Annotated in this window: 43 protein-coding genes and 1 pseudogene; 30 read left to right on the forward strand and 14 right to left on the reverse strand. The window is 35.6% G+C overall.

Annotation, left to right across the window (positions count from 1 at the left end; genetic code table 11):
- Positions 1-199 precede the first annotated feature (199 nt).
- The 4 genes from O9307_RS10060 to O9307_RS10075 all read right to left on the reverse strand — a co-directional run bounded on the left by O9307_RS10060 (position 200) and on the right by O9307_RS10075 (position 8,552).
- Positions 200-826 carry a T9SS type A sorting domain-containing protein gene (locus tag O9307_RS10060; RefSeq protein WP_298298544.1) on the reverse strand — a complete coding sequence of 209 codons (627 nt, stop codon included), beginning with the start codon at positions 824-826 and terminating at the stop codon, positions 200-202.
- Positions 827-834: 8 nt separating this feature from the next.
- Complete coding sequence (locus O9307_RS10065) at positions 835-3,084, reverse strand: hypothetical protein (RefSeq protein ID WP_298298546.1); 2,250 nt, start codon at positions 3,082-3,084, stop codon at positions 835-837.
- A 1,369-nt stretch (positions 3,085-4,453) separates the two neighbouring features.
- Positions 4,454-5,680, reverse strand: coding sequence for a 2-oxoglutarate dehydrogenase complex dihydrolipoyllysine-residue succinyltransferase (odhB, locus tag O9307_RS10070; RefSeq protein WP_298298549.1), 1,227 nt, complete (start codon positions 5,678-5,680; stop codon positions 4,454-4,456).
- An 82-nt stretch (positions 5,681-5,762) separates the two neighbouring features.
- The gene (locus tag O9307_RS10075; protein WP_298298551.1) at positions 5,763-8,552 is read right to left on the reverse strand and encodes a 2-oxoglutarate dehydrogenase E1 component; all 2,790 of its coding nucleotides are present in this window, start codon (positions 8,550-8,552) and stop codon (positions 5,763-5,765) included.
- 115 nt (positions 8,553-8,667) lie between these two features.
- Here O9307_RS10075 and O9307_RS10080 point away from each other — a divergent pair, with 115 nt between their 5' ends.
- On the forward strand, positions 8,668-9,204 hold the full coding sequence (locus tag O9307_RS10080) for a hypothetical protein (protein ID WP_298298555.1): 537 nt from the start codon (positions 8,668-8,670) through the stop codon (positions 9,202-9,204).
- 91 nt (positions 9,205-9,295) lie between these two features.
- On the opposite strand, the gene O9307_RS10085 is transcribed toward O9307_RS10080, so the two are convergent.
- Together O9307_RS10085 and O9307_RS10090 are read right to left on the reverse strand one after the other, a co-directional pair.
- On the reverse strand, positions 9,296-9,649 hold the full coding sequence (locus O9307_RS10085) for a hypothetical protein (protein WP_298298558.1): 354 nt from the start codon (positions 9,647-9,649) through the stop codon (positions 9,296-9,298).
- A gap of 68 nt (positions 9,650-9,717) precedes the next feature.
- Entirely contained in the window at positions 9,718-10,692 is a 975-nt protein-coding gene (locus tag O9307_RS10090) for a polyprenyl synthetase family protein (protein ID WP_298298560.1), read from the reverse strand.
- Positions 10,693-10,970: 278 nt separating this feature from the next.
- On the opposite strand from O9307_RS10090, the gene O9307_RS10095 reads away from it, so the two are divergent.
- From O9307_RS10095 to O9307_RS10115, 5 genes are all read left to right on the forward strand, one after another.
- Positions 10,971-11,492 (forward strand): YceI family protein, encoded by a 522-nt coding sequence (locus tag O9307_RS10095; RefSeq protein WP_298298563.1) that lies wholly within the window; start codon positions 10,971-10,973, stop codon positions 11,490-11,492.
- Between the two features lie 100 nt (positions 11,493-11,592).
- On the forward strand, positions 11,593-12,204 hold the full coding sequence (locus O9307_RS10100; RefSeq protein WP_298298565.1) for a TetR/AcrR family transcriptional regulator: 612 nt from the start codon (positions 11,593-11,595) through the stop codon (positions 12,202-12,204).
- Between the two features lie 58 nt (positions 12,205-12,262).
- On the forward strand, positions 12,263-13,606 hold the full coding sequence (locus tag O9307_RS10105) for a TolC family protein (protein WP_298298568.1): 1,344 nt from the start codon (positions 12,263-12,265) through the stop codon (positions 13,604-13,606).
- A gap of 3 nt (positions 13,607-13,609) precedes the next feature.
- The gene (locus tag O9307_RS10110) at positions 13,610-14,677 is read left to right on the forward strand and encodes an efflux RND transporter periplasmic adaptor subunit (protein ID WP_298298571.1); all 1,068 of its coding nucleotides are present in this window, start codon (positions 13,610-13,612) and stop codon (positions 14,675-14,677) included.
- 29 nt (positions 14,678-14,706) lie between these two features.
- A complete protein-coding gene (locus O9307_RS10115) occupies positions 14,707-17,883 on the forward strand; it encodes an efflux RND transporter permease subunit (RefSeq protein ID WP_298298574.1) in 3,177 nt (1,058 codons plus the stop codon).
- 257 nt (positions 17,884-18,140) lie between these two features.
- Here the strand turns inward: O9307_RS10115 and O9307_RS10120 are convergent, their stop codons facing one another.
- Both O9307_RS10120 and O9307_RS10125 read right to left on the reverse strand, forming a co-directional pair.
- Positions 18,141-18,488, reverse strand: coding sequence for a membrane-binding protein (locus tag O9307_RS10120; protein WP_298298577.1), 348 nt, complete (start codon positions 18,486-18,488; stop codon positions 18,141-18,143).
- A gap of 175 nt (positions 18,489-18,663) precedes the next feature.
- Entirely contained in the window at positions 18,664-19,668 is a 1,005-nt protein-coding gene (locus O9307_RS10125) for a TlpA disulfide reductase family protein (protein ID WP_298298580.1), read from the reverse strand.
- A 153-nt stretch (positions 19,669-19,821) separates the two neighbouring features.
- Here O9307_RS10125 and aspS point away from each other — a divergent pair, with 153 nt between their 5' ends.
- The 22 genes from aspS to umuD all read left to right on the forward strand — a co-directional run bounded on the left by aspS (position 19,822) and on the right by umuD (position 40,603).
- Positions 19,822-21,582 carry an aspartate--tRNA ligase gene (gene aspS / locus O9307_RS10130; protein WP_298298582.1) on the forward strand — a complete coding sequence of 587 codons (1,761 nt, stop codon included), beginning with the start codon at positions 19,822-19,824 and terminating at the stop codon, positions 21,580-21,582.
- A 112-nt stretch (positions 21,583-21,694) separates the two neighbouring features.
- Positions 21,695-21,892: a cold shock domain-containing protein gene (locus O9307_RS10135; RefSeq protein WP_298298585.1), complete on the forward strand. Its 198-nt coding sequence runs from the start codon at positions 21,695-21,697 to the stop codon at positions 21,890-21,892.
- Between the two features lie 226 nt (positions 21,893-22,118).
- Positions 22,119-22,484, forward strand: a complete 366-nt coding sequence (locus O9307_RS10140) for an NADH-quinone oxidoreductase subunit A (protein ID WP_298298588.1) — start codon at positions 22,119-22,121, stop codon at positions 22,482-22,484.
- 28 nt (positions 22,485-22,512) lie between these two features.
- A complete protein-coding gene (locus O9307_RS10145) occupies positions 22,513-23,061 on the forward strand; it encodes an NADH-quinone oxidoreductase subunit B (protein WP_298298660.1) in 549 nt (182 codons plus the stop codon).
- Positions 23,062-23,064: 3 nt separating this feature from the next.
- A complete protein-coding gene (locus O9307_RS10150) occupies positions 23,065-23,586 on the forward strand; it encodes an NADH-quinone oxidoreductase subunit C (RefSeq protein WP_298298591.1) in 522 nt (173 codons plus the stop codon).
- 32 nt (positions 23,587-23,618) lie between these two features.
- Positions 23,619-24,857 carry an NADH-quinone oxidoreductase subunit D gene (locus O9307_RS10155; RefSeq protein ID WP_298298594.1) on the forward strand — a complete coding sequence of 413 codons (1,239 nt, stop codon included), beginning with the start codon at positions 23,619-23,621 and terminating at the stop codon, positions 24,855-24,857.
- Positions 24,858-24,973: 116 nt separating this feature from the next.
- Positions 24,974-25,504 (forward strand): NAD(P)H-dependent oxidoreductase subunit E, encoded by a 531-nt coding sequence (locus O9307_RS10160; protein ID WP_298298597.1) that lies wholly within the window; start codon positions 24,974-24,976, stop codon positions 25,502-25,504.
- 1 nt (position 25,505) lies between these two features.
- Positions 25,506-26,873, forward strand: coding sequence for an NADH-quinone oxidoreductase subunit NuoF (nuoF, locus tag O9307_RS10165; RefSeq protein WP_298298600.1), 1,368 nt, complete (start codon positions 25,506-25,508; stop codon positions 26,871-26,873).
- Between the two features lie 52 nt (positions 26,874-26,925).
- A complete protein-coding gene (locus tag O9307_RS10170; protein ID WP_298298603.1) occupies positions 26,926-27,978 on the forward strand; it encodes a 2Fe-2S iron-sulfur cluster-binding protein in 1,053 nt (350 codons plus the stop codon).
- Positions 27,971-29,023: an NADH-quinone oxidoreductase subunit NuoH gene (gene nuoH, locus O9307_RS10175; RefSeq protein ID WP_064715345.1), complete on the forward strand. Its 1,053-nt coding sequence runs from the start codon at positions 27,971-27,973 to the stop codon at positions 29,021-29,023. Before O9307_RS10170 ends, nuoH begins: the two co-directional genes overlap by 8 nt.
- Before the next feature lie 110 nt (positions 29,024-29,133).
- Complete coding sequence (locus tag O9307_RS10180) at positions 29,134-29,679, forward strand: NADH-quinone oxidoreductase subunit I (RefSeq protein ID WP_298298607.1); 546 nt, start codon at positions 29,134-29,136, stop codon at positions 29,677-29,679.
- Positions 29,679-30,191, forward strand: coding sequence for an NADH-quinone oxidoreductase subunit J (locus O9307_RS10185; protein WP_064715343.1), 513 nt, complete (start codon positions 29,679-29,681; stop codon positions 30,189-30,191). The genes O9307_RS10180 and O9307_RS10185 overlap by 1 nt, the downstream gene beginning before the upstream one ends.
- Position 30,192: 1 nt before the next feature.
- Positions 30,193-30,513, forward strand: coding sequence for an NADH-quinone oxidoreductase subunit NuoK (nuoK, locus tag O9307_RS10190; RefSeq protein ID WP_064715342.1), 321 nt, complete (start codon positions 30,193-30,195; stop codon positions 30,511-30,513).
- 6 nt (positions 30,514-30,519) lie between these two features.
- A complete protein-coding gene (nuoL, locus tag O9307_RS10195; protein ID WP_298298614.1) occupies positions 30,520-32,403 on the forward strand; it encodes an NADH-quinone oxidoreductase subunit L in 1,884 nt (627 codons plus the stop codon).
- A gap of 12 nt (positions 32,404-32,415) precedes the next feature.
- Positions 32,416-33,855 (forward strand): NADH-quinone oxidoreductase subunit M, encoded by a 1,440-nt coding sequence (locus O9307_RS10200; RefSeq protein WP_298298617.1) that lies wholly within the window; start codon positions 32,416-32,418, stop codon positions 33,853-33,855.
- 35 nt (positions 33,856-33,890) lie between these two features.
- Positions 33,891-34,259, forward strand: a complete 369-nt coding sequence (locus tag O9307_RS10205; protein ID WP_298298620.1) for a four helix bundle protein — start codon at positions 33,891-33,893, stop codon at positions 34,257-34,259.
- Between the two features lie 73 nt (positions 34,260-34,332).
- On the forward strand, positions 34,333-35,700 hold the full coding sequence (locus tag O9307_RS10210; protein ID WP_298298623.1) for an NADH-quinone oxidoreductase subunit N: 1,368 nt from the start codon (positions 34,333-34,335) through the stop codon (positions 35,698-35,700).
- Positions 35,701-35,829: 129 nt separating this feature from the next.
- Positions 35,830-36,537, forward strand: coding sequence for a DsbA family oxidoreductase (locus tag O9307_RS10215; RefSeq protein ID WP_298298626.1), 708 nt, complete (start codon positions 35,830-35,832; stop codon positions 36,535-36,537).
- Positions 36,538-36,543: 6 nt separating this feature from the next.
- Entirely contained in the window at positions 36,544-37,530 is a 987-nt protein-coding gene (locus O9307_RS10220) for a Gfo/Idh/MocA family oxidoreductase (protein ID WP_298298629.1), read from the forward strand.
- A 63-nt stretch (positions 37,531-37,593) separates the two neighbouring features.
- On the forward strand, positions 37,594-38,811 hold the full coding sequence (locus O9307_RS10225; RefSeq protein WP_298298631.1) for a patatin-like phospholipase family protein: 1,218 nt from the start codon (positions 37,594-37,596) through the stop codon (positions 38,809-38,811).
- Positions 38,812-38,897: 86 nt separating this feature from the next.
- Positions 38,898-40,172 carry a Y-family DNA polymerase gene (locus O9307_RS10230; protein ID WP_298298634.1) on the forward strand — a complete coding sequence of 425 codons (1,275 nt, stop codon included), beginning with the start codon at positions 38,898-38,900 and terminating at the stop codon, positions 40,170-40,172.
- Positions 40,163-40,603: a translesion error-prone DNA polymerase V autoproteolytic subunit gene (gene umuD, locus O9307_RS10235; protein WP_298298636.1), complete on the forward strand. Its 441-nt coding sequence runs from the start codon at positions 40,163-40,165 to the stop codon at positions 40,601-40,603. The genes O9307_RS10230 and umuD overlap by 10 nt, the downstream gene beginning before the upstream one ends.
- Before the next feature lie 292 nt (positions 40,604-40,895).
- On the opposite strand, the gene O9307_RS10240 is transcribed toward umuD, so the two are convergent.
- The 6 genes and pseudogenes from O9307_RS10240 to O9307_RS10265 all read right to left on the reverse strand — a co-directional run bounded on the left by O9307_RS10240 (position 40,896) and on the right by O9307_RS10265 (position 49,355).
- Positions 40,896-42,584 (reverse strand): sodium/solute symporter, encoded by a 1,689-nt coding sequence (locus O9307_RS10240; protein ID WP_298298639.1) that lies wholly within the window; start codon positions 42,582-42,584, stop codon positions 40,896-40,898.
- Positions 42,585-42,632: 48 nt separating this feature from the next.
- Positions 42,633-43,645 (reverse strand): annotated as a pseudogene (galE, locus tag O9307_RS10245) (UDP-glucose 4-epimerase GalE).
- A 1-nt stretch (position 43,646) separates the two neighbouring features.
- Positions 43,647-44,696 (reverse strand): UDP-glucose--hexose-1-phosphate uridylyltransferase, encoded by a 1,050-nt coding sequence (locus O9307_RS10250; RefSeq protein ID WP_298298642.1) that lies wholly within the window; start codon positions 44,694-44,696, stop codon positions 43,647-43,649.
- A 109-nt stretch (positions 44,697-44,805) separates the two neighbouring features.
- A complete protein-coding gene (gene galK, locus O9307_RS10255; protein WP_298298645.1) occupies positions 44,806-45,975 on the reverse strand; it encodes a galactokinase in 1,170 nt (389 codons plus the stop codon).
- A 123-nt stretch (positions 45,976-46,098) separates the two neighbouring features.
- Positions 46,099-48,297 (reverse strand): alpha-galactosidase, encoded by a 2,199-nt coding sequence (locus O9307_RS10260; protein WP_298298648.1) that lies wholly within the window; start codon positions 48,295-48,297, stop codon positions 46,099-46,101.
- A gap of 38 nt (positions 48,298-48,335) precedes the next feature.
- Positions 48,336-49,355, reverse strand: coding sequence for an aldose epimerase family protein (locus O9307_RS10265; protein WP_298298651.1), 1,020 nt, complete (start codon positions 49,353-49,355; stop codon positions 48,336-48,338).
- Between the two features lie 125 nt (positions 49,356-49,480).
- Between O9307_RS10265 and O9307_RS10270 the strand changes: the two genes are divergently transcribed.
- Positions 49,481-50,479 (forward strand): GntR family transcriptional regulator, encoded by a 999-nt coding sequence (locus O9307_RS10270; protein ID WP_298298654.1) that lies wholly within the window; start codon positions 49,481-49,483, stop codon positions 50,477-50,479.
- A 384-nt stretch (positions 50,480-50,863) separates the two neighbouring features.
- A complete protein-coding gene (locus tag O9307_RS10275) occupies positions 50,864-51,850 on the forward strand; it encodes a RagB/SusD family nutrient uptake outer membrane protein (RefSeq protein WP_298298657.1) in 987 nt (328 codons plus the stop codon).
- The last annotated feature ends 136 nt before the right edge of the window (positions 51,851-51,986 follow it).

Genomic DNA, 51,986 nt, shown 5'->3' on the forward strand with positions numbered 1-51,986 from the left:
CTTCTTCAAAAGCAAGAACTTACTCCCATTTTTAAATTCAAAATACAAAAGTATTCCTTCTTCAAAAATAGTCCGTGAGCTCTTGCTTTTATTGAATAATTCAGTTTCGCTACGAAGTCTAATGCGGATTCTGGGTTTAATGAAATAAAAAAAGAGCGTATCGATAATCGATACGCTCTCTAATATTAATCGTAAAAAATTAATTCTTAATCATTTTAGTGGATGTCACGTTTCCATCCACTACTGCTTTAACAATATAAACTCCTTTTTTAAGCTCACTTGTCTGAAGGGTTGTGGAATTAGTTTTTGGACTTTTAACTAAAACTTCCTGACCTAAAAGATTGTAAATACTCACGGCATCAATCAAACCCTTAGCTTCAATTGTTACATTATTAGTGACTGGATTTGGATACATCATAACATTTGACATTTCAAAATTAGCAACTCCAAGAGTAGAAGCCTTTTTACTGAAATAAACATTGTCAATATAAACGGTTCCAGCTGGCGCTCCAGATAACACCAATTGAGCAATATGCCCCTTGGTAGTTAAACCTGTAAATTCTGATAAAGGAATATCATAATGGTTCCAACCTGATAATGTTGGTATACGCGTCACTTCAAACTCTACGTCATCGCCTCCTTGGTACACCCCATTTGCTCCAAAATCAACTAATTTAACCTTGAATGCTGTTAGATCTGGTGTCCAAACATCAATATGAAAATACAGCATTGGTGTAGCGTCTATCGTTCCCGTTACATCTACCCCAAAATAATTCAAATTAGTGTATTTTTTAGTATCATTTCCTGCAATTTGAAGATCTGTCAATGTACTACCTACTGACCAGTCGGTTCTCCAAGAGGTAATGGGAACGTTTGTGTAAGCATTGCTAACAATGAAATAACATCTCCAGCTACTATAGTTGGTGTAGTTGCAGCTACAGTTGGCGCAGTTGGCACAACCACAGCACTTGATTTATAAAAATAAAAGTTGTCCAGATACACTGTTGCTCCTGTTGGAAGCGATGACAAACTCATTTGAAACACTGTACTTAGGTTTATCCCTGGAAAATTGGTAGCGTTTAAAGCCACGTCAAAACTATTCCATCCTGCTGCGATTGTCAATGTTACTCCTTTTTCTACAGGCCCTTGATTGATAAGATTAATTTTAACCGATGTTGCAGTAGAAGACCATAAATCTACGTGCATTGTTGTCATATCCGAAAGATCAAAAACTTCAGTACCTGGCAAGGTGACCCCTTGGTAGTTGAAATTGCTTAATTTTCTTGTAGCATTCCCAACAATAGCTTCATCGGTAACATCTGTGGATTGACCCCAACATTTGCACCAGTCACCTGCTTTATACACAGCATAAGCATCACTAAATATTGACTTTACATCTGAAGCTACTCGTGTTGGAGGAATGGGCGCAGCTACAGTTGGCGCAGTTACAACTACAGGAGTCGTAGTTTTAGCAGAAAACATAATATTATCTATATAACAAACATGATCTGCTGTTCTTGTAGTCCCTTCGGGAATAAAATCAGGAAATATAATAATTTGATCTATACCCGTTGAAACCCCTTCCCCTATTTTTCCAGCGAAGTTGAAAGTCAATTCTTCCCATTCGTTTATTTTAGTATTAGAAACTGTGATTTCGCCCGTCGAACCACCATCAGGGCGCGCAAATTTAATACCTACCTTACTAATCACATCTTTGTACACCATGATTTTTATAGTACTGTTGGATTCATTCAATGTAAATGTTCCAATTCCGTTCGCGCCAGAAGCATGAGCTGTTTCAAAACCGGTATACCAAGCGCCCGCTACCAATGCAGTAAACTTAACGGCTGTATTTGAAGTATTAATTCCTGTTTTATTAGGATTTGTAGCCAACAAAGAAGCTGTTGATGCACCCGATGGATTATCAAAAGAGGTCAACGTCCAAGTAGAACCATATTCTCCCGTTTCAAAAGTAACAGGAGCATTCGGAGCTGTTGCTGGTGGAGTAATTGTAGCCACCTTATTAAAATACACATTATCTATAAATAGGGTTCCTGCAGATCCCGAGAAAACAAATTGCGCAATATTGGCTTTTGTTGTCAAACCTGTAAATTGAGAAAGAGGAATCTCTAAACTGTTCCAACTGTTTAAAGTCAAAGTACGCGTAATTTCAAACTCCTTATCGTCACCGCCTTGATATGAACCATCAGCTCCAAAATCGACTATTTTGATTTTAAAAGTTGTTACATTCGGACTCCAAACATCAATATGAAAATTAAGCATTGCTGAAGCATCAATTTTTTTAGTTTCTGTGATGACTCCAAAATAGCTTAAGTCTGTATATTTTTTAGTATCATTTCCAGCGATTTGAATATCAGATACTACATTTCCAGATTGCCCCCAATCTGCTCTCCAATTATCCACAGGAACGTTTGTGTAAGCATTGCTAAACAATGAAATAACATCTCCAGCGGCTACAGTTGGTGTAGTTGCAGCTATTGTTGGTGCAGTTGCAGCTGGTTTAGCTGAAAAAGTTATGTTATCAAAATAACTAGTAGTTTCGGCCGTTCTAGTATTAAAATCTAAAAAAATAATAATTTGATCGATGTTGATCGTCTCAGCTAATCCTATTTTTCCAGAAAAGTCAAAAGTTAATTCTTCCCACTCATTGATCTTAGTATTAGGCACTTTAATTTCTTGCTGGGCACCGCCATTAGCAATTGCAAATTTGATACCCACATCACTAATTACCGATTTGTATACCATTATTTTGACAATGCTATTAGAAGCACTCAAAGTAAACGTTCCAATACCATTTGCACCTGAAGCATGGGCTGTTTCAAATCCAGCATAAGGAGCGGCAGCCGGACTTGCTCCAGCCACAAATTTCCCTACGGTCGCTGAGTTGTTGATGCCGCCAGGAAATGGATTAGCGACTTTGGAATATCCTGCGCCGGTTCCGTTTTCAAAAGTAGTAAATGCCCACGTCGAACCGAATTCTCCGTTCTCAAAGGTGACTGGTGCATTTTGTGAAAATCCTGTTGAAAAATACAACAGGAAAATAAATAAAGTAAAATTCTTCATAATGTTGAGGTATTTATTATCCTCAAATTTATGAATGTTATTATGTTGAAATTTACAACAATACCTATCTAAAAACTATACAACAGTATAAAGAAATTTGACCCGTAGAAATAACCAAAAACACTACTATAATTCGGACTTACCCTTTACATTGCATCAAATAAAAAAAGAAGCCAACTATATCAAAATCTATAATGTTGTGGTAATGTTATGGTAAATAGTCAAAAAATTATTTCTACTTTTAATTAAATCCTAATTTATTATGCAAATAAAAACAACAATCTCAATAAAAAACACAAATACATCAACTTTTACAAATCAAAAATCTGCAAACAACAAAAAAACACATTAAGAAGCATGCATCTGAGCTTTTTTAACCTTGAAATTTGCCCCATAAACACATCAAAAAAACACAAAACTGACCTATATTTTTTTTGGCAAAAAATAAGAGGCTAGCTTACAAATATGAGGCTAATCTTTATTTTATTGATGGAGGTTTTGCAAAAGCTGCCGCTCCTATCGTTATTGCGGTAAAGTGGTAAATACCATCGTCACGGAGCTGGATTTTTCTTTATGATACATATATCGGACAAGCAAATGATTTTTTTCTATTTGAAAACTATGTGTTTCCTCCTCTGTCGGAAGGACAAAAAAGAACGAGTTAAGCACCATATCCACAACTTTGTCATCTCGACGAAGGAGAGCACTTTGCATTCATTTTGCACATCCTACAAGGTTTCTTTTAACCTTGTAGGTATGCTATACTTGAAAACACCTACAAGGTCTGGAAAAGACCTTGCAGGAGAACATCTTAAACGATTACGAGTCTAAACATTCTTGTTCGCAAAAAAATTAAGTGCAATTGAACTTCCTGCAAGGTTTCATTTAACCTTGTAGGTAGGCTATACTTTCGAAAACACCTACAAGGTCTAAAAAAAGACCTTGCAGGAGAACATCTTAAATCATTACGAGTTTGTAAAATCCACGTTAACAAAAACTAAGTGCAATTGAACTTCCTGCAAGGTTTCTTTTAACCTTGTAGGTATGCTATACTTTCAAAAACACCTACAAGGTCTGGAAAAAGACCTTGCAGATGAAGTACGATTTCCGTTTAGGAATTAGATGATTTAGATGTACTAAATGGATGCCTCAAAAAATGCCCCTTGTCGCTCACTAGCCCCGATTGTAGTGGAAATCCTTATGGCCCGGAGTTCGGGGCATAAGATTGCAACGGAAAGCGGGACTTTGCTTCCTGAAAAAGCCCCATCTTTGTGCTCCTAAACCAACTGATTCAGTGACTTATTTCCATAAAAAAATCCCAAAAACCAGTATTGGAATTTGGGATTTTGTGTATTTAAAATGGAATGGACTACAACTCAAATGCTTTTTTAGGATTGTTATCGCAAAGCAACTCCACTGGATTTTCTAGTGCTTCTTTCACCGCTACCAAGAAACCAACTGACTCGCGTCCGTCGATGATTCGGTGGTCATAAGAAAGGGCTACGTACATCATTGGGTGAATTTCAACTTTACCGTTTACAGCAATTGGACGCTCGATGATGTTGTGCATTCCCAAGATTCCTGACTGTGGAGGGTTGATAATTGGCGTAGACAACATTGAACCAAAAACACCACCATTAGTAATGGTAAAAGTTCCTCCTGTCATATCATCTACAGTGATTTGTCCGTCGCGTGCTCTCAAGGCCAAACGTTTGATTTCGGCTTCAACTCCACGGAACGTCAAGTTTTCTGCATTACGAACTACTGGTACCATTAACCCTTTTGGTCCAGAAACAGCGATTGAGATATCACAGAAATCGTAGGCCACTTTGTAATCACCATCCATCATAGAGTTGACGTCTGGATACAATTGCAACGCTCTAGTTACCGCTTTGGTAAAGAAAGACATATAACCTAAACTTACTCCACCGTGTTTTGCTTTGAAAGCATCTTTGTACTCGTTACGCAAATTGTTGATAGGCGTCATGTTTACTTCATTGAAAGTAGTCAACATTGCCGTTTCGTTTTTGGCAGCTACTAATCGCTCAGATACTTTACGACGCAACATAGACAATTTGGTACGCTCTACCCCACGAGAACCTCCTGTTGGAGTTCCCATAGATGGTACTGCATTAATGGCGTCTTCTTTAGTGATTCTTCCTGCTTTTCCAGTTCCAACAATGGTTTCTGGAGCTATATTTTTCTCGTCTAATATTTTTCTTGCCGCTGGCGATGGAGTGCCTGCTGCATAACTTGGAGCTGCTGGAGCTGCTTTAGGCGCTTCAACTTTTACCTCTGCTTTTGGAGCCTCAGCTACTGGCGCTGGCGCTGCCACAGCTGCTGCACCTGATGGTTTTACTGCTCCAGTATCAATTAAACAAACAATAGCGCCTACTGCTACTGCATCGCCTTCTTCGGCTTTTAGGGTAATTACACCGCTTGCTTCTGCTGGTAACTCTAAGGTAGCTTTATCTGAATCTACTTCAGCAATCGCTTGATCTTTCTCTACATAATCACCATCTTTTACCAACCAAGTGGCTATTTCTACTTCTTTGATGGATTCCCCTGGTGATGGGACTTTCATTTCTAAAATCATCTTCTGTTAGTTTATTGTTTGTAGTTTAAGGCTTATGGTTTCTGGTTCGTTTTTTATTAAAAACTAAAAACCACAAACGTTTTTATCTAAATAAATTTTTATCAAATACCATTCTAATCGCATCTGCGTGACGACGCTTAGCACGGGTATAGCTTCCTGATGCAGGAGCTGCATATGCTTTAAGCGATGCTAATCTCCATTTTACCAAATCAAAATTAGCTAACATGTACGTGTAAGCCCCCATATTCTTAGGTTCTTCTTGTGCCCAAACATAATCATCTACATTTGGATATTGAGCAATAATTGCTTTTAACTGCTCAATTGGCAATGGGAACAATTGCTCAATACGAACAACAGCTACATCATTTCTACCGTTATTAGCTCTTTCTGCTGTAATATCATAATAGAATTTACCCGTACAGAACACTAATGTTTTCACGTCTGCTTTATTTACTGTAGTATCATCAATAGTTTCTTGGAAACCACCATTAGTGAATTCTTCTACTGGAGACACACATCTTGGATCACGTAGTAAACTTTTTGGAGAAAAAACAATTAATGGTTTACGGAAATTCGTTTTCATTTGTCTTCTCAACAAGTGGAAGAAGTTGGCTGGTGTGGTACAATCGACTACATACATATTATGACGCGCACACAATTGTAAATAACGCTCCATTCTTGCAGAAGAATGTTCCGCTCCTTGTCCTTCGTAACCGTGAGGCAATAACATCACGATTCCGTTTTGATTGTTCCATTTGTCTTCTCCACAAGAAATATATTGGTCAATCATAATTTGTGCACCATTTGAAAAATCTCCAAATTGCGCTTCCCAAATCGTCAATGATTTAGGATTAGCCAAAGCGTATCCATAATCAAATCCTAGTACTCCGTATTCCGAAAGGAAAGAGTTGAACACATGGAAATCTCCTTTTTTGTTTTCGATATGATTTAACAATACCACTTCTTCTTCTGAATCTTCTACTTTTACCACAGCATGACGGTGTGAAAAAGTACCACGCTCCACGTCTTGACCTGAGATTCTCACATCAAAACCTTCTGTTAAAAGTGTACCATAAGCTAGCGTTTCGGCGGTACCCCAATCTATAGTGTTGTTATCATAGCCAGTTTTTCTATCGGTAACAATTTTTGTGATTTTGTTGATGAACTTTTTATCCGATGGCAAACTAGAAACCGTCCCAATGATAGAATCTAAGGTGTCTTTTGCAACAGTTGTGTCTACTTTTTTCAACATAACATCATCAGAAACCTGTTCAAAACCAGCCCACTCATTTTGCATGAATGGAGTAATGATGGTCAAATCTTTTTTACGGGATGCTTCTAGATTACTTTCTAATACCGCTTTGTATTCTTTTTCTAATTGATTTACATAGGTAGCATCAATCACACCTTCTGACAATAATTTCAAAGCATAAATATCTCTTGGATTTTGATGCTTAGCAATGATTTTATATAAAACAGGTTGTGTAAATCTTGGCTCATCCCCTTCGTTATGACCATATTTTCTATATCCTAACAAGTCGATGAATACGTCACGTCCAAATTCCATTCTAAAGTCTAACGCAAAAGACATAGCATGCACTACTGCCTCTGCATCATCAGCATTTACGTGTAAAACTGGCGAAAGGGTTACTTTGGCAATATCGGTACAATAAGTAGAAGAACGAGCATCTAAATAATTGGTCGTAAATCCTACTTGATTATTGATTACAATATGAATGGTTCCTCCTGTTTTGTATCCATCCAATTGCGCCATCTGAACGATTTCATACAAGATACCTTGTCCAGCGATAGCCGCATCACCATGCACAGCGATAGGCAAAACTTTCGAAAAATCATCAGCATAATATTTATCTTGTTTTGCTCTTGTGATCCCTTCGATAACGGCCCCAACTGTCTCTAAGTGAGATGGATTAGGCGCTAAATTGATATTGATTTTCTTACCAGAACGAGTTACTTTATCAGCTGTTAATCCTAAATGGTATTTCACATCACCATCAAAATACTCTTGATCGTAATCTTTACCGTCAAACTCGCTAAAAATATCTTGTGTAGATTTACCAAAAATATTGGCAAGGACATTCAAACGTCCACGGTGCGCCATTCCCATTACGAACTGTTCTACCCCTTTATCAGCAGCTTTTTCAATTAAAGCATCCAAAGCTGGAATAACCGATTCACCACCTTCTAATGAGAAACGTTTTTGACCTACATATTTGGTATGCAAAAAGTTTTCGAAAGAAACCGCTTGATTTAATTTCCCTAAAATCGATTTTTTTTCATCAGTAGAGAAGTTGGGTTGATTGTCATTAATTCTAATTTTCTGACGAATCCATTCTACAACTTCTGGCTCACGAATATACACGTACTCGATTCCAATGTGTTGACAATAGATTTTATCTAAATGCCCAATGATTTCACGCAAAGTACATGGCGCTACACCAATTACTTTGGCGGCATCAAAAACTATATTCATATCCGAAGCAGAAAGGCCAAAATTCTCAACATCCAAAGTTGGGTTATAATGACGTCTATCACGCACTGGATTTGTTTTGGTAAACAAATGTCCTCTAGTGCGATAGCCTTCGATCAACTTAATCACTTTAAATTCTTTTTGTAATTTTTCAGAAACTTCTGCATTAGAAGCCGAACAAGAATCCCCTGAAGACTGAACAACAGCAGGAACGCCCTGATTTACAGCTTGCTCTTCGTTATAAGTAGTCATTCCAAAGTCGAAACCTTGAAAGAAACTTCTCCAACTTGGCTCTACGCTATCTGGATTCTCTAAATACTGATCGTATAATTGTGCAAAAAATTCGGTATGTGCTGCGTTTAAAAATGAAAACCTATCCATAATATTATTTGAATGTATTTTTAAAATAGTCCGACAAAAGTACAATAAACAGTTATAACTAATTCATTTTTTTGTTTACTTTTACCGCTATTTTTGTTAAAATAAACCTAATATCATGAAAAAAAATATTTTTTTTACAGCTTTCAAAGCCATTTTGGTTTTCGTTTTATTTGCTTTTACGAAATCGATGTATGCGCAACAGTCCAATTCGAATACTTTTAGCAAAAACATACAATTTGGAGGAGGGCTCGGACTCAACTTTGGTTCAGGCTTTACAGACATATCTGTTTCACCAAGTGCTATTTATAACCTAAACCAATATGTAGCTCTAGGAGCAAGTTTGCAATTTGGGTATATTAAAGCAAAAAACAGCTATGAAACTTACACTTATGGTGGAAGTTTGATCGGATTAGTAAATCCCATTCCAGAAATTCAATTGTCGGCAGAATTAGAACAATTGCGATTCAATACCGATTATAGAACCATAACTGGCAACTTAGCTTCGGATAATTTTTGGAATACAGCCTTATACCTTGGTGCGGGTTATAGAGCCAATAATGTTACTTTTGGGGTTCGTTATGACGTATTGCACGACGACAACAAGAGTATTTACAGCGAAGCCTTCATGCCTTTTGTGAGGGTTTATTTCTAGGAGACTAAGATACTGAGCAACTAAGAAGCTAAGTTTTTCTTAGTTGAAAAATAAAAAAGGTAGTTTTTGAGGAGGAATTTCACCTTGAAACTCATTGATAATAATTTCTAAACCATACCTTTTGCCATTCTCTTTTCAGAATTAAAAAAGAAACTTGACCTGCTAATTCTACAATATCTGAACCATCGAGTTGTTTAATCTCGTTTTCTGGCACATCAATAATATAGAGTAGATTTAGATATTCGGCGAACTTATACTGAATCATTCTGTAAATTTTTTCGTGCAATTCAATTTTGAGTTGATTAGGCGATATATTCAAAGGAAAATCAACACCTTCATTGGCCAAGTTAAAATCTTTAATGATTTGAGCCACCAATTTTAGATACAAGTTTTCTTTTTCTGCTTCCGAAAGTAAATGATCTGTGTTTAAGGGCGCTACATACATAAATTAGCTCAAAATTAAAGATTCAAGAAGCAAATTACCTCAAGAATATCATTAGAAGGATTATTTTTTTATACTTTTCTACCCATGAGGTTTTCGCCAAAAGTTTTTAATAACCCTTTTTTATCGGCATCAATATTCATTTTATCTAAGGTATCAAAGGCTTTATGAGTATACTCTTTTATCGCTTCTTGGGTGGCCAATGAAGCGCCGCTCTCTATAAAAATCTGTTTTACTTCTTCGATTTTGGCTTCCGAATTTTCAAGGTTTTCTGAAAATAAATCCAACAAACGAGCTTTTTGAGTTTCAGTTGAAAATTCCATTGCTTTCAGAAACAAAAAGGTCTTTTTATTCTCAATAATATCGCCTCCAACCTGTTTTCCAAAAGTAGCAGGGTCGCCAAAGGCATCCAAAAAATCGTCTTGTAACTGAAAGGCAATCCCTAAATGCAATCCAAAATCATAAATCAACTTGGCGTTCGACTTAGAGGTTTTGGCTATAATCGCTCCCATTTTCATTGCAGCTGCTACTAAAACGGCGGTTTTAAATTCGATCATTTTCAAATATTCAGGAATCGTAACATCGCTTCTTGTTTCGAAATCGACATCCCATTGTTGACCTTCACAAACTTCGAGAGCCGTTTTACTGAACAATTTGGCTAGTTTTCGAAACGTCTTAGGCTCATATTTTTCAAAATATTGGTAGGCTAAAATCAGCATCGCATCGCCAGATAAAATTCCGGTATTGATATCCCATTTTTCATGTACCGTTACATTACCTCTGCGCAAAGGAGCCGCATCCATAATATCATCATGAACTAGAGAAAAATTATGAAACACCTCAACTGCCATAGCTGCTGGAAGTGCTTTTTGATAATTGGCATCAAAAACTTCGGCACTCATTAATGTCAACACAGGTCGCATTCGCTTTCCGCCCAACGATAAAATATATTGAATAGGTTCATAAAGATTTCGGGGTTCTTTATGAATTACCTGCATTTCTAAATAAGCGATAAAATACTCCTGATAAGCTGAAACTGAATGCATGACTAATAAAAATTCGATTAGAAAAGGCTCAAAGATACAACTCGAGCGCATAAAATCACTACAAAAACTCCTGACATTCATTAAATTCCTGTGTAACAATTGTTAAATTTTTATTATCGAAAACGTTTTAGATTGTTAAATTCAGTAAAAATCAAAAAAACACTGGAAACTTTTTTGGTGCTTAGCGTTTCCTTTCTATATTTGCCCCGTCAAAATGTTAACCTTTTGACAAAATACCAAAAACAAAAATTTCCAAAAACTAATTAAACCAAACCTATATGAACTCAAAATGGGTGATCAACTCAGATCAATCTGACGTTTTGATAGAAGCAAGACATTCAATAATAGCCTATTTGGGCGGAAATACAAATTCCTTCAGTGGTTATGTAGTCATGACCAATGATGTCATTGAAGATGCCGCTGTAGAATTTTCATTGGATGTAAATAACAACTACAACAAAATAGAGCACATCGATTCTCACACAAAGCTTAATGACTTTTTTGATGTTGAGCAACATCCAACAATTCGATTTAAGTCGACTTCTTTTCAAAAAATAAACAAAAACATTAACTTTTTAAAAGGTGATTTGACCATAAAAAATGTAACCAAAACTTTGGAATTGGATACCGAATTTATGGGCATCAATAACTATGATGGCCATCAAAAAGCTTCTCTTGAAGTAACAGCAAAAATTAAACGCAGTGATTTTGACCTCTCTTACCATACCAATCATCTTCAAAGTGGTGTTTCGATTGGACAAGATATAAAATTGGTCGCTAATCTTGAATTTGTAATTTAAACTATTGATTTTCAATTTATTACCTAATATTCTTGATTTTTGCCCCAAATCACCATTAGATAAATGATACAATAAATTTTAGCAAAAATTTATACTACTTATGAAAGAAAAAATTATGGCTAAGGCAAGTGAGTTGTTTTTGAAACTAGGGTTCAAGAGCATCACCATGGATGATATAGCCGGAGAAATGTGTATTTCTAAAAAAACTATTTATAAATATTTCTGCAACAAAGAAGTATTGATTGAGGAAAGCACTGAAATCATGCATAAAGAAGTACATCAAAGTATTAATGCCATCGTACAAAAAAATTACAATGCCATTCAAGAGAATTTCGAAATAAGAAAAATGTTTAAAGAGATGTTCAATGCTGGTGACACGTCGCCCATGTATCAATTAAAAAAGCATTATCCAGAAATTTACAACAAGTTGGTCAACAGAGAAGTCAATGATTGCAATACCGTTTTCAAACAAAACATACTAAAAGGTATAGAAGAAGGCCTATACCGCAATGATTTACCTATTGAAACCTATGTAAAATTTTATTACACGTTAATTTTTGACATAAACGGCAATACCGTTTCAGAAAAAGAAGCCCAGCAATTAGAATTGGATGCCTTAGAATACCACACAAGGGCAATGGCAACCTTAGCAGGAATTATCGAACTGGAAAAACACTTACAAAATCACAATATCATTCAAAATAGTAACTAAAATCTTTCATCAAACAAAAAAGACATTTAAATCTACCCAATCCAAAAAAATCTCTCTTATGAAATATCAATTTTCCTTACTTACTATCCTACTGCTTGTTGTAAATCTTCAGGCGCAAGAAGTAAAAAAACTAACCCTAAAAGATGCTTTAATTTATGCACTTGAAAATAAAGCAGATGCGAAAAAAGCAAAATTAAAAGTAGAAAACAGCGAATACCAAATTCAAGAAGTTCGCTCGAGAGCTCTACCACAAATTTCTGCCAATGGAAGTTTGACTTACAATCCTATTTTACAAACTAATGTTATAGACGGTGCTTCTTTTGGGCAACCTGGCACAACCATTCAAGCTGTTTTTGGACAAAAATGGAACTCAGTAGGAGGCGTTAGTTTATCTCAAGCATTGTTCGATCAAACTGTATTTACCGGTTTAAAAGCAGCAAAATCAACTAGAGAATTTTATCAAATCAACGATCAATTAACCGAAGAACAAGTCATTGAAAGAGTCGCTAACAACTACTACCAAATTTATGTTTTGCGTGAAAAATTATCGCTCTTAGAAAGTACTTTTAAGATTACCGAAAAGGTACGCGATATTGTAAAAGGGCAATTTGAAAATGGCTTAGCAAAAAAAATTGATTTGGATCGTATGAATGTGAAAGTAACCAATGTTGCTACCACCAAATTGCAAGTAGTCAATTTGCTGCAATTACAAGAAAACGCCTTAAAATTCTATATTGGTATGCCCATTGAAACGCAAATAGAATTACCAAATTCAGAATTTCAAATCACTCCATTAGCACTTACCGAAGCACCTAATCCAAGTTCTAGAACTGAATTTTTGTTGTTAAAAAAACAAGAAGAGTTATTAAATTATCAGAAAAAAGCAGCTATAGCAAACTACTATCCAACTTTGTCATTGGCAGCTAACTATAATTTCATAGGACAAGGTCCAGAGATGCCTTGGTTCAAAAAACCTGCCGATGGTGTATACTGGTCTGATTTCTCCTCTGTATCATTAAACTTAAGAGTGCCCATCTTTACTGGATTTGGTACCCGTGCTAGAGTAAGACAAGCAGATGTAGAGTTAAGATCTGTCCAAGAAGATATTAAGGACACCAAATTAGCTTTGGATTTAGATTATAAAAATGCTACTACTCAAATTACAAATAGCATTATTACCATTACCAATCAAAAAGAAAATATGCTCCTATCTAGTGAAATCTTGAAAAACACCAACAATAATTATCTACAAGGATTAGCATCATTAACGGATTTATTGGATGCTGAAAACGCTGCAACAGAAGCACAAAACAACTATACCGCAGCTATTTTAGATTACAAATTAGCAGAAATAAAACTAGTAAAATCAAAAGGAGAACTAAAATCATTAATAAATAACTAAACTATGAAAAAAAATATAGTAACCCTCATAATCATCTTAGGAGCATTAGGCTTAATTGGCTATATCTTAATGAAAAACAAAGAGTCAAATGCCGAAAAAATTGCTGTAGTTGCTGAGCAAAACACAAGTATTTCTGTAAAAGTGGCACAAGTAAAAAGAGAAGAAGTTAACTTGGATTTTGTAGCCAATGGAAATTTTGAGCCCACTCAAGAATTGACCTTTTCAGCAGAACACTCCGGAAAAGTAATTAAAGTTTTAGCCAAAGAAGGAGACCGCGTAAGTGTGGGACAAACTTTAGCTATAGTAAGAGGAGATGTAATCAATGTAAATGCACAAGCAGCAGAAGCAGCCTACATGAATGCCAAATCGGATTACAATCGTTTCGAAAATGCATTCAAAACAGGCGGGGTAACGAAACAACAATTAGATCAAGCCAAACTAGGGTTGTCTAACGCAGAGGCCAACTATAAGCAAGCCAAAATCTATGTAGGCGATACCCGAATAAAATCACCAATCAACGGCATCATTAATAAAAAGTATATCGAACCAGGTTCTATGCTTTCGGCTATGCCAGCAACAGCTTTGTATGACATTGTAAACGTTAGCAAGTTAAAATTAAAAGTTACCGTTAGCGAAGGACAAGTAGCCAGTCTAAAAGTAGGTAATACAATTAGTGTAACAACTAGCGTGTATCCTGACAAAGAATTTAGTGGAAAAATCACATTTATTGCAGCAAAAGCTGATAGTAATTTAAATTTCCCAGTTGAAATTGAAATTGCAAACAATGCCAATAACGATATCAAAGCGGGTATGTACGGAACTGCTTTATTCAAATCGGCACAACAAAAACAAACCATGACTATTGTTCCAAGAAACGCTTTTGTTGGTAGTGTAAGTAGTAATCAAATATTTGTAGTAGAAAATGGATTGGCAAAACTAAAAACCGTAACTGCTGGAAGAATTTTAGGTGACAAAGTTGAAATTTTAAAAGGTCTGACCAATGGAGAAACAGTAATTACAACGGGTCAGATTAATTTACAAGACGGTAATTCAGTAGAAATTATTAAATAATTGATTGAAACAATCCACAACCACTTCCTATGAAATTAGCAGAAATATCCATAAAACGTCCGTCATTAGTGATTGTATTGTTTACAATCCTAATTCTTGGTGGGCTATTCAGTTACAGCCAATTGGGCTACGAATTGATTCCAAAATTTGAAACCAACGTAATCACCGTTTCTACAGTCTATCCTGGAGCTTCTCCTAGTGAAGTAGAAAACACCGTGACCAAAAAAATTGAAGATGCAATAGCTTCAATTGAAAACATCAAAAAAATTGATTCCAAGTCGTATGAAAGTCTTTCGATAGTATCCATCACATTAACCTCTAATGCTGATGTTGACATTTCGATGAATGATGCCCAACGAAAAATCAATGCCGTTTTAAGTGATTTACCAGACGATGCTGATCCGCCATCGTTAACAAAATTCTCTTTGAGTGACTTACCAATTATGACCATTGGTGCCAATGGAAAAATGGACGAGGCTGCGTTTTATGATTTAATTGATAAAAAAATCGCCCCCATATTATCGCGTGTCGAAGGGGTAGCCCAAGTAAACATCATTGGAGGTCAAGAACGTGAAGTACAAGTAAATCTAGACGCAGTAAAAATGCAAGGATACAATTTGTCTGTACCACAAGTACAACAAATGATTTTAACATCCAACTTAGACTTCCCTACTGGAAACATCCAAACGCGTGAACAAAAGATATTAATTCGTTTAGCAGGTAAATACAAAAATGTAGAGGAATTACGAAATCTAGTCATCTCATCACAAAACGGAATTCAAATTCGTTTAAAAGATATTGCTGATGTACAAGATACTCAAAAAATTGCCGAAAAAGTAGCTCGTGTAGATCAAAAAAGCGCGATCGTACTTCAAATTGTAAAACAATCCGATGCCAATGCAGTAGCCGTAAGTGAATTGCTGGTAAAAACAATAAAGGATCTAGAAAGCGAGTACAAAAGCAATGAATTAAAATTAGAAATTGCAAAAGATAGTACGGTATTCACCTTAGAAGCTGCAGATTCTGTAATTCATGATTTATTGATTGCGGTAATTTTAGTAGCCTTAGTAATGTTGTTCTTCTTGCATAGTGTTAGAAACTCATTGATTGTAATGGTTTCTATTCCGGCATCCTTAATTGCAACTTTTATTGGAATCTATCTATTAGGGTATACGCTAAACTTAATGAGTTTATTAGGTTTATCTCTTGTTGTGGGTATTCTGGTCGATGATGCCATAGTGGTTCTCGAGAATATTTATAGGCACATGGAAATGGGGAAAAACCGTGTTCGTGCAGCCTACGACGGAACCGCAGAAATCGGAGGAACAGTAACCTCAATTACATTGGTTATTGTGGTAGTATTTTTACCTATCGCTATGAGTACTGGTTTGGTATCTAATATTATTACTCAATTCTGTATGACGGTAGTTATTTCTACTTTGTTATCCCTTTTGGCTTCATTTACAATTATTCCTTGGTTGTCTTCAAGATTTGGAAAATTAGAACATATTCAAGGAAATAATCTTTTCGGAAAAACGATTTTAGCTTTCGAAAGCATGCTTACCAAATTCACGAATTGGGTGACTGGAATCCTAGAGTGGTGTTTGAATCATTATATCAAAACCATTGGAGTAGTTGTAGTTCTATTTTTTGCATCAACCATTGGATTATTAGGTGGTGGTTTTATTGGTGGGGAATTTTTTGCTTCATCTGATAGTGGGGAGTTTTTGGTACAAATAGAAATGCCAAAAGATGCTTCGCTAGAACAAACCAACTTTATGACCCAAAAAGCAGAGGCGTATTTAAAAAAACAAGAATATGTAAAATCTCAAATTACAACTGTAGGACAAACCTCTGAAGGTATGGGAGCTTCTCAAGCTACTGCCTACAAAGCTGAGATTGACGTAAAAATGATTGATCAAAAAGATCGTAAAGACGACGCTTCGGTTTATGCGGCAAAAATCAAACGCCAATTAGAAAAAGTCTTGGTGGGCTCAAAAGTGAAAACAGTACCCGTAGGGATTTTAGGAACTGCTGAAGATGCAAAACTTGGCCTTATTGTTACAGGATCGAATGTAGAAAGTGCGATGAAATTTGCTAAACTGGCCGAAGCTGAATTAAGAAAAATCCCAGGAACCACCGAAATCAAATTAACGGTTGAAGATGGGAATCCCGAGGTTAACGTTAAAGTAGATCGTGATAAAATGGCAGCTTTAGGCTTGACGCTACAAACAGTAGGGTTAACCATGCAAACCGCCTACAGCGGAAATACCGATGGTAAATTTAGAGCAGGAGAATATGAATATGACATCAACATCAAGTATAATGCTTTCGATAGAAAAGATATTACCGATGTAAGTAACCTAATCTTTGTAAATAGCGCTGGTCAACAAATAAAATTATCACAATTTGCTACCATTACAGAAGGTTCTGGACCAAGCCAATTAGAGCGTAGAGACAAAACAGCCTCAGTAACTGTTCAAGGACAAAACGTAGGGGTGCCTTCAGGAACTATCGTTACTCAATGGCAAGAAAGATTAGATAAATTAGAAAAACCTGTTGGGGTAAATTACATTTGGGGTGGTGATCAAGAAAATCAAAGTGAAGGTTTTGGAACTTTAGGAGTTGCTTTATTGGCTGCTATTATTTTGGTTTACTTGGTTATGGTAGGGCTGTATGACAGTTTTGTACATCCATTTGTGGTATTATTTGCTATTCCACTTTCGTTTATTGGAGCCATGCTAGCCTTAGCTTTGACTAACAATTCGTTGAATATATTTACCATTTTGGGAATCATTATGTTGATTGGTTTGGTTTGTAAAAATGCCATTATGCTTGTCGACTATACCAACCAAAGAAGAGCTGCTGGCGAAACCATTCGTACGGCATTAATTCAAGCCAACCATGCTCGTTTACGTCCTATCTTGATGACAACCATTGCGATGGTTTTTGGTATGTTCCCAATTGCCTTAGCTTCTGGTGCTGGTGCGGAATGGAAAAATGGATTAGCCTGGGTAATTATTGGGGGATTAATCAGTTCGTTGTTCTTGACTTTGATTATTGTTCCAGTGATTTATGAAATCATGGAAAAAATCATCCATAAGTTTAGCAAAGAAGAAAAAACGGATTATAATGCTTTAATGACCGAAGAGTATGAACACAAAGAATTGAGTGAAGATGGTGTCAATCCAAAACACACGCTATAACTTCGTAAGTTGAATTCCATTTACTACTTTATCTGTAAGAATTCATTTTATACTTGTTAGGTATTAGCTAATCTTATAATAAAAAAACCTGCAAAGTCCTTAGTAAGACTTTGCAGGAATACTTTCAAATCGTATTTATCTACAGATACTTTTTGTAATGTAGCAATAATTCAGTTTGTTTTTAGTTTTAATTTGTTTAACAAAAAAGGGCGTCTAATTTTTTTTAGACGCCCTTTTTTAAATTAACTAAAAGAGAATTAATTCTTAACCGCGATTGCTTCTTGTTTCCAAGTTTTAACTGCTGCAATAGCATTATTGGAATAATCTACTTCATTTAAGTTTACATCTTTCCAGAAAAACCATTTTCCTACTTTTACACCTTCTTTGTAAAATCCAGAAGCTTTTTTGGTTCCATCTTCATTATAAGAAACCCAGTACCCTTCTAACTTACCATTTTCGAAAAAGCCTTCTTGTTGTACTTGTCCATTATCATAGAAATAAGTAGCTTTTACTTTTTTTCCAAAAGGCTCTAAAACTGGTTTAGCGTCTTGTGCATATATCATTCCTGAGAACACCAATGCTAGTGTGATTAAAAATCTTTTCATATCGTTAGTTTTTAATGATTTATATTTTACTTTCTCAAAAGTATAAAATACTTTACATTAAAAAAACTTTTTGGTAACAATTTCATAACATTAGACAAAAGCTTAACATTGGAAATTTAAAACATAAAAAAAATCAGACATAAATGCCTGATTTTGTATTATTTGCTATTTAAAACTACTTTAAAACTGTATCCAATAATGCGGTTAATTCCTCAGAAGATGGTCGCGGCGCATCCGCTTTTACAATATTTCCATTCGGATCAACCAAAATAAATCTTGGAATACCGGTAATATTATAATCTTGTACAAACTTAGAATTCCAATCATTGTCAGCAAAAACTTGAACGCCTCCTAGTTCTTTTTCTTTGACCATCGTTTTCCATTTTTCTAAATCTTTTACTTTATCAATCGAAATACTCACAAAAACGATATTCTTGTTGTGGTATTTTTCTTCTGCTTTTTTCAAAAACGGAATTTCTTGACGACAAGGACCACACCAAGTTGCCCAAACATCAATATAAACGTATTTACCTCTAAAGTCTTCTAGCTTTGTTTTTCCTCCTTTATAATTATCATAATCAAAAGTTGGAGAAGGTGAACCATTCATTTTATTACTCTCCACTATTTGCTGATGGTACTTTTTTAAAGAAGCCAGATTCATATCGATACTTTGCTTTTGCAACGCAACAAATTCGGGATCTAATTTTTTACCTTCTAAACTAGCCAAATCAGCCGCTTTTTTCTCCTCGATACGCTTTGCGAAGTCTGCTTCGCTGGCTGCCAAAAGAGCATTGTAATCAAATTTAGATTCTGAAACAGCACTTTGAGCCAAGAAATTATTCTCTACTGCCCCCACTCCTGTGTAAACAATTGATTCATCAAATTGTTTGGCATCCATTTTTAATTTCAAGTTGAAATTGTTTTTCAAATACAATTGTGTGTATTCTTTGCCATCATATAACATATAGAACCCTTTTTCAACAGCAGCACTTCCTTTGAAAAGGCCTTTCTTGTCAACCCCAATTTTTAAAAGTTCTTTTCCATTGTTTCTATTTAAGATACGAATGGTATCACTATTTCGATTTGCAATTTCCGCTTGAAGGGTAAAAGCTTCTTTTTTTTGTGCCTGACTTCCGTGTATTCCCAAAGCCAAAAGAGCCACAATACATAGTTTTTTCATAAAGTTGTTTTTTGTGTTAATGCACCTCAAAAATAGGAGTAAAAAAACAAGCAAAATAAAAAATTAACATATTTTTAAAAATGAAAAGGATGTTGCAAAGTTTTGGCGTTAATTTAATTTTTGTGTTTACTTTTGCAGTCTAAAATTTGGAACATGTATAGAAGTCATAATTGTGGCGAATTGAACGCCTCACATAGTAATCAAGAAGTAACGCTAGCGGGATGGGTTCAAAAATCTCGTGATAAAGGATTCATGAATTGGGTTGACCTAAGAGACCGTTACGGCATTACGCAATTGATTTTTGACGAAAGTCGTACCGAAAAATCTGTTTTTGAATTAGCCAAAACCTTAGGAAGAGAGTTTGTAATTCAGGTCAAAGGAACTGTTATTGAACGTGAAGCCAAAAACAAGAACATCCCAACAGGTGATATCGAAATTTTAGTAACAGAATTAACGATTTTAAATGCGGCTTTAACTCCTCCATTTACTATAGAAGATGAAACAGATGGCGGCGAAGACATTCGAATGAAATACCGTTACTTAGACATTCGAAGAAATCCAGTAAAAAATAGTTTGCTTTTCCGTCACAAAGTGGCAATGGAAGTGCGCAAATACCTTTCTGATTTAGCTTTTTGCGAAGTGGAAACTCCTTATTTAATAAAATCTACTCCAGAAGGCGCGAGAGATTTCGTAGTTCCTTCTCGAATGAATGAAGGACAATTTTATGCTTTACCACAATCTCCACAAACCTTCAAACAATTATTGATGGTGGGCGGCATGGATAAATACTTTCAGATTGTAAAATGTTTCCGCGACGAAGATTTACGTGCCGATAGACAACCTGAGTTTACACAAATCGATTGTGAAATGGCATTTGTAGAACAAGAAGACATTTTAAATGTTTTTGAAGGACTTACTCGTCATTTATTAAAAGAATTAAAAGGCATCGAAGTAGACAAATTCCCAAGAATGACTTACGAACATGCTATGAAAACCTACGGAAACGACAAACCAGACATTCGTTTTGGCATGGAGTTTTGCCCCCTAACCCCCGAAGGGGGAACATTCGAACCGAAAGGTTTTCCTGTGTTTGATAATTCAGAATTGGTCGTTGGAATTAACGTGGAGGGTTGTGCCAATTATACCAGAAAACAAATTGATGAATTAATTGATTGGGTAAAACGTCCTCAAGTGGGTGCTACCGGAATGATTTATTGTAAATATGAGGCAGATGGAAGTTTAAAATCATCGGTTGATAAATTCTTTTCTAAAGCAGATTTAGAGGTATGGGCAAAAAAGATGAGTTCAAAACCTGGCGATTTAATGTTAATTCTTTCTGGTCCTGCCGATAAAACAAGAGCGCAACTTTCAGCCTTACGTATGGAATTGGCAACAAGATTAGGCTTGAGAAATCCAGCTGAGTTTGCTCCTCTTTGGGTAGTTGATTTTCCTTTATTAGAATTTGATGAAGAAAGCGGACGCTACCATGCGATGCACCATCCTTTTACTTCACCAAAACCAGAAGACTTGCATTTGCTTGAAACCAATCCTGGAAAAGTAAGAGCCAATGCTTATGATATGGTTTTGAACGGTAACGAAATTGGAGGAGGCTCTATTCGTATTCACGATAAAGCAACACAACAATTAATGTTTAAGTACTTAGGATTCACAGAAGAAGAAGCCAAAGCACAATTCGGATTCTTAATGGATGCGTTTCAATTTGGAGCACCACCTCATGGCGGTTTAGCTTTTGGATTAGATAGATTAGTAGCTATTTTGGGTGGACAAGAAACCATTCGTGATTTTATTGCTTTCCCAAAAAACAATTCTGGTAGAGACGTAATGATCGACGCACCATCGACAATTGATGATTCTCAATTAAACGAATTACACATTCAATTAAATTCAAAATAATCCCTGAATAGACTGTATATCAATATTTTTGAAAAAAAAATATGACGGTATTCATTTTTGTATTATATTAAAGATTACATTTGTCATATTATAAATTATTATTATTATTACAATGCGTACAGGTACAGTTAAATTTTTCAATGAATCTAAAGGTTACGGATTCATTACAGACGAAGAAACAGGAAAAGACATTTTTGTTCATGCATCAGGAATCAAAGCGGAAGAATTACGCGAAGGAGACCGAGTAAGCTATGAAGAAGAAGAAGGAAGAAAAGGTAAAGTTGCTGCTCAAGTAGTAGTTTTAGGCTAAAAAATATAACAGTATTTTTTACAGAATGGCAAAACGCTTCGAAATTTATCGAAGCGTTTTTTTTTGCCATACACGAAAATTAAGAAATAATTATAATTTTTATTTATAATCATTAAAAATTAGCGAGGATTAACAAACGTTTAGAAGTGAATTCAGGCATTTCACTTGTGTTTTAAATCCTTGCAACCTATCTTTGTAACTTGTTTAAGCAAGAAAAAAAACAACTATGCAAACCGAACAAATCAACTTCGTTCCGATCCTTATGCAATTACTTCTAGCCGTAGGATTTGTAACCGCAATCATCATTATTTCTGGTAAATTAGGACCAAAAAGAAATTCTGCCAACAAGGATAAAAACTTCGAGTGTGGTATTGAATCTGTAGGTAATGCAAGAATTCCTTTTTCTGTAAAATACTTCCTAGTAGCTATTCTTTTCGTTTTATTTGATGTCGAGGTTATCTTTTTATATCCTTGGGCCATCAATTTCAAGGAGTTAGGTATCGAAGGTATGATAAAAATGATTATTTTTATGCTTTTGTTACTAGTTGGTTTTTTCTATATTATCAAAAAGAAAGCCCTTGAGTGGGAATAAATAATAGAAATTGAATACTATATCAATTATGACAGATTCTAACACAAAAATGGTCGCTCCTCCAGAAGGAGTAGTTGGTGAAGGTTTTTTTGCAACCAAATTGAATGATGTTGTGGGATTAGCAAGAGCCAATTCATTATGGCCTTTACCGTTTGCTACTTCTTGTTGTGGTATCGAATTTATGGCTACCATGGCTTCTCATTATGACTTAGCACGTTTTGGCTCTGAAAGAGTAAGTTTCTCTCCAAGACAAGCAGATATGTTGATGGTTATGGGAACTATTTCAAAAAAAATGGGTCCAATTTTACGTCAAGTATACGAACAAATGTCTGAACCAAGATGGGTTATTGCTGTTGGTGCTTGTGCCTCTTCGGGCGGAATCTTCGACACGTACTCAGTACTTCAAGGAATTGACAAGATAATCCCAGTTGATGTTTACGTTCCAGGATGTCCTCCTAGACCAGAACAAATAGTTGAGGGTGTTATGAAACTACAAGAAATCGTAAAAAACGAATCGGTTAGAAGAAGAAGCTCCCCAGAATACCAAGAATTATTAGCTTCTTATAATATCAAATAAAAGATGGCATTAGAAACAACCGAAATACAAGAAAAATTGGTAGCCACTTTTGGAACCGCTGTTTTTCAATTCAATCAAGATAGAGACATTTTTTCATTTGAAGTTTCAGCTGATGTAATTACTGCTGTAATTCTTTTCTTAAAAAATGACCCACAATTACGTTTTCACTTCTTAACCGATTTATGCGGGGTTCATTATCCAGACAATGAAGAAGAAAGACAATTTGCTGTAGTTTATCACATGCACAATTGGTATGAAAACAAGCGCATCCGAATCAAAACCTTTTTGAACGGTTCACAACCAGAAGTAAAATCTATTGCTAATATATTTCTTTGTGCCAATTGGATGGAACGTGAAACCTATGATTTCTTTGGAATCAACTTCATCGGTCATCCACAATTGAAACGAATTTTGAATATGGACGAAATGGTTTCTTTCCCAATGCGTAAAGAATTCCCAATGGAAGACAGTGGAAGAACAGACAAAGATGACCGATTCTTCGGAAGAACACCTTCGAATTGCTAAAAAAAGAACTTATAATTTTTCACATTAGATAAATGTCAGAACTATTATTACCACCAGAGCATCGCTATGCTAAAATCATCAAAGAGCGTCATAATGAAGACGGAAGTGAACTTTCGATTCTGAATTTAGGCCCTACTCACCCAGCTACTCACGGTATTTTTCAAAACATCTTATTGATGGATGGAGAAAAAATATTAGAAGCTGAACCAACCATTGGATACATCCATAGAGCATTCGAAAAAATAGCCGAAAATCGTCCGTTTTATCAAATTACGCCACTTACAGACCGTATGAACTATTGCTCGTCTCCTATCAACAATTTAGGATGGTGGATGACATTAGAAAAATTATTAGGTGTTGAAGTACCCAAAAGAGCACAATACTTAAGAGTCATTGTAATGGAATTGGCACGTATTGCCGACCACTTAATTTGTAACTCGATTTTAGGAGTAGATACTGGAGCCTATACAGGTTTCTTGTATGTCTTTCAATTCCGTGAAAAAATATACGAAATCTACGAAGAAATTTGTGGTGCACGTTTAACTACCAATATGGGAAGAATTGGCGGTTTCGAAAGAGATTGGTCACCAGAAGCTTTCCGTAAATTAGATGTATTCTTAGAAGAATTTCCAGTTGCTTGGAAAGAATTTGAAAACTTATTCGAAAGAAACAGAATCTTTATTGATAGAACCGTAAATGTAGGCGCTATTACTGCCGAAAAAGCTTTGGCTTATGGATTTACGGGTCCAAATTTACGTGCTGCAGGTGTAGATTATGATGTTCGTGTGGCGCAACCTTATTCTTCTTACGAAGACTTTGACTTTATTGTACCAGTAGGAAAATCAGGTGATACTTACGACCGTTTTTGTGTACGTAATGCAGAAGTTTGGGAAAGTTTAAGCATCATCAAACAAGCCTTAGCCAAAATGCCAGCTTGTAATGAATACCATGCTGATGTTCCTGAATATTATTTGCCTCCAAAAGAAGATGTGTACACTACTATGGAATCTTTGATTTATCATTTCAAGATTGTTATGGGTGAAGTTCCGGTTCCTGTTGGAGAAGTATACCATCCGGTGGAAGGAGCCAATGGAGAAATTGGATTCTATTTAGTATCAGACGGAAGTAGAACACCGTATCGTTTGCATTTCCGTAGGCCTTGTTTTATTTATTATCAAGCCTATCCAGAAATGATTAAAGGCTCTATGCTTTCAGATGCGATAGTAATATTATCAAGTTTAAATGTAATTGCGGGTGAGCTAGATGCTTAAAAGCCCCCTAAACCCCCAAAGGGGGAATTAGAAACAGAAATAAAATGAATTCATATTTTCAATAATTAATTTATAACTCGGCTCCCTTCCCTTTGGGGAGGGCTGGGGTGGGGCTTATGGAAAGAAAACATTACAATCAAGAAATAAACATGACTGAAGCATTGATGGAACGCATCAATGAACTAATCAGTCATTATCCTGAAGACAAAAGAAAATCAGCACTATTGCCTGTTTTGCATGAAGTTCAAGATGCTCATGACAATTGGTTAAGCATTGAACTACAGAATAAAGTAGCTGAAATTCTTCACATCAAACCCATTGAAGTCTATGAGGTGGTTACTTTTTACACCATGTTCAATCAAAGACCTGTTGGGAAATACATGTTTGAATTTTGCCAAACTTCGCCTTGTTGCTTGAATGGTGTAGAAAATTTAATGGACTACACTTGTGATAAATTAGGTGTTAAAGTTGGAGAACCAACTGCTGATGGATTGTTTGAAGTAAGAGGTGTAGAATGTTTGGGAGCTTGTGGTTATGCGCCAATGATGCAACTAGGTGACTTCTACAAAGAACATTTGACTGAAGAAAAAATCGATCAAATCATTACGGATTGCCGAGATAATAAAATAATATTACACGATAAATAAGATGTCACAAAAAATATTATTAGACAAAATCAATATTCCAGGAATAAAAACCTACGAAGTCTATCGTGCGAATGGAGGCTACGCTTCTGTGGAGAAAGCTTTAAAAACATTAACACCTGACGAAGTAGTTGAGGAAGTAAAAACTTCTGGACTTAGAGGTCGTGGTGGAGCGGGATTCCCAGCGGGTATGAAGTGGAGTTTTATCGATAAAAAATCAGGTAAACCACGTCATTTAGTTTGTAATGCTGACGAATCTGAGCCAGGAACCTTCAAAGATCGTTTCTTAATGGAATATATTCCTCACTTGTTAATTGAAGGGATGATTACTTCTAGTTATGCACTAGGCGCTAATCGTTCTTACATCTACATTCGTGGAGAATACATGTGGGTTTACAAAATTTTAGAAAGAGCCATTGCTGAAGCAAAAGCGGCAGGATGGTTAGGAAAAAACATATTAGGAACAGGCTACGATTTAGAGCTACACGTTCATTGTGGTGGTGGAGCTTATATTTGTGGAGAAGAAACTGCTCTTATTGAATCTTTAGAAGGAAAACGTGGTAATCCACGTATCAAACCACCTTTCCCTGCGGTTTCTGGTCTTTGGGCTAATCCAACCGTAGTTAACAATGTGGAAACTATTGCTGCAGTGCCTTGGATTGTAAACAATTCAGGAGCTGATTATGCTAAAATAGGTGTAGGAAGATCTACAGGAACAAAACTAATCTCAGCTTCTGGACATATCAAAAATCCAGGAGTTTATGAAATAGAACTAGGATTAAGCGTATACGAATTCATGAATTCTGATGAATATTTAGGAGGAATGAGCTCTGACCGTCCTTTGAAAGCATTTGTACCAGGAGGAAGTTCGGTGCCAATTTTGCCAGCTAACTTAATCTATAAAACCGCTGCAGGTGAAGACCGATTGATGACGTATGAGTCATTGAGCGATGGTGGTTTTGCTACGGGTTCTATGTTAGGTTCTGGTGGATTCATCGTATATAATGACACTAGTTGTATTGTTAGAAATACTTGGAATTTTTCTCGTTTCTACCACCATGAAAGTTGTGGTCAATGTACACCTTGCCGTGAAGGTACGGGTTGGTTAGAAAAAGTATTGCACCGTATCGAAAACGGACACGGACGCGAAGAAGATATTGATTTGTTGTTGAGTATTCAGAGCAAAATCGAAGGAAACACTATTTGTCCATTAGGTGATGCGGCTTCTTGGCCAGTAGCTGCTGCTATTCGCCATTTTAGAGACGAATTTGAATACCATATTCGTTTCCCAGAAAAAATAAAAAACAGAGATCATTTTGTTGCAGAACCTTTTGAACAGGTTAAGCACTTAGTTGGTAAAGTAACCTTATAGTTAAAAGTTAAAAAATCAAAAAAGTATTTTTTTGACATTAAGACCAAAAAAAATGAAAGTAACAATAGACGGTCAGTCCATAGAAGTAGAACCAGGAACAACCATCCTTCAAGCCGCTCGTATGATTGGTGGAGATGTAGTTCCGCCAGCGATGTGTTATTATTCTAAACTAAAAGGAAGCGGTGGTAAATGCCGTTGTTGTTTAGTTGAAGTATCCAAAGGAAGTGAAGCTGACCCAAGACCCATGCCAAAATTAATGGCCTCTTGTGTAACAGGCTGTATGGACGGAATGGAAGTAAACAGCAAATCTTCTGAAAGAGTTACCGAAGCTAGAAAAGCGGTAACGGAGTTTTTACTCATCAACCACCCATTGGATTGTCCAATATGTGACCAAGCAGGAGAATGTGATTTACAGAACTTAAGCTTTGAACACGGGAAATCACAAACTCGTTATATTGAAGAAAAAAGAACATTTGAACCTGAAAATATTGGTCCAAATATTCAACTACATATGAATCGTTGCATTTTGTGCCAAAGATGCGTACAAGTTGCCGACCAACTAACAGACAATCGCGTACACGGTGTATTAGACAGAGGTGACCATGCTAATATCTCAACTTGTATTTCTAAAGCGATTGACAATGAATTCTCAGGAAACATGATTGATGTATGTCCTGTTGGAGCATTGACTGATAAAACCTTCCGTTTCAAATCGAGAGTTTGGTTTAACAAACCTTTTAATGCACACAGAGAATGTACTACTCCAGGATGTTGTGGTAAAACTACCGTTTGGATGTTTGGTGGCGAAATTCAACGTGTGACTGGAAGAAAAGACGAGTACCACGAAGTAGAAGACTTTATTTGCAACACTTGTCGTTTTGATAAGAAAGATGTAAATGATTGGGTAATTGAAGGACCAAGAGTGTTTGAAAAAGACTCTGTAATCAACCAAAACAATTACACTAAAACCGAAAAAGTAATCATCAATACAGAAGAAAACATCTTATTAGGTAGAGCTCAAGACCGTAAAAAAATCAGTATGGCTGAGATTGATTACAATGAAAAAATTGATGGCAACTTAATAGATTCGAACAAAAATGGATAGTACTTTTATAATAGAAAAAAGTGTTGTAATCGTAGTTGTATTTGCAATTACTATGCTTGTGGCTATGTATTCTACATGGGCAGAACGTAAAGTTGCAGCATTTTTACAAGACCGTGTTGGACCCAACAGAGCTGGATGGGGTGGTTTATTTCAACCTTTGGCTGATGGTTTGAAACTTTTTGCTAAAGAAGAATTTGAACCTAATACACCAAACCGCTTTTTGTTTTTTGTAGGTCCTGGCATTGCGATGGGAACTGCTTTAATGACAAGTGCTGTTATTCCTTGGGGCGACCGTTTGCATCTTTTTGGAAAAGACATTTTACTACAAGCTACAGATATCAATATTGGCCTTTTATACTTTTTTGGAGTAGTTTCAATTGGAGTATACGGAATTATGATTGGTGGATGGGCTTCTAATAATAAATTCTCATTGATGGGAGCTGTTCGTGCAGCCTCACAAATGGTTTCTTATGAAGTTGCTATGGGATTATCCATGATTGCTTTATTGATGATGACAGGAACTTTGAGTTTAAGAGAAATTTCAGCTCAACAAGCAGGAATGAACTGGAATGTGTTTTATCAACCATTATCGTTCTTAATCTTTTTGATTTGCGCTTTTGCAGAAAGTAACCGTACACCATTTGACTTACCAGAATGTGAGAGCGAATTGATTGGTGGTTACCACACGGAATATTCTTCTATGAAAATGGGATTCTACTTATTTGCTGAATATGCTAATATGTTTATCTCATCGACTATATTGTCTATTTTGTTCTTTGGTGGCTACAATTATCCAGGAATGGCGTATGCTGTTGAAAACTGGGGAGTGAATATTGGTAATATTATCGGAATAGTTGTTTTATTTGCAAAAATATTCGGATTCATCTTTTTCTACATGTGGGTAAGATGGACGATACCAAGATTTAGATACGACCAATTGATGCATTTAGGTTGGAGAATTTTGATTCCACTTTCGATTATCAATATTATCATTACTGGAATTGTTATTTTGAGAGCAGATATTGCTGCTTATTTAGGATTCTAATTTAATTACGAAGAGCCCTAGCCCTGATAGTAGCGGCATCCTTTTATTTTTTCCTTTAAAAAATAAAAGATATAGCGGATAGCAGGATTAGCTTTAAATAAAAACAAAAAATGTCAATAGAAACTATATCATTATCGGGTAGAAAAAAGATGGTTTCCAATAAGGAGATGACCTTTTTGGAGCGTATGTATCTTGTGGCGATTGTAAAAGGTTTAATCATTACAATCCAACACTTCTTTAAAAAGAAAGCCACGATTCATTACCCAGAACAAGTGCGTACTATGAGTCCGGTTTACAGAGGACAGCACATGTTGAAAAGAGATGAACAAGGTAGAGAAAACTGTACTGCGTGTGGATTATGTGCTTTGTCATGTCCTGCTGAAGCCATTACGATGAAAGCTGCAGAACGCAAACCAGATGAAAAACACTTGTATCGTGAAGAAAAATATGCCGAAATCTACGAAATCAATATGTTGCGTTGTATTTTCTGTGGTTTGTGCGAAGAGGCTTGTCCTAAAGATGCTATTTATTTAACCCTTTCAAAAGAATTAGTTCCTGCTAATTACGACAGAGAAGACTTTATTTTTGGAAAAGATAAATTGGTAATGCCTTTAGAAATGGCGATTAAAAATACTCAACTTCAAAACGCTAACTAATGTCTACAGTACTCCTCGTTTTTTGCCTGTTAGGCTTTATTACATTGGCCAGTGCCTTTCTTACGGTTTTTAGCCGAAATCCAATACACAGTGCTATTTACTTAGTGATTTGTTTCTTCTCGATTGCAGGTCATTATTTATTATTGAATGCTCAATTTTTAGCCATAGTTCATATCATTGTTTACTCTGGTGCGATTATGATTTTGTTCTTATTTACCATCATGTTAATGAATTTGAATAAGGAAGATGAAGTACATAAACCAAGAATTACACGCTTAGGTGCCATTGTTTCGTTTTGTTTAGTATGCTTGGTATTGATTGCCATTTTTACCAATTCAAAACCAATTGTTGGAGAATATGTAGCTACTGGTGAAGATTACCAATCCATCAATGTATTAGGTAAAATTCTATTAAACGAATATATGGTTCCGTTTGAATTCGCCTCTATTTTGTTATTGACAGCTATGATAGGAACGGTTCTATTGTCTAAAAAAGAAAAATTAGAAAAGTAAGATGAATAATATTTTAAACCAGATTGGTATCGAAAACTACATCTTTTTAAGTGTCATACTTTTTTGTATCGGCATCTTTGGAGTTTTATACAGACGAAATGCCATCATTGTTTTCATGTCAATTGAGATTATGCTGAATGCTGTGAATTTACTCTTTGTAGCTTTCTCTACGTATCACCAAGATGCGCAAGGACAAGTTTTTGTGTTTTTCTCAATGGCGGTAGCGGCAGCAGAAGTAGCTGTTGGACTTGCGATTTTAGTTTCTATTTTTAGAAATCTAGGGTCGATTAGTATCGATAATTTAAAAAACTTAAAAGGATAAATGGAAATGAATACCAACATAGCATTAGTCTTAGTTCTAGCTCCTTTAGTAGGCTTTTTAATCAATGTGTTTTTTGGAAAAAATTTAGGAAAAACAGTTTCTGGAACTCTTGGCACACTTTCAGTGTTTGTGTCTTTTATTGGAGCTTGCTACTTTTTTGGTGGTCTCTCAGCTTCAAAAGAAGCGATACAAATTTCATTATTTGATTGGATTCAGATAGGAACATTTAAAATTGATTTAGGTTTTTTAATTGACCAACTTTCAGTATTGTGGTTGCTTTTTGTGACGGGTATTGGTTCGTTGATACATTTATACTCTATTAGTTATATGCACGATGATGAAAATATGCACAAGTTTTTTGCGTATTTGAATCTGTTTGTGTTTTTCATGATTACTCTAGTTATTGGAAGTAACTTATTGGTTTTATTCATTGGATGGGAAGGCGTTGGACTTTGCTCCTACTTACTTATTGGTTTTTGGTATAAAAATCAAGACTACAATGATGCAGCCAAAAAAGCTTTCATTATGAATAGAATTGGTGACTTAGGTTTATTAATTGGAATCTTTATTTTAGGAAGACAATTCAATACTTTAGATTACACTTCTTTGAAAACTATTATTTCTGGTGCTTCAGAAATCAACTTATATGCTGTTGCAGTAGCTGCTTTTGCTCTATTTATTGGAGCTTGTGGTAAATCGGCACAGATTCCGTTATACACTTGGTTACCTGATGCGATGGCTGGACCAACGCCAGTTTCGGCTTTGATTCACGCTGCAACGATGGTAACTGCGGGTATCTTTATGATTACTCGTTTGAATTTCATCTTTGATTTAGCTCCTGACGTTCAAAACATCATCGCAATAGTAGGTGCTATAACATCTCTTGTAGCAGCAACTATTGGATTAGCACAAAATGATATCAAAAAAGTATTGGCATATTCTACCGTTTCTCAATTGGGATTAATGTTCTTGGCTTTGGGATTAGGCGCTTATGAAGTTGCCGTTTTCCATGTTATCACTCACGCCTTTTTCAAAGCTTGTTTGTTCTTAGGTTCTGGTTCTGTTATTCATGCTTTACACGGGGAACAAGACATGCGCAATATGGGTGGTTTACGTAAAGTTATGCCAGTAACTTTCATCACGATGTTGGTATCTTCTCTAGCGATTTCAGGTGTTCCTTTGTTTTCAGGGTTTTTCTCTAAAGATGAGATTTTATTAACTGCTTTTCACCATAACATTCCTTTATGGGTAATTGGTTCTGTGGCGTCTATTATGACTGCTTTTTATATGTTCCGTTTGCTTTTCTTAACTTTCTTCAAAGAATTTAGAGGAACCGAAGAACAAAAACATCACTTACACGAAAGTCCAGCCTTGATTACTGTTCCGTTGATTATATTAGCTATTCTAGCGACTTTTGGTGGATTGATAAGCTTGCCTGGAAACAGCTGGTTGAACCATTATCTAATTCCAATACTACCAAAATTAGCAACCGCTGAACATCATTTGGGTACAACAGAATATACTTTAATGGCTATTGCAGTAATTGGAGGAATTGTAGGTATTGCAATTGCTTACTTCAAATACATCAAAAACGATACAGTTCCGCCAGCGGATGCTGAAATCACTGGATTTACAAAAGTTGTGTACAACAAATATTATGTAGATGAGTTGTATGATACGCTTTTTGTAAAAACTACTAATACTTTGTCTCGCTTCTTTAGAGATTATGTTGAAACAGGTATTTCTAGCTTTGTTTTTGGTCTTGGAAAAGTAACTAACGAATTAGGATTTTATGGAAGAAAAGTACAAAATGGAAGTGTAGGTTTATACCTTTTTGCTTTTGTTTTAGGGCTTTGCGCGATTATTTCCTTTTTATTTTTAGCACAATAATACACACATACTATGAACGTATCTCTTATATTACTATTACTTTTAATTGGCGCTTTAGTCACTTATTTGGCTGGTGACAAACTCGCTTCAAAGGTAGCCTTGTTGTTTGGACTAGGTACATTTGGAGCCTCTATTGTGCTTTTGAATCAGTATAATGCCGTTGAAAACATTAGTTTAATAGCGAACTGGATTAATCAACCTAAAGTGGTTTTTGCTCTAAAAGCAGATGGATTATCATTAGCTATGCTTTTATTAACTACTGCATTAACTCCTATAATTATTTATTCTTCTTTTGGAAATGACCTAAAAAATGCCAAATCATTTTATGCCTTAGTTTTATTTATGGCTTTTGCGATGGTGGGTACGTTTTTAGCCTCAGACGGTCTTTTGTACTATATCTTTTGGGAATTGGCTTTATTACCTATTTACTTTATAGCTTTAGTTTGGGGTAATGGTGATGCAGAGGAACGCAAAAAAGCTGTCGTTAAATTCTTTATCTATACACTTGCAGGTTCCTTGTTTATGTTGGTTGCCTTTGTTTATATGTACCAACAAGCGGGAAGCTTTTTACTAGAAGATTTATATAAATTAAACTTAACTGCTTCTGAACAAAAATGGATTTTCCTAGCTTTCTTCGGAGCTTATGCTATCAAAATACCTTTAATTCCTTTTCATACTTGGCAAGCCAATGTGTACCAAAAAGCACCAACTGTTGGTACCATGTTACTTTCAGGTATTATGCTAAAAATGGGATTGTACAGCGTACTGCGTTGGCAATTACCATTATCTAGAATTGCAGCTAAAGAATATATGCCAATTTTTATCGCTATCGGTATTGCTGGTGTTGTTTATGGCTCAATTGTAGCGCTAAGACAAAAGGATTTAAAAAAATTATTGGCTTATTCTTCCTTAGCTCACGTTGGGTTAATCGCTGCTGGTGCTTACACTTTAACTATCGATGGATTTAGAGGAGCTGTTTTACAAATGATTGCTCACGGATTTGTAGTGGTAGGCCTTTTCTTTGCTGCTGAAATCATTTATAGAAGATATGAAACAAGAGCCATTTCAGAAATGGGTGGTATTCGTGCATTAGCACCAAAATTTACCTCTTTGTTTTTAATTTTAGTTTTGGCCTCTGTTGCTTTACCAACTACTTTCAACTTTGTTGGGGAATTCACCGTTTTGTATAGCTTATCTCAAATCAATATTTGGTTTGCAATATTAGGTGGTACAACCATTATTTTTGGAGCTTATTATATGCTTAAAATGTTCCAATATGTTATGCTTGGTGAAACGAATACCAAAACGTTTTATCCTCTTTCATTAAGCGAAACCATAACGTTAGTAAGTATAGTTGCCGTACTGTTCTTTTTTGGATTGTATCCAAAACCAATTACAGACTTAATCACACCAAGTCTAGAAGAAATTTTAACACAAATCAACAAGATTTAGGAATTTTATAATTTAGGAATTAGGATTTTTTAAAAATGACAAAAGAGGAACTTAAAAATAGAACCAAACAATTTGCTTTGGATGTTTTTAAATTTTTAATGAGTCTAGAGAAAACAAAAGCAAATGATGTAGTCTCTTTTCAACTTTTTAAATCATCATCATCGGTTGCAGCGAATTACAGAGCTGTTTGTAGAGGAAAATCAGATGCTGACTTTTTAAACAAACTAAAAATTGTAGATGAAGAAGCAGATGAAAGTTTATTTTGGTTAGAATTTATAAAGGGTTTAGAAGTACCGTGTGATAAAATAGTATTAGATTCACTAATAAAAGAAGCAAATGAATTAGTATCAATTTTTTCAGCAGCTATAAAAACAATAAAAGAAAAAAATAACAGTAAAAAATAGGACTTTTGAGAAAGTGAAATTAAATGCTACATTTAAAATCCTAAATCAAAAATCCTGAATCAAAAAATCAAAAATGAATACATTAATAGCTATAATAGGATTAGGTGTTTTATGCCTTTTATTTGAAATTCTTGATTTCAGAAAAGCAATTATTCCTGTAACCATCATTGGATTATTAGGTGTACTTGGCTTAACCGTTGCCGATTACAATGCACCTGCTTCTTATTACAACAATATGATTTCGGTCAATAATTTCTCTGTTACTTTTTCGAGTTTATTTATTGTACTTACCATATTTTTAGTCGCATTAAGCCATAATTTTTACGAAAATCATCAGACAAAATTATCTGATTTTATTGCCATAAAAATATTCTTATTATCTGGAGCTGTTGCAATGGTTTCTTTTGGCAACTTAGCCATGTTCTTTTTAGGCATTGAAGTTTTATCTATTTCATTATACATCCTTGCAGCGAGTAACCGTATGAACTTGAAAAGCAATGAAGCTGGTATGAAATACTTCTTGATGGGTTCTTTTGCTTCGGGTATCATTCTTTTTGGTATTTGTCTTGTTTACGGAGCTATGGGAAGTTTTGATATTTCCGAAATCAGTCAAATGTCTCAATCTGCAGAGTTACCAATTTGGTTCCCTATAGGTATCGTTCTATTAACCATTGGAATGTTATTTAAAATTGCAGCTGTACCTTTCCATTTTTGGGCACCAGATGTTTATGAAGGTTCTCCATCTATGACAACTGCTACTATGAGTACCTTAGCTAAGGTTGTAGCAATGGCTACTTTATTTAAATTGCTAACGGCTTTGAATGCCGATTTAAATTATAACTTCCAATTGGTGATTGTTATTATTTCTATTGCTTCAATGACAGTAGGTAACATAATGGCATTAAAACAAAGCAATGTAAAACGTATGTTGGCCTTTTCAGGTATATCACACGCTGGTTTTATGATTATGACTTTGTTAAGCGTAGGAACTTCTGCTGGAAGTTTATTGTACTATGCTACTGCATATTCGTTGGCAGGTATTGGTGCTTTTAGCGTGCTACTTTACGTATGCAAAAACCAAAACAACGAAGACATTACCAATTTCCAAGGTTTAGGTAAAACCAATCCGCTATTGGCAGCTGTTTTAACGGGTTCATTATTGTCTATGGCAGGTATTCCTATCTTTTCTGGTTTCTTCGCTAAATTGGCTTTATTCAATCAAACTATTGATGCTGGTTACTTAGTTGTCGTAATTGTTGCCGTAATTAACTCTATCATAAGTGTGGGGTACTATTTCAAATTAATTTTAGCGATGTACAGCAAAGAGCCAAACGAAACAAGAACTGGAAAACCATTTTTGATTTATGCTGTGGCTATTGTTTCATTGTTATTAAACATAGCGCTAGGACTTTTCCCTTCCCTAGTGATGGATTTGATTTAAAACCGAATTCAATATAAATTACAACCGTCTCCAATGTACTTTTGAGACGGTTTTTTTTTTGTAATAAATAGTTTAAAAACGAAGCTTTGCTTTGAAATCAGTTATTTTTGCATCACTAAATAAAATAAGATGTCATCACCCATAACCATACAAATTTGGTCTGATATTATGTGTCCGTTTTGTTACATCGGAAAACGAAGACTAGAATCAGCCATTGCACAATTCGAATTTAAAAATGCCGTAACTGTAGAGTGGAAAAGTTTTCAATTAGACGCTAACTTCGTTGCCACGAAAGAAGATAGTTTGGTTGAACATTTAGCAGAAAAGTACAGAAAAGATACCGATTGGGCACAACAAATGCTAGATGATATGACACAGAATGCTAAAAACGCAGGTCTGGATTTTCACTTTGAAAAAGCTAAAATGGCGAATTCCTATAATGCGCATCGTTTGTTGCATTTGGCCAAAGAAAACGAAGTCGCTGATTCGTTAAAAGAGTTGTTATTCAAAGCCTATCTTACCGTCGGATTGGACATCAACAACATTGCCGTACTAACTACTTTAGGGAAAGAAGTTGGACTGGAAGAAGAAAGCGTAAACTCAGTTCTCTCCTCAGATAGGTTTGGTGATGCCGTTAGAAAAGACCAACAAGAAGCACAAGCCATAGGCGTGCAAGGAGTTCCTTTCTTTGTTTTGAATAATAAATATGCCATTTCTGGAGCACAATATCCTGAAACTTTTTTGAATGCCTTGAAACAAATTTGGGAAGAAGTAGAAAACACTAGCATCAACACGGAAGCAGCTAATTCTTGTTGTGGCATAGACGGATGCAATTAAAAGGCAATGGATATAAAAAATAAAACAATCCGCTGGGGAATTATTGGTTGCGGAAATGTAACCGAAATTAAAAGTGGCCCCGCCTATCAAAAAACAGAAGGTTTTACCATCGGAGCTGTGATGCGACGTGATGAAGAAAAAGCGGCTGATTATGCCAAAAGACATGGCATAGCCAAATACTACACCGATGCTGATGCCCTAATCAACGACCCTGAAATAGATGCGGTTTATATTGCAACGCCACCAGATGTTCATAAATTCTATGGCCTAAAAGTAGCCGAAGCCGGAAAACCCTGTTGCATAGAAAAACCATTAGCGCCTAACTATAAAGATTGTGTTGCCGTCACTGAAGCATTTGCTGCTAAAAACATTCCTCTATTTGTTGCCTATTACAGACGTACTTTGCCAAGATTTGAGCAAATAAAAGAATGGATAAACAGTCATAAAATTGGCACCATTAGACACCTTCATTGGCATTTGAGCAAACCCACCTCAGCACAAGACCTTTCTGGAGATTACAATTGGAGAACTGATAGTAAAATTGCTACAGGAGGCTATTTTGATGATTTGGCCAGTCACGGATTGGATTTGTTTGTGCATTATTTTGGAACCATAACTAATGTTTCGGGAATTAGTCTCAACCAACAAGGGCTATACACCGCAAAAGATGCCGCAACAGCTTGCTGGCTCCATCAATCAGGTATAACTGGAAGTGGTTGTTGGAATTTTGGCACTTTAAAACGAGAAGACAAAGTAGAAATTTTTGGAAGCGAGGGCAAAATTGTTTTTTCGATTTTTGAAAACGACCCTATTCTACTCACAACATCAGAAAGCACAACAGCACACGAAATAGCACACCCTGAAAACATTCAACTGTATCATGTACAACAAATGAGAGAGCACTTATTAGGTCGTTCACAACATCCCTCAACGGGAGCAACAGCTACTCATACCAACTGGGTTATGGATCAAATTGTTGGAAATGAAATATAAAAAAATCATTTTTTGAGTATTTTTATATCGCTCTAATCCTATCTATTAACCAAACCAACCACAATGGCAAAAGTAAACGGATCAAAAATGCCAACCTCAAGAAAAAAGGCCTTTGAAACACTCAACATCAACCCCAACAAAAGAGCAATTTTATGCTTAGATGGTGGCGGGATGAGAGGAATTTTAACCCTTCAACTGCTCAAAAAATTAGAAGAAACCGCTGGAATTCCATGTTTTGAATTGTTTGATATGGTTTCAGGAACTTCTACTGGAGGCATCATCGCGGGACTCATAGCTTCTGGCTATACCGCAGCAGCGATAGAAGAGAAATACAGTACATTAATCGAAGAAGTATTTGACAAAAAACCTTTGGGAGACCGTTTTGTAAATCCGCCAAAATACCTAAAAGGCAATTACCGAAAGTTACTTTTTAAAGAAATTCAAAATACTACTTTAGCCGAAAGTTGTGCCAAAACCGATATTGATTTGATGATTACGGCGCACGATATGACCGCTTCTGAAGAGACTTTTTTTAGTTGTTTCAAGCAAAAAGACGGTAGCTATTATGGTACCTACAAAGACGTATTACTCCGTGCCGTACTCGAAGCCACTATGAGTGCTCCTACTTATTTCAATCCACTAGAGCGTTTTGTAGATGGTGGAACGACTACCTACAACAATCCTGTTCTTGCTGGATTTATGGAAGCCATTTCCTATAGCTTTCCCAAAGGCAAAGAAAAAGATTCTGCTTATGATATCACCAAATTATGCATTTTCAGTTTTGGCACCGGAATCTCCAGACAGTTTGTACAACCCGATGCAACTCTCAAAATCAAGGGGCTGGATATTACCTTTTGGCTGGAATGGCTTATGACACAAATGGGTCAAGATTCCAGCGCTATGCAAGTAAACACCTTACGCTCTCCAATAATTAATAAAATTATTGATTTTCGCCGATTCCAAATTTCATTAGACCCTCTCTCTATCAAAAAAATACCGAACACCGACGGATTAGACCCCAAAAAATATCCTTCAAAATGGTTGCACGATGTAGATTATTCCATCTTGAACTCAATTGATATGGCCGATATTAATCGTTTTGATTTGATGCAAGTCATTGGTCAACAAATGGCCGAATACATCATTCAAAAAGGCGGCGCTTTTCAAAAAGATTTGGTCGACAGCAACAACAACGACGCTTTGGTGACTACGTTTGGCGACATCGAAAGGATTCAAAAACAAATGAGCGACCCCAATTGGTTGGATAATTTTCACGCCTAAAAGGAGTGATTGTAACTTATCAACAGCCACAAAAAATTAACTATCGTTAGCAACATACAGCCACACGAATGTTGTAAATTCGCTTCATGTATGCTTTAGTTGATTGCAATAATTTCTATGCTTCTTGCGAACGTGTTTTTCAGCCGAAACTCAACGGAAAACCGGTTGTGATATTATCCAATAACGATGGTTGTGTGATTTCTAGAAGTAACGAAGCTAAAGCTATTGGCATTCCTATGGGCGCACCTGCCTTTCAAATCAAAGACTTGATCAAAGAGAAAGAAGTAGCTGTCTTTTCTTCGAATTATCCTTTGTACGGCGATTTGAGTAATCGAGTGATGAATATTTTGAATCAGTTCACCCCGAATATTGAAATATACAGCATAGACGAAGCATTCATGAATTTTGATGGACTTTCGATTGAGGACTACCACAGCTACGGAATTCAAATGAAAAACCGCATACAAAAATGGGTAGGAATACCGGTTTGCATTGGCTTTGCCGAAACCAAAGCTCTATCAAAAGTTGCGAATAAAATTGCTAAAAAATTTCAAGAGCGCACCAAAGGCGTCTATGTTATTGACTCCGAAGAAAAACGCATCAAAGCCTTAAAATGGACCAAAATTGAAGACGTTTGGGGCATTGGGTATCGCACGACCAAAAAAGCCAAACTGCGCAACATACAAACAGCACTGGATTTTATACAACCACAACACGAAGCTTGGATTAAGAAAGAAATGGGCGTTGTTGGCCTTAGATTAAAACAGGAATTAGAAGGCAAATCGGTGCTGGATTTAGAACCTGTTGTTGTCCAAAAAAAGAGCATTGCCACCACAAGAAGCTTTCCAAAACAGATCGCAGCATTTGATTTACTTAGAGAGCGCATCGCTACTTTTGCAGCAGTTTGTGCCGAAAAATTACGCAAACAACATTCGTGTTGCCATACCGTTATCGTGATGTTAGTCATTGACAAGCATTCGGTTACTGCCTCAAAATACTATTTCAACAAAGCCATAACATTACCTTACGGAAGCAATTCGACACTAACTATTTCCAATGCAGCCATCCAAATACTGAAAGAATTACATCAGGGAAACGAAGGCATTACGTTTAAAAAAGCGGGGGTAATTGTCACCGAATTGATTGACGAAAACAAAAAACAATTGCACTTGTTCGAAGAGGAAAACCCCAAACATTTGGCTTTGATGCAAACTATCGATCAGCTCAATCGCAAAATTGGAACGACCAAAGTCAAATTGGCTACTCAAAATTTGAGTCTGACTTGGAATATGAATCAAAATTATTTGTCCCCAAAATACACTACAAGGTTTAAAGAAATACTCGAAATACAATGTCTGTAAACACAAAACAAAAACTCACTTTCTTCCGTCCAGACTTTGACAGTGAACTAAGAATACCGTATATCAATGAGGGTGTTTCGGCAGGATTTCCTTCGCCGGCAGCAGATTTTATGGAAACCAACATTGATTTAAACAAAGAATTGAGCGAAAATCCTTTGGCTACTTTTTACATCAAAGTCAAAGGCAACTCTATGATTGATGCAGGTATCAATGACAAAGATGTATTGGTCGTTGACCGAAGTTTGGAACCCAAAAACAATAAAATTGCAATTTGCTGTGTTGACGGTGAATTTACCGTAAAACGCATTCAAGTAGAGAAGGATTGTATGTATTTACTACCCGAAAATCCCAGCTACAAACCCATTTTAGTTACCGAAGAAAACCAATTAATCATTTGGGGAATGGTAACTTATGTGATTAAAAAAGTATAAATTAACCCATTGGATAAAATTCATTTATACCACATAGAAGCATAGGATCTATAGCTTTTTAATAGAAATAAATAGACGTTTTACTATTCACATAGCTCATCTGTATGAAAAATGGTGCTATTTCTGTTTTTTCTACGTTGATTTACTTTAAACTATGATTTTAGTCTACACTGGGGTATCTAAATGAGGTTAATTCTATTTTAAGAAACTCATATTTCAATTCGTTACCACAAAAAAAAGGTGAAATCAAAACTTGAATTCCACCTTTTTAAAAAACTAACTACATTTATTTTTACCAGAAAATAGTATACAGCGCCACTAATAAACCAACAATTATAAGCGTACCAACTGCAAAACCATTAGAGACTTTAAACATTTTAGTATCAACTTCTAATCCTTTACTCACTATACCTCGCTTTTCATCCCACAAACTAATTACAACCATTAATAAAACACACAGTATAAACACAAATCCCATTCTATCTATGAATGGAATTTCAAAAGCCATAGTTTTGTCTTTTTGTTCCACCAAAGTAGCGAAACCGTAGTCACTTAAAAATTCTAAATTGACCAACTGAGGTAAAAATTTGAAAATCACTGACAATACAAAACCACCTATCGTCGCAAATAAAGCCGCATTAGAACTTGTTTTTTTCCAAAAGAAACCTAAGATAAACATGGCAAAAATACCCGGACTCACAAAACCAGTGTATTCTTGAATGAACTCAAAGCCTCCTTTTTTATCAATACCTAAAAAGGGAGCGATTACTGCGGCTACCAACATGGCTACAACAACCGTGATTTTACCTATACGAACCAATTCCTTTTCAGAAGCTTCAGTGTTTATTTTTTTCTTAAAAATATCTAAGGTAAAAATGGTAGCAATACTATTTACTTTTCCTGCCAATGATGCTACCACCGCAGCCGTCAAAGCCGCAAAAGATAATCCCTTAAGACCTACAGGTAATAAATTCAACAATACAGGATATGATTTGTCAGGATTTAAAATACCGTCAGCGTCTAGCATCTCTGTTTGTAATCCGCCTTTCATGTGAATCACATAAGCTGCTATACCAGGAAGTACAACAATAATTGGCATCAATAATTTTAAGAAACCCGCAAATAAAATTCCGCTTCGAGCGGTTTGCAAATCTGCTCCCAAAGCACGTTGGGTAATATATTGGTTACAACCCCAATAATTCAAATTCACAATCCACATTCCTCCCAAAAGGACGGTTAAACCTGGTAAGCTAGGATAATTAGGATTATTACGATCAAATATCATATGAAAATGATCTCCAGATTGGTCGAACATATAATTGAAACCTTCGACCATACCAGTTTGTCCATTGAGTTCTGCAACTTTATTCAAAGCTAAATAGGTAGTTACTAATCCTCCGAAAATCAAAAAAACTACTTGAATTACATCGGTATATCCAATAACTTTCATTCCTCCTAGAGCAATAACGATTGCGAAAAAAGCCAAAGCATACATACACAAATCCAATTGAATTCCAGAAATTCCATTAATAGCCAAAGCTCCTAGATATAAAATGGAAGTAAGGTTTACAATCACATACAAAAGCAACCAAAAAACAGCCATAATCATGGCCACATTACCATTATAACGTTGACTCAAAAATTGAGGCATCGTATAAATTTTATTCTTGAGATACACAGGAATAAAGAAAACTGCAACAATAATCAAGGTCAAAGCAGCCATCCATTCGTAAGTAGCGATAGCCAAACCCATTTTGAAACCATTACCAGACATAGCAATGAATTGTTCCGAAGAAATATTAGAAGCAATCAAAGAGGTGCCAATTGCCCACCACGTAAGAGAACCTTCTGCTAAAAAATAATCGTGTGATGCTGATATCGACTGAACCTGCTTACGTTTGTAAACATAATAGCCATAGCCTGCAACGATAAAAAAATAGAATAAAAAAACTAGATAATCATATAGTTGTAATGCATTCATTGGGTAATTTATTATTTGGTTATTATTTTCTTTTTGGCAGTTATAAAATTATTTTCTACTCTTTTGTTCCCATTTCCAAGCGCTTTCGATGGCTTCTTCAAGGGTTGCGACTGTTTTCCAGCCTAGTACAGTATTGGCTTTTTCGGTATTAGCATAGGCTTCGGTTACATCGCCTTCACGTCGTGGTACAATGGTATACGGCAACTTTTGTCCACTCACTTTTTCAAAAGCCGTAATCACTTCGAGCACAGAACTTCCTTTGCCTGTTCCTAAATTGAATACCTCTAATGCCGTTTCATTTTTCTTATCCAACAAACGTTGCAAAGCCACTACATGCGCCTTGGCCAAATCTACTACGTGAATGTAATCTCGCACACATGTACCGTCAACCGTAGGATAATCATTGCCATAGACGGACAGCTCTTTGCGCAAGCCCATTCCGGTTTGTGTAATAAAAGGGACTAAATTTTGAGGAACTCCGATAGGTAACTCTCCAATTTCGGTAGAAGGATGCGCTCCAATTGGATTGAAGTAACGCAATAAAATAGCATTGAGCCCACTTACTTTGGCCACATCGGCAATGATTTCTTCTCCAATTTGTTTGGTATTTCCATAAGGAGACATAGCAGCTTGAATCGGTGTAGTTTCAGCAATAGGCATCACTTCGGCTTGACCATAAACCGTGCAAGAAGAACTAAAAATAAAATGAGCTACTGGCTTTTTTGCAATTCTTGCAAAAGATAAACCAAAGAAGCAATGTTGTTCTCGTAATACAATAAAGGATTTTGCACACTCTCGCCCACCGCCTTTGAGGCTGCGAAGTGAATCACTCCTGAAACCTCAGTGTATTTGGTAAAAAAAGCTTGTACTGCCGCTTTTTCTCTTAAATCAATTGGTTCAAAAATAGGCTGTTTTCCGGTGATTCTTTCAATTCCACCCAAAACATCAATAGACGAATTCGATAAATTATCAATCACGATTACTTCATATCCTACATTTTGTAGTTCGACCACCGTATGCGAACCTATAAATCCTAAACCTCCTGTGACTACTATTTGCATTTTACTTGTTTTTATAATGAACTACTGATAATCCTCTCAAAACCTCAGCACTTTTCTCTGGGGTAATATCACGCTGTGACTCGCCCATCATTTCATAACCTACCATAAATTTCTTTACCGAAGCTGAGCGCAACAACGGCGGATAAAAATGCATATGAAAATGCCATTCTGGATGTTCTTCACCATCTGTTGGCGCTTGATGGATCCCCGAAGAATAAGGAAATGAGGTTTCAAAAAGATTGTCATATTTAATGGTTAACTGCTTAAGCATTGTAGCAAATGCATAGGTCTCTGAGGAAGAAAAATCCGTTATCTTAAGAATATGACGTTTACTGACAATCAAAGTCTCAAAAGGCCAAACAGCCCAAAAAGGAACTAAAGCCACAAAATGGTCATTCTCTAGGACTATTCTTTCGTTTAATTTTAATTCTTCTTGCAAATAATCTTGGATAAGATTTCTACCGTGTAAATCATAGTAGGCCTTAAGATTATGCTGTGTTTTTTCTACTGAAGTGGGCAAAGACGATTGCGCCCAAATTTGACCATGCGGATGCGGATTACTGCACCCCATGATACTCCCCTTATTTTCAAAAATCTGAACATGATTTATATACTCTATTTTACCTAAAGAGGTATACTCCATTTGCCAAGTATGAATAATGTTTTCAATAGCCTTGACGCTCATCTCAGGTAGGGTCAAATTATGTTTTGGCGAAAAGCACACGACTTTTGAAATACCTCGTTCTGGTTTTGCTTTAAAAAAAGTAGGAGTACTATTTTCTTCAAAAGCAATGGGTTCTTGTTTTAGCGCAGCAAAATCATTTTCAAAGACAAAACAATCTTCATACTTAGGATTAACCATTCCGTTAGCTCGAACATTTCCAGCACACAAATAACATTCTGAATCGTATTCTGGTAATGTTTCAGAAATAACAACTTCGTTTTGTCCCTGCCAAGGGCGTTTTGCACGGTGGGGCGAAACCAAAACCCACTCGTTAATTAAGGGATTAAAACGTCTATGTGGATCTTCGTTGATATCAAAATTTTTCATGCTTTCATTTTATGTTTTTTGACACAGATTTCACGAATTATCACAGATTAATTTTGTGCTTAAAAATTTGTGCAAATATGTGTGGAATCAGCGTTAAGTTTTTTATTAATTATGATGGCTCATATAAGGATGTACCGTTTCCGATTTTAACATCGTAAATTTTCAACTCAATGTTCCATTTTTCTTGGTATAATTGAGCGAATTTTTGTTTAACGGCTTCTTCTTTTCCTTTTTTAATCAAAGTAATGGTGCAGCCACCAAAACCACCGCCCATCAATCGGGAACCTATTACGGCCTCATCGGCTAAGGCCAATTCGACCAAATAATCCAACTCGGGACAGCTCACTTCGTATTCTCTGGACAAACCATCGTGTGTTTCAAAAAGTAACTGTCCCAAAAGCTCCATATTTCCGGCATCCAAAGCTTCGCAGGCTTTAGAGACACGAGCAATTTCCTTTACTACATAATGCACGCGTGCAAAAACAACCGCATCCATTTTGTCTTTCAAAGTCAACAATTGCGCTTCGGTACAATTTCTGAAACTTTTGATTTCAGGAAAATTAGCTTTTATAATCGCCAAACCTTCTTCGCATTCTTCTCTTCTTTTGTTATATGCCGACGTAAACAAGGAATGCTTTACATTGCTATCAAACAACACCAAAGCATAGTCTTTAAAATCAGCGTTGTGGTACTCAAATTCCAAGGTATTACAATCCAATTTAATGACCTTATTTTCTAGTCCATGCACACTGGCAAATTGGTCCATAATACCACAATTGATTCCCACCCAATGTTCTGCCTTTTGACCCATCAATGCTCGATTTTGTTGAGTAATCTCCAATCCAAAAAGCGATTGCATTCCAAAAAGAAAACCACAATCCAAAGCAGCCGAAGACGACAAGCCAGAACCTACTGGAATATTGCTACTAAATACACAATTGACTCCACTAAAATCAAAGCCATTGTCTTGAAGCTGTTTCAAAACTCCTAAAATGTAATTATGCCAAACCGTTGAACTCAATTGAATGTCTTGCGATAAATCAATTGCGAATTCTTGATTCAAATCGATAGCCACGATTCGAGAAGTAGTCGTGTTCCTTTTTTCAAAAGCAAAGCAGATGATCTTATCTATAGCAGCAGGTAATACATAGCCATCGTTGTAATCTATGTGTTCTCCAATGATGTTAATTCTTCCCGGAGAAAGCACTATTTTTTCGGGCGTATTACCAAATGTTTCCTGAAAAAAAGTCGTCGTTTTTTGTATTAATGCGTCCTTCATTTATTTTAATTTAATCAAAAGCTCAAGTGAAACTTTCATTATTTTCTTTCCTTTGAGAAATGATGTTTTGACATTTTTAATGATTATCTCCTTATTAATGAATAATTAGATTACGGTGATTTTTTATATCTCAGTAATTTCAAGAACTACACTCGATTCTACCTTTGATGAAGAAACTCTCAAACCAACATTCATTAGAAAATCTCCGGTAAACGATTCTCCCGATTCTTCGAGATATTTTTTCCCTTCTGGCATTACATTTATTTCTTCCACTTTGTAGGTTTTATTCGGGTCTAAACCTTGAAAACGAACAGAATTGTATTGCGGATCATAAAGCGGATGAAGTGTATAAGAGAATAAAACAGCCTTACTTTTTGCCTCGTTAACATACATCAATACAGCACGGCTTTCGTCGTAAGGAGAAATTAGTCGATACAAATTGCCATGCCAAATAACAGGGCTCAATCGTTTATAGTTGACAACAGCTTCCTTAGTATAGACTAATTCTTTTTCTTTGAGTTCCCTTACATTAATATCAAATCCAAGTTTACCCATCATGACAACATCCGTTTTGAATTTAATGGATTGATTTCCCCAAGATGTTACGTGATTACAAATTGAAAAAGCTGGGAAAAACTGAGAATACCCCCATTGTATGAATACTCGATTAAACGGATCGGTGTTGTCGCTGGCCCAAAACTCAGTAAAATATTTGAGGAATGCATAATCCGTTCTTCCTCCGCCACCTGAGCACAGCATCATAGGTAGATTGGGGTATTTTGTTTTAATTCGTTCTAAAACTTTATATAGCCCGTTGGTATATTCTATAAATAAATGCGATTGTTGGTTTTTTAGATAAGTAGAATATGCATTGGTCATCATTCGGTTGCAATCCCATTTAAAAAAAGCCACACCTGAATTAGTTTGCATAATGTCATCTACCGTTTTGAATACAAAATCTTGCACTTTCGGGTTGCATAAATCCAGAACCAATTGGGTACGATAATAATTTTCTGGTCTATTGGGTAATTTCAATATCCAATCTGGATGTTTTTCGTATAATTCACTTTTAGGATTTACCATCTCAGGTTCTATCCAAATTCCAAATTTTACTCCTGTTTTCTCTGCTTCTTTCATCAAGAAACCGAGACCATTTGGCAGTTTTGTTTTGGTGGCTTGCCAATCTCCAAGACCTGATTTATCGCCACTTCGAGGGTATTTGTTTCCAAACCAACCGTCATCCAAAAGGAACATATCAACCCCAAGGGTTTTTGAATCCACAAACATGTCTGTCAATTTCTTCTCATCAAAATTAAAAAAAGTAGTTTCCCAATTGTTTAGTAGCGTTAATCGAGGTTTTTCTCCATCTTTTATTCCATACTTTCTAGCCCATGCATGTAGGTTGCGACTCGCCTGTCCTTTTCCTTTATTTGAAAAAGTATAAATAAATGATGGCGTAACGAATGATTTTTCAGGCTGAAGACTGTATTCTGAAGCAAATGGATTGATTCCAGAAGTTACTCGAAGTGCATTCTTATTGTCTAATTCGAAAGAAAGCTTGAAGTTTCCAGACCAAGCAATTGTTCCTGCCACAAGCTCTCCCGAATTTTCATCTGCTTTAGCATTCAGAGACAAAAAGAAAACTGGTGTTTGGTACATATTGTTACGAACTCCTAATTTTGAGTCGATTACTTTTGTACCACTGGTCAATTCACTTTCCTGCATACGAACTTCTTTGGCCCAATCTCCATGAAATTGAGTTAACCAATAACGATCTGCATCAAAATGCAACATTGAGGAAGCATAGTTATATAGCATCACTGGTTTCTTTTCGTGATGCTTAATTTCGGTCCATTGTTCAATTACGTTTTCATTAAAATAGGCTTTATAATGTAGTGTTACTTCTACGGGATATACCAAATCTTGTAGTTGAATAATGGTTTCAGTAGTATTGCCATCTATTTTTTCTGTACGATGACTGACATACACTAATTCCAAAGATGGATTCCCGTCATTATGCGTCATTCGAATCGCGGACTCAAACAAGTTGTCTGTTCCAAAAGTTGGATACGCTTGATGTCTTAAATTGACCAATGGATTCCCGTCATTTACCACAAATGATTTTGTGTTTTCTTTAGAAAGTAGGTTATATCCTGAATTACCATTTAGTTTTGTACCTAAATACGATTGATAAAGCAAACCGTTCTTGCCTGCCTTTAGAATCAAAGCTGTACTTTGAGTTTCAATCTGAATTTGGCGATCCTGAGCATTAGCATTACAAAAAAATGTTGTAAGAGCTACTAATAGTATTATTTTTTTCATTGAAATTGTATAGCGATAATGTATGTAGTTACTTGTATTTAAAGAATTTCAAATTTATAGATGGTTTTGTGTTTGTAACTCTCATTCTTCTTCAGAACAGCACTCGGAAAATGCTTATGATTGGGAGCATCAGGGAAATTTTGGGTTTCAAAACAAATTCCACTTAAAGAATGATAAAACACATTTTCTTTTCCTTTTATTGCTTCGCAGTTTCCCCCAACATATACATGTACCGCTGGTTGATCTGTATAAACAGTCATTTTTAGCTTGTTTTTTGGGCTAATTAAGGAAGCTGCCAATTCTTGTTCCTTGTTTAAAACAAATGTTGTATCGATTTTGGTAGGACATTTTTTGAAGGAAGAAAAATCAAAAGCAGCATTAGTTACGTTTACATAATTCCCCGTTGGAATATTCTCATTTGTTGCTTCCAAAATTTGATTAGAATTAATGTATAGTTCCTGATTGGAAACATCCGAATGATGTCCGTTCAAATTAAAATAACTATGATGGGTTAAGTTCACAATGGTATCTTCAGTGGATGTAGCATTATATTCAATAACTAACTCATTCTCCTCAGATAATGTATAGGTTAATTCTACTGCTAAATCTCCTGGATAATTTTCATAATTGTTCTGACAGTCGTACCTTAAAGTTATCGAGGGGTTTTCTCCATCACTTCTATCTTTAATAGTCCAAACTACATTACTAAAGCCTAAATTGCCTCCGTGGAGCGAATGATTATTGTTGTTTCTATTCAAATGAAATAGTTTACCATTCAATTCAAAAGTTCCGTTGTTGATTCTACCCGCATATTGACCAACTGTTGCTCCTAGGTAAGGGGCGCTTTTTAAATTAAAAGACTCCAAATAGGCCTCAAGATTGTCAAATCCTAAAACAACATCAACACTTTTATTATTCGCTATTGGTATTTTTAGTGAGGTAATAGTTGCTCCATAATTGATTACGTTTAAACGCATTCCATTTTTATTAATCAATTCAAAAGAATGTATAGCAATGCCATCAGACATGTTTCCAAATAATTTTGCAGAAGACCCCATAATACTGTTTTGACTATTTTGTTATTACTTATTATGAAAAATGAAATTCAAAAATATAACATTAAGATATTTTCACATACCGGTACCTACTAGTTTTTTTATATCTTGCAAAAAATTACATTATTATGAACATAATTTCCATTCAAAACAACCTAGGAATCCCTAAATACAGACAGATTGTTTATTCTATTGAAAAGGCAATCGAAGAAAAAAAATTAAAAAAAGACGAAAAATTACCTTCGATAAATAAAATTTGTATTGCCTTTACCTTATCACGAGACACGGTTTTACAGGCGTATGAAGAGCTAAAAAAAAGAGGCATTATTTATGCCATCCCAGGAAAAGGCTATTATGTAAAAAGCCTTGAGGTTACTATAAAACAAAGGATTTTTTTATTATTTGATGAGTTAAATATCTTTAAAGAAGACATCTACAATTCGTTTATGGAAAGTATTGGAAAAAATGTTCAGGTCGACATCTTTTTTCATCATTTTAACTACCAAATGTTTCGCAAGTTAATCACTGAAAGCAATGGTAATTATACAAAATATATCATAATGCCAACCAATTTGCCTAATACAGCAGAAATCATAAAAACCCTACCGGTGAATGAAGTATTTATATTAGATCAAACCAACTTAGCATTAGAATCCTTCCCGGCCGTATTTCAAAATCACCAAAAAGACATTTATGATGCCTTACAAAAAGGAAAATCTCATTTAAACAAGTATAAAAAACTAATTTTAATATTTCCAGGCTTCAGAGAACCCGAAGGAATGAAAAAAGGTTTTGAAAATTTTTGCGCCGATTACGCCTTTGAGTACGAAATTATACCACAGTTTAAAGGAAGAGAAATACATACTGGGGAAACCTATATTATTCCCAATGATAGAGATCTGGTTGATGTTATTGAAAAATCTAAACTACAAAACTTAAAATTGAGCGAAGATTTTGGAATTATCTCATACAATGAAACGGCTTTAAAAAAGATAGTCGGAAACGGCATCACCACAATTTCTACCGATTTTGAAGCTATGGGTAGGATTCTAGCTGAGATGGTTTTAAAAGGTAAAAAAGGGCAAATAGAAAACAAATGTACCCTAATCCTTAGAAATTCACTATAGTATAAAGTTCACTCTGCTTTAGAATGAACTGTAGCTCATCAACAAAATAGCCATTTGTACAATAACACATCCAAGGGGTGTGTTTTTTTGTACTATTAACCCGTTGGGTGAAATTGTTTTTTTGAATTTCACCAACGGGTACTATTAGTAACTTGTAATATCCCCAAACCAATAAAAGGACAAAGCAAAAGTAAGCAAGCTAAGCTTAGTTCTAACTTCTTACTATAATTCTCTCACTGGTATGCTTCCAAAAACAAAATATTTCTACTCATAAACTTGCTTAAAAAATGATACTTTTTGATACTATATTATCCACTTGAAAATTTTTAATAAAAGTTGATTTTTCATCAATAAAAAACGATACCCATTTGTAAAATTCTATTCATGATTTTAAAACTGATTGTTGATTATAATTCATCTACAATTAATGCTGGAGCTCTCACTGCTGACAATGCTTATGATTTTGACATCTGGAAACCTACCTATTCTATTATTCAAAATTGTAATATCTTTTTGTCCAAAATTGATAATGTCCCTGGAGATGAAGCTTGGAGAAATCGATTAAAAGGAGAAGTACTTTTTTTAAGAGCTTACGCCTATTTTAAATTGACATGCGACTATGGTGGAGTTCCAATAATTACCGAACCCTTTAATTTAAATAGTGATTTTAAAATTGACCGCAGTACATACGACCAATCAATCGATTTTATAGCTACAGAACTAGACAAAGCTACTGCTTTATTACCATTAACGACTTCTAGCCTTGGTAGAATCACAAAAGGGGCAGCACTTGCTATAAAATCAAGAGCACTACTCTATGCTGCCAGCCCACAATGGAATACCTCTAATGACATCAACAAATGGAAAAAAGCATCAGATGCTGCAAAAGCTGTTATTGATTTAAATATTTATCAATTATATGACAAAAACTATCCAGATATTTTTACAACTAATAATTCAGAAATTATTTCCTGTCGTTTATCTAGTAAAGATCCACAATGGAGTGCTTATAATGGAGTAGAGACCTTCTTGTCTCCAAGTGGATTTCATGGCTGGGCTTCTTTTGCACCAAGCCAAGGCTTAATAGACGCATTTGGAACCGCTGATGGTAAAGACATTACTGACCCTACATCGGGGTATGACCCTCAAAATCCTTACTCAAACAGGGACCCTCGTTTTTACAAAAATATTGTTTACGATGGCCGTGCTTATGGCAAACCAGAATTTTTTCAAGATCGTTATGATGCTGGCCATTCAAACAAAGCAGAATTTTACGAAGGCGGTCTCGATTCTCCTCAAGGATGGGACACTTGGAACAATAGCGAAACACGTTATGCTTTTCGCAAATATTGCGATACTACCTATAACTAAGTAATCAGAATAAAATAATGTCGTATTTTATTGTTTATATGTAGTTAAATTTGTATATTTATCTCATTATGAGATATGTAACCCTAAAAAAAGAAGAGATTGAAGTGTTAGAACACCTTCATCAAAAAAGCCCTAA

Source organism: Flavobacterium sp., from assembly GCF_027531905.1.
GTDB lineage: Bacteria > Bacteroidota > Bacteroidia > Flavobacteriales > Flavobacteriaceae > Flavobacterium.

What these genes read in the sequence shown, in the direction of transcription:
- O9307_RS10085 (WP_298298558.1), bottom strand. Translation starts at nt 9,649, where the DNA reads ATGTATGTAGCGCCCTTAAACACAGATCATTTACTTTCGGAAGCAGAA.
- O9307_RS10095 (WP_298298563.1), top strand. Translation starts at nt 10,971, where the DNA reads ATGAACTCAAAATGGGTGATCAACTCAGATCAATCTGACGTTTTGATA.
- O9307_RS10170 (WP_298298603.1), top strand. Translation starts at nt 26,926, where the DNA reads ATGAAAGTAACAATAGACGGTCAGTCCATAGAAGTAGAACCAGGAACA.
- O9307_RS10080 (WP_298298555.1), top strand. Translation starts at nt 8,668, where the DNA reads ATGAAAAAAAATATTTTTTTTACAGCTTTCAAAGCCATTTTGGTTTTC.
- umuD (WP_298298636.1), top strand. Translation starts at nt 40,163, where the DNA reads ATGTCTGTAAACACAAAACAAAAACTCACTTTCTTCCGTCCAGACTTT.
- O9307_RS10200 (WP_298298617.1), top strand. Translation starts at nt 32,416, where the DNA reads ATGAACGTATCTCTTATATTACTATTACTTTTAATTGGCGCTTTAGTC.
- aspS (WP_298298582.1), top strand. Translation starts at nt 19,822, where the DNA reads ATGTATAGAAGTCATAATTGTGGCGAATTGAACGCCTCACATAGTAAT.
- O9307_RS10125 (WP_298298580.1), bottom strand. Translation starts at nt 19,668, where the DNA reads ATGAAAAAACTATGTATTGTGGCTCTTTTGGCTTTGGGAATACACGGA.
- nuoH (WP_064715345.1), top strand. Translation starts at nt 27,971, where the DNA reads ATGGATAGTACTTTTATAATAGAAAAAAGTGTTGTAATCGTAGTTGTA.
- O9307_RS10140 (WP_298298588.1), top strand. Translation starts at nt 22,119, where the DNA reads ATGCAAACCGAACAAATCAACTTCGTTCCGATCCTTATGCAATTACTT.
- O9307_RS10065 (WP_298298546.1), bottom strand. Translation starts at nt 3,084, where the DNA reads ATGAAGAATTTTACTTTATTTATTTTCCTGTTGTATTTTTCAACAGGA.
- O9307_RS10160 (WP_298298597.1), top strand. Translation starts at nt 24,974, where the DNA reads ATGGAAAGAAAACATTACAATCAAGAAATAAACATGACTGAAGCATTG.
- O9307_RS10075 (WP_298298551.1), bottom strand. Translation starts at nt 8,552, where the DNA reads ATGGATAGGTTTTCATTTTTAAACGCAGCACATACCGAATTTTTTGCA.
- O9307_RS10185 (WP_064715343.1), top strand. Translation starts at nt 29,679, where the DNA reads ATGTCTACAGTACTCCTCGTTTTTTGCCTGTTAGGCTTTATTACATTG.
- O9307_RS10105 (WP_298298568.1), top strand. Translation starts at nt 12,263, where the DNA reads ATGAAATATCAATTTTCCTTACTTACTATCCTACTGCTTGTTGTAAAT.
- galK (WP_298298645.1), bottom strand. Translation starts at nt 45,975, where the DNA reads ATGAAGGACGCATTAATACAAAAAACGACGACTTTTTTTCAGGAAACA.
- O9307_RS10110 (WP_298298571.1), top strand. Translation starts at nt 13,610, where the DNA reads ATGAAAAAAAATATAGTAACCCTCATAATCATCTTAGGAGCATTAGGC.
- nuoL (WP_298298614.1), top strand. Translation starts at nt 30,520, where the DNA reads ATGAATACCAACATAGCATTAGTCTTAGTTCTAGCTCCTTTAGTAGGC.
- O9307_RS10135 (WP_298298585.1), top strand. Translation starts at nt 21,695, where the DNA reads ATGCGTACAGGTACAGTTAAATTTTTCAATGAATCTAAAGGTTACGGA.
- O9307_RS10150 (WP_298298591.1), top strand. Translation starts at nt 23,065, where the DNA reads ATGGCATTAGAAACAACCGAAATACAAGAAAAATTGGTAGCCACTTTT.
- O9307_RS10120 (WP_298298577.1), bottom strand. Translation starts at nt 18,488, where the DNA reads ATGAAAAGATTTTTAATCACACTAGCATTGGTGTTCTCAGGAATGATA.
- O9307_RS10230 (WP_298298634.1), top strand. Translation starts at nt 38,898, where the DNA reads ATGTATGCTTTAGTTGATTGCAATAATTTCTATGCTTCTTGCGAACGT.
- O9307_RS10210 (WP_298298623.1), top strand. Translation starts at nt 34,333, where the DNA reads ATGAATACATTAATAGCTATAATAGGATTAGGTGTTTTATGCCTTTTA.
- nuoK (WP_064715342.1), top strand. Translation starts at nt 30,193, where the DNA reads ATGAATAATATTTTAAACCAGATTGGTATCGAAAACTACATCTTTTTA.
- O9307_RS10240 (WP_298298639.1), bottom strand. Translation starts at nt 42,584, where the DNA reads ATGAATGCATTACAACTATATGATTATCTAGTTTTTTTATTCTATTTT.
- O9307_RS10215 (WP_298298626.1), top strand. Translation starts at nt 35,830, where the DNA reads ATGTCATCACCCATAACCATACAAATTTGGTCTGATATTATGTGTCCG.
- O9307_RS10205 (WP_298298620.1), top strand. Translation starts at nt 33,891, where the DNA reads ATGACAAAAGAGGAACTTAAAAATAGAACCAAACAATTTGCTTTGGAT.
- O9307_RS10155 (WP_298298594.1), top strand. Translation starts at nt 23,619, where the DNA reads ATGTCAGAACTATTATTACCACCAGAGCATCGCTATGCTAAAATCATC.
- odhB (WP_298298549.1), bottom strand. Translation starts at nt 5,680, where the DNA reads ATGATTTTAGAAATGAAAGTCCCATCACCAGGGGAATCCATCAAAGAA.
- nuoF (WP_298298600.1), top strand. Translation starts at nt 25,506, where the DNA reads ATGTCACAAAAAATATTATTAGACAAAATCAATATTCCAGGAATAAAA.
- O9307_RS10100 (WP_298298565.1), top strand. Translation starts at nt 11,593, where the DNA reads ATGAAAGAAAAAATTATGGCTAAGGCAAGTGAGTTGTTTTTGAAACTA.
- O9307_RS10145 (WP_298298660.1), top strand. Translation starts at nt 22,513, where the DNA reads ATGACAGATTCTAACACAAAAATGGTCGCTCCTCCAGAAGGAGTAGTT.
- O9307_RS10180 (WP_298298607.1), top strand. Translation starts at nt 29,134, where the DNA reads ATGTCAATAGAAACTATATCATTATCGGGTAGAAAAAAGATGGTTTCC.
- O9307_RS10270 (WP_298298654.1), top strand. Translation starts at nt 49,481, where the DNA reads ATGAACATAATTTCCATTCAAAACAACCTAGGAATCCCTAAATACAGA.
- O9307_RS10250 (WP_298298642.1), bottom strand. Translation starts at nt 44,696, where the DNA reads ATGAAAAATTTTGATATCAACGAAGATCCACATAGACGTTTTAATCCC.
- O9307_RS10090 (WP_298298560.1), bottom strand. Translation starts at nt 10,692, where the DNA reads ATGCATTCAGTTTCAGCTTATCAGGAGTATTTTATCGCTTATTTAGAA.
- O9307_RS10225 (WP_298298631.1), top strand. Translation starts at nt 37,594, where the DNA reads ATGGCAAAAGTAAACGGATCAAAAATGCCAACCTCAAGAAAAAAGGCC.
- O9307_RS10115 (WP_298298574.1), top strand. Translation starts at nt 14,707, where the DNA reads ATGAAATTAGCAGAAATATCCATAAAACGTCCGTCATTAGTGATTGTA.
- O9307_RS10220 (WP_298298629.1), top strand. Translation starts at nt 36,544, where the DNA reads ATGGATATAAAAAATAAAACAATCCGCTGGGGAATTATTGGTTGCGGA.
- O9307_RS10260 (WP_298298648.1), bottom strand. Translation starts at nt 48,297, where the DNA reads ATGAAAAAAATAATACTATTAGTAGCTCTTACAACATTTTTTTGTAAT.
- O9307_RS10275 (WP_298298657.1), top strand. Translation starts at nt 50,864, where the DNA reads ATGATTTTAAAACTGATTGTTGATTATAATTCATCTACAATTAATGCT.
- O9307_RS10265 (WP_298298651.1), bottom strand. Translation starts at nt 49,355, where the DNA reads ATGGGGTCTTCTGCAAAATTATTTGGAAACATGTCTGATGGCATTGCT.